This is a genomic window from Roseibium aestuarii (assembly GCF_008477545.1).
Classification (GTDB): Bacteria; Pseudomonadota; Alphaproteobacteria; order Rhizobiales; family Stappiaceae; genus Roseibium; species Roseibium aestuarii.
Map to the genome: position 1 here is coordinate 115,344 of NZ_VORA01000006.1, position 44,791 is coordinate 160,134.

Consider the following 44,791-nt stretch of genomic DNA (forward strand, 5'->3'; position numbering starts at 1 on the left):
GTCACGATGATGAACACCATGCCGGTTGCCATGATCGCGACGGACACCGTCTGGATCGTCAGGTTGAAGATGTTGCGGGGCGTGAGGAAGTTGCCGCCGGTCACGAAATTGAAGGCGAGGCACAGCACCACAAAGGCGCCGATCATGCCGAGCAGACGAGTGTCGAGCTGCAGCGCGGCGAAAAGATTGCGGGCTGTCGGGGCTTTCGGCCCGGACAGGGTGTCATCAGACATCGGGAAACTCCTGTTTGGAGACCAGTCACACGTTTCTTATTTTTATGATCCGGACTTTTCGTATGCCGATGGCCATTGCCACGGGGCCAGTACGAACTGCCCCGGCCCTCATGTGGCCGGGGCAGAGATCTTACGTGTGCTTCAGATTAGTTGCACGGTGCCGGGCCGTTGGACACGCCCTGGCACAGGGCTTCCTTGGTGATCCAGCCAGCATCGACCACGACGGACAGGTTGTCCTTGGTGACCGGAACCGGCTCGAGGAAGCGAGCGGTCAGCTCGGTGCCGGACGGAGAGGTCCAGGCGTTGGAACCGTCGACGGCGGTCATTTCGGCGCCACCGGCCAGGGTCACTGCGATTTCGGCAGCGGCCTTGCCCAGCTCACGAGCGTCCTTCCAGACGGAAACGGTCTGGGTGCCCTTGGCGATGCGGTTCAGAGCAGCGTGATCGCCGTCCTGACCGGACACCGGAATGCCGTCCATGCCCTGGGCTGCGAGAGCTGCGACAGCGCCGCCGGCGGTGCCGTCGTTGGAAGCCACAACCGCGTCAACCTTGTTGTTGTTGGCGGTCAGGATCTGTTCCATGTTGCGCTGAGCGTTGGCCGGGAGCCAGCCGTCGGTGTAGGCTTCGGCGACGATCTTCACCTTGCCGGCATCGATGGCTTCCTGCAGGACTTCCTGCTGACCGCCACGCAGGAAGTCTGCGTTCGGGTCGGTCGGGGAGCCCTTGATCATGACGTAGTTGCCTTCCGGCGCCTGCTTCAGGACTTCGCGAGCCTGCATGCGGCCGACTTCGACGTTGTCGAAGGTCAGGTAGAAGGCGCGGGCGTCTTCGATCAGGCGGTCGTAACCCACGACCGGAATGCCTTCATCGGCAGCGGCCTGAACAGCCGGGCCAATGGCCTGGGCGTCCTGGGCGAGGATGATCAGCGCATTCGCACCCTGGGCAATCAGGGCTTCCACGTCGGAAATCTGCTTGGCAGAAGAGCTCTGCGCGTCAGCAGAGATGTACTTCGCGCCCATCTCTTCCAGCTTGGCCTTGATGGCAGCTTCGTCGGTCTTCCAGCGTTCTTCCTGGAAGTTGGACCAGCTCACGCCAACGGTGATGTCGGCAGCGACGGCGGCATTGATTGCAGTGGCGGAGAGCAGGGCGCCCGCCAGAATGGTTGCGATCTTGCGCATAATGTTTCCTCCAGACGGTACCGCCTTTTCGTTACGGCACCTGATCTCGTTTTTGGTCGAGGCTCCTCTCAGAGCCCCACATGACCACCTATATCATTATTTTTTTTGTGGCCCGAAAAAAAGTTGCTCAAAACGGGGCGGCCTGTCAACATAGTTTTACAAAACATGCATCGGCGCACCGAACGACGCCATCGGACCATCAGGATCCGGGTGCAACAATATTGGAGGAAACACCTTGAGGACGCACGGAGAGGGATGAGCAAGAAGGCGGACCGGGATCACATCAGGCGCCAAAATCGCAGCAACATTCTGGAGGCCTTGCGCCGCAACGGGCCCATGGCCCGGATCGATCTCGGACAGATCACGGGCCTGAGCCCTGCGACCATCACGGCAATCACTTCCGATTTGCTGGACCAGGGCCTCATCGAGGGTCTGGACGCACCGGAGCAGAAGGCGCCCCAGAGCCGGGGACGTCCGCGTTCGCTGCTGCAGATCAACCCGCAGGCGGCCTGCATCCTCGTGGTGCGCATCACGGTCAACACGATCGACATGGCGCTTGCCGACTATGGCGGCACCTGCTTCCACCACGAGCAGCTGGGCTTTGACAGCGCCACGGCGGATGCCACGACCTTCCCCGACCATCTCATCACCGGCATTCGCGCCCTCATCCGCCGCTCGGGCATCAACCCGGAGCTGCTGCAGGAAATCGGCGTCGCCGCCCAAGGCGTGGTAGAGCTGGAACACGGACAGGTGAGCTGGAGCCCGGCCTTCGCCTCAGGCGCGATCCCGATCATCGAGCCGCTGACCCAGGCGTTCGGCGTCCACTGCCGGCTCTCCAACGACACGAACATGATCACCTCCGCGCTCAACTGGATCGAGCCGGAGAAGTACAACGGCACCTTTGCCGTGATCATGCTCGACTATGGCGTGGGCATGGGGCTCTACATCAACGATCGGCTGTTCTCGGGTGCCAGCGGCACGGCGGCCGAATTCGGTCACGCCAACCACATTCCCAATGGCGCGCTTTGCCGCTGCGGCAAGCGCGGCTGCATGGAAGCCTATCTGTCCGACTATGCGCTGGTGCGCTCCGCCCGGGGCCTGCCGGAAACGACGGATCCGCGCCAGATCGTTGCGGGGGTGGAAGGTCTTGCCAATTTGATCACGAAGGCACAGGCCGGGGACATGGCCGCGCTCAAGGCCTTTGCCGATGCGGGCACGGTGCTGGGCTACGGCCTGGCGCGGCTGATTGCCATTCTCGACCCCTCCCGCATCGTGCTGACGGGTGCGGCCGTCCGCGGCTACAGCTTCATGGAAGACGCCATGCGCAAGGGTCTGGAGACCGCGCTGGTGCGGGATCTGCGGCAGAACTTCGTGATCGACGTGATGCCCTGGGAAGAGGACTTCATCCGGCGCGGGCTGATCGCCCTCGGCATGGAGAGGCTCGACCAGACCTTCCAGGGCAGGGGGCTGGGCAGCGGCGCGGGCATGAGCACCGCCGCCAGCAGCACCGCAGAAGAAACCATGGCCGAGGAACTGACCCGATGAGCGCTTCCCGTCTTCGCCGTCTGGCCCCGCGTGCGGCCGGACCGGCCCTTGCCGTCCTGACCCTTGCACTTGCCTCGGGTGCCCGCGCCGAGGACCCGGCGGCCCGGCCGTGGGACGAGCGGGTGCTGACGGAAGCCATCGACTATGACGCGCTGGCCAGTGACCCGTCGCTCTCCGTCGAGGCCTTGAGCGAAAAGGGACGGCATCTCTTCGAAGGCCGCTTCATCGAGGCCGATGGCGCGGGGCGTCCGGAGGCTACCCAGGCCATCGTGCCGACGAAGCGACGGCGCGCGGCCTCGCACATGTTCCTGCGCCTGTCGGGGCTCGACGCCAACTCCTGCCAGAGCTGCCATGCGATGCCGGTTTCCGGTGGCGCGGGCGACTTCACGGCCAATGTCTTCGTGTCGGAAGGCTTCGAAAGCGCCGATTTCGACACCACCGACCCGCAATTCTCCAACGAGCGCGGCACCACCCATCTGATGGGGGCCGGGCTGATCGAGCTTCTGGCCCGGGAAATGACCGCAGATCTGCGGGCCCAGCGCCACGACGTGGTGACCGAGGCCCGCAAGTCCGGCGCGGCCGTGACCCGCAAGCTGGAAACCAAGGGCGTGTCCTTCGGTGAGATCACCGCCGAGCCGGACGGGCGCGTCGACGTGTCGAAGCTTGACGGCATCGACAGCGACCTCACCCTGCGTCCCTTCGGCCAGAAGGGCGTCTTCGGCTCCCTGCGCCAGTTCTCGGTCAATGCCCTGAACCAGCATTCCGGCATCCAGCCCGTCGAGCGCTTCGGCGCCGCCTGGACGGGCACCAATGATTTCGACGGCGACGCCATTGCCGACGAACTGTCGGTCGGTCAGGTCTCGGCTCTGGTCGCCTTCCAGGCCACGCTCCCCGCGCCCGGACGCAAGACAGATCTGCCTGAGGTCTGGTCGACGGCGGCTGCCCGGGGAGAGACGCTCTTTTCGGACATCGGCTGCGCGACATGTCACCGGCCGAGCCTGCCGCTCGACAGCCTGATCTTCCAGGATCCCAATCCCTTCGAGACCGCCGGCACCCTGCGGCCGGAAGATGTCGCGACACCGCTGAAGCTGGATCTTGCCACCCTCGACTGGGTGAAGGCCCTGCCGAAGGATGACCAGGGCCGCACCCTGGTGCCGCTCTTCGGGGACCTGAAGCGGCACCGGATCGCCGATGCGGCCCGCGAGACCCTGGGCAACGAGCTGCTGAGCCAGCGCTTCGTCGCCCGTGACGTGTTCATCACGGCGGAGCTCTGGGGGGTCGGCAACACGGCGCCCTATGGCCATCGGGGCGACCTGACCACCCTGCATGACGTGATCGACGCCCATGGCGGCGAGGCGACCGAGGCGCGCAAGGCCTATTCCGCCCTTGGCGAGGATGACCGCCAGTCGATCATTGCCTTCCTCAGAACCCTGGAGATCGGCAAATGACCCTGTCGACCACCTCTCGGCCCCATGGCACCGCATCCCGCTTCCGGGGACTGTCCCTCGCGCTGGCCGGCAGCCTGCTGCTGACCACTCTCGGCACCCCCGCAGCGGTGGCCGCCGGAAGCGACGAGGCCCCGCGCCGCACATCGATCACGCCTGTTCCCCATTTCGTGGAAGAAGGCGAGAGCGCCGGCATTGCTCATCGTTATGAAGGCCCCTGGGAGTTCTTCGTGGGCGGCGGTGTTGCCATCTTCGATTGCGATGGCGACCGGCGCCCGGACCTGTTCATGGCCGGTGGCAGCAACCCGGCGGACCTCTATCGCAACCAGAGCCCGACCGGCGGCGCGCTGACATTCGAGAAGGTCGACAGCGGCGTGGAAGCCAGCCGGCTGGACAAGGTGCTCGGCGCCTATCCGATCGACTTCGACAATGACGGGGTGATGGACCTCGTGGTTCTGCGGCTGGGCGAGAACCTGCTGCTGCGCGGCAAGGGCGCCTGCCGCTTCGAGGTCGCCAATCGTGCGCTCGGCTTTGAAGGTGGCCGGGAATGGAGCACGGCGTTTTCGGCCCTCTGGGAACCAGGCGCCACCTATCCGACGCTGGCCGTGGGCAACTATGTGGACCGGTCGGCCCCCGGATCGCCCTGGGGCACCTGCCACGACAATTTCCTCTTCCGCCCCTCGGGCGGCGAGCATCAGGACTATTCCGAGCCGTTCCGCCTCTCGCCCGGCTATTGCGCCCTGTCCATGCTCTTCACCGACTGGAACCGCTCTGGCGAACCGGCCCTGCGGATCTCCAACGACCGGCAGTATTATCGCGGCGGCGAGGAACAGCTCTGGGCGGTCTCGCCCGGCCGTCCGCCCCGGCCCTATCGCCGATCCGATGGCTGGCGACACCTGAAGATCTGGGGCATGGGCATTGCCTCCATCGACCTCAACGTCGACGGCTTCCCGGAATATGCCCTGACCAGCATGGGCGACACCAAGCTGCAGACACTGGACGACGAAGGGGACGAGACCGTCCCGGTCTATACGGACATTGCCTTCGAGAAGGGTGTCACGGCCCATCGCCCCTATGCAGGCGACGACCTGCGCCCCTCCACCGGCTGGCACTCGGAATTCCAGGACGTCAACAACGACGGGCTGTGGGATCTCTTCATCGCCAAGGGCAATGTGGAGGCCATGCCGGATTTCGCGGCCTATGACCCGGACAACTTGCTGCTGGGCCAGTGGGACGAGACCTTCGTGGAAACCGGCGACACCTCTGGCATTGCGCTGAACCGGCGCGGACGAGGTGCGGGCATCGCCGATCTCAACATGGACGGCCTGCCGGATCTGGTGGTCGTCAACCGGTCGGGCCCCGCCAGCGTGTTCCGCAACGTGGGCGGTGGCAGCGGGGACGCCCCGCGCCCCCTCGGCAACTGGCTGGGCGTGGAAATCCGCCAGCCCGGCAAGCCCAACCTCTTCGGGGTCGGCGCCAAGGTCAGCGTCAAGATCGGCAACCGGACCATCGTTCGCGATGTGCAGATCGGTGGCGGCCATGCATCGGGACAGGCCGGATTCCTGCATTTCGGGCTTGGGGTCTCGGAACGGGCGCAGGTGCGCGTCCGCTGGCCGGACGGCAACTGGAGCCACGGCTACCGGGTCTTTGCCAATCAGCACGTGATCATCGAGCGGGACGCGGAAAACGCAGCGCTCTGGATGGCTGACTGACACCCGGAACCCTGAAAGCCTGAGCCCGGGCCGCGCGTCCGGGCGCTCCCTGCACGTCCTGGAAGAGCTGTTCGTGTTTCGCAATCTTGCGGCATGGAACCCCCTCTGCTACGCTTCGTTAACCCAGTTTCGAGGCTTTTAAGACGCTGGGAAGATGCGGATTTCAGACGATGCTTTTCATGATGTTCCTTCTGCTCGGCGCCTATGGCGCCGTGGGGTCCCTTTTCTTTCTCTTTCTGGCCTTTGAGCGGCTGGAGCGGGAAAATGACACCCGCGCCAGCATCGCCGTCGAGGGGATGGAGCCGGATCTCTCCTCCGGGTTGGAGCCGACCGATGCTTCCGCCAGCCTGCCGGAGGCCCCTGCCCGCCGGGCCGGTGCCGCCTTTGCACTCTTTGCGCTGGCCTCCCTGTTCTGGCCGGTCTCGATCGTCGTTCTGACTGTCTATCGCTGGCTCGAACCCACGCTGCCCGCCAACCTTCTGCAGGCCGGTCCCATGGAGCCGCGCTCCCTCGCCTCCCGCAAGGGCTGACATTTCGCGCTCACGGTTGCGCCGTCAGCCGTGCGCCGCGAGGCCTGAGCGATCCTGCCGGGTCGGGTTCGCCCGGGCCGCGATGTTTCGTGGCCGGTTCCACCTCTCCTCCGCCTCCAAGCCCCCAATCCACGCCCCTTCACGGCGTGTCTGATGACACGTCCGCTGACGCTCCTCTTTTGCGGATCCCGGGTCGAGGGCGTTGGTGATTTGACAGCATCAGCCCCTCGGAAACCACCGAATTTCGGGCGCGGATGCTCCGAAAGGTCCCTTGGCGCAATTTTCATCAAACTGCCTATTTCAAGTATAAATCCATGAATTGGCTCACGTTTTAAAACTGATAAAAAAACTCATATTTCTAAGGGCTTATAAAAATATTTGACTAATTGGTCAATTTTTTCTCCAATCCAGACTGCAGCTCCCTCAAGTCAAGAAAGGGAGCGCGGGAACAAATGATCGCCATTCCTTCCGGAGGTCTGAAATGACCGAGTTGAACGCCACTCCTGACGTTGCGTCCGGGCGTCTGCGTGCAGAAGAATACGCTGAGAACTTCAGCGACCTGCACCCGCGCCTCGAGCCGCACGAGGCCTATGTCGAGGCCGACCGCTGCTACTTCTGCTACGACGCGCCCTGCATGCAGGCCTGCCCGACCAGCATCGACATCCCCCTCTTCATCCGCCAGATTTCCACCGGCAACGAGATCGGCGCCGCCAAGACCATCTTCGAGCAGAACATCCTGGGCGGCATGTGCGCCCGCGTCTGCCCGACCGAGACCCTGTGCGAGCAGGTCTGCGTGCGCGAAGTGGCCGAAGGCAAGCCGGTGAAGATCGGCGAATTGCAGCGCTATGCCACCGACCATTTCATGAATGCCCGCGAGAAGACGCCCTTCGAGCGCGCCGCCCCGACCGGCAAGACGGTCGCCGTGGTCGGCGCCGGCCCGGCCGGCCTCTCCTGCGCCCACCGTCTGGCGGTTCATGGCCATGACGTCACCCTGTTCGACGCCCGCGCGAAGCTGGGCGGCCTGAACGAATACGGCATCGCCTCCTACAAGTCGGTCGATGACTTCGCGGCCCGGGAAGTGGACTTCATCCTCTCCATCGGCGGCATCACCGTGGAAACCGGCAAGCGCCTGGGCGAGGGCCTGGATCTGGCCGACCTGCGCGGCCGCTTCGATGCGGTCTTCCTCGGCATCGGCCTTGCCGGCGTGAATGCTCTCGGCCTCGAAGGCGAGGACAAGGACAACGTGATCGACGCGGTCGACTACATTGCCGACCTGCGCCAGTCCGACGATCTTTCCTCCCTGCCAGTCGGCCGCCGCGTGGTGGTCATCGGGGGCGGCATGACGGCGGTCGACATCGCCGTCCAGACCCGCCTGCTGGGCGCGGAAGAGGTGACCATCGCCTATCGCCGCGGCCAGGACCGGATGAATGCCTCGGAATACGAACAGCATTTGGCCCAAACCAACGGGGTGAAGATCCTCACCTGGGCCCAGCCGCACGCGATCAAGGGCGAAAACGGCCATGTGAGCGCCATCGAGCTGGAACGCACCGTGGAAAGTGACGGCAAGCTCTCCGGCACCGGCGAGATCATCTCCCTGCCCGCGGACATGGTGTTCAAGGCCGTGGGGCAGACGCTGGTTGCCTCCGACCTCAACGGATCGGCCCAGGCCATCCACATTGAGCGGGGCCGCATCGTGGTCGACGACGAGCGCAAGACCTCCCTGGCCGACGTCTGGGCCGGCGGCGACTGCGTGCTCGGTGGGGAAGACCTGACGGTGGCTGCCGTCGAAGACGGCAAGGTCGCGGCGGAAAGCATCCACCGCGCCCTGATGGCTTAATCTTTTTACCGGAGATCCGTCATGGCTGATCTGAGAAGCAATTTCGTCGGGATCAAGTCCCCGAACCCGTTCTGGCTGGCGTCTGCGCCGCCGACGGACAAGGAATACAACGTGGTGCGCGCCTTCAAGGCGGGCTGGGGCGGCGTCGTCTGGAAGACGCTGGGGGACGGTGACCCGGTGGTCAACGTCAACGGTCCGCGCTACGGCGCCATCCACGGCAAGGACCGGCAGCTCATCGGGCTCAACAACATCGAGCTCATCACCGACCGTCCGCTGGAGGTGAACCTGCGCGAGATCAAGCAGGTGAAGCGGGACTGGAAGGATCGGGCGCTGGTCGTCTCCCTCATGGTGCCCTGCGAGGAGCAGAACTGGATCAACATCCTGAAGCAGGTGGAAGACACCGAGGCCGACGGGGTGGAGCTCAACTTCGGCTGTCCGCATGGCATGAGCGAACGCGGCATGGGCTCCGCCGTGGGCCAGGTGCCGGAATACATCGAGATGGTCACCCGCTGGTGCAAGACGCACACCCGCATGCCGGTGATCGTCAAGCTGACGCCGAACATCACCGACATCCGCAAGCCTGCCCAGGCGGCCCATGCGGGCGGTGCGGACGCCGTGTCCCTCATCAACACGATCAACTCCATTGTCGGGGTGGATCTGGACGCCATGGCGCCGACGCCCACCATCGACGGCAAGGGCGCCCACGGCGGCTATTGCGGCCCGGCGGTCAAGCCGATCGCCCTCAACATGGTGGCCGAGATTGCCCGGGACCCGATCACCCGCGGATTGCCGATTTCCGGCATCGGCGGCGTGACCACCTGGCGCGACGCGGCGGAGTTCATGGCCCTGGGGGCTGGCACGGTGCAGGTCTGCACCGCGGCCATGACCTACGGGTTCAAGATCGTCGAGGAGATGATCGAGGGTCTGAGCGACTGGATGGACAGTGCCGGCTACAGCTCGCTCGACCAGTTCGTCGGGCGCGCCGTGCCGAACTGCTCCGACTGGCAGCACCTGAACCTCAACTACATCACCAAGGCGAAGATCGATCAGGATCTCTGCATCAAGTGCGGCCGCTGCCACATCGCCTGCGAGGACACCTCGCACCAGGCGATCACCAGTCTGGTCGACGGCGCCCGCCACTTCGAGGTGATCGATGAGGAATGCGTCGGCTGCAATCTCTGCGTCAACGTCTGCCCGGTCGAGAACTGCATCACGATGGAATCCATGCCCGCCGGCGAGATCGATCCGCGCACCAAGAAGGTGGTGGACCCGAATTACGCCAACTGGACGACCCATCCGAACAACCCGATGGCTGTTCGCGAAGCCGCCGAATAAACGCGTCGGCTCACAGACATGAAAAGAGCCCCGCCGGCCACCCGGCGGGGCTCTTGTATTTCGAGGTGAGGCGTCAGCTCAGGCGATGGCGCGACAGTTCAGGTCGTCCCGGGGCAGCGGTTCGGGCTTGCCGAAGAAGTAACCCTGCAGGAAATCGCACTGGGAACGAACCAGGAAGGCGCGCTGTTCCTCGGTCTCGACCCCTTCGGCCACCACGGACATGCCCAGCACCTTGGCGAGGCCGATCATGGTGCGGATGATCGTGTCGGCTTCCCGGTCCATGCCGATGCGAGCCACGAAGCTGCGGTCGATCTTGAGCTTCTGGAACTGGTACTCGTGCAGGGAGCTGAGGCTGGAGAAGCCGGTGCCGAAATCGTCGATGGCCACGGCCACGCCGGATTCCGCCAGGCCGACGAAGAGCGTGCGGATCTCCTCGGAGCGGTCCATCATCATGCTCTCGGTGATCTCCAGGATCAGCCGGTCATGGGGGAAGTCGTATTTCTGCAGGACGTTTTCGACCTTCATCGCGAAGTCCTCGTCGAGCAGCTGGGCCGGGCAGACGTTGACCGACACCCCCACGCCCGGGCGCTTCGACATGTCGGCCACCGCACGCTCCAGAACCCAGTCGCCGATCTCCGTCATCATCCCTTCCTCTTCCGCCACGGTGAGGAACAGGGCCGGCGGCATGAGACCGCGCACCGGATGGCGCCAGCGGATGAGGGCTTCCATGAAGACCATGCGGCTTCCCTGGGCGGAGACGATGGGCTGGTAGAAGAGCTCGAACTCGTCGCGCTCGAGAGCGCGCTTGAGGCCGTTGCGGATGAAGCGGCGCTCTTCCAGGGCCTTGTCCATGTTCGGATCATAGAAGCGGAACTGGCGGCGGCCCTCGCTCTTGCAGCGCTGGAGTGCGAGATCCGCCTGGCGGGTAATGTCCGACAGGGTGGTCACCTCGGAGACGGGCTGGGCAGAGACCCCGATGGAGCAGCCGACCTTCATGCGGATGCCTTCGATGTCCATCGGCTGGTTCAGGTTCTCGCAGATCTGGGCGATATCTGCCTGGACATCCTCGGTGGACGCCCTGCGATCCAGCCAGACGAGGAATTCGTCGCCGCCGATGCGCCCGACGATGTCGGTAGGGCGGAGGAAGGCACCGAGGCGGGTGGCCATCTGGCTCAGCACCTTGTCGCCGAAGACATGACCGTGCTGGTCATTGATCTCCTTGAGCAGGTCGAGATCGATATAGGCGAGGGTCGCCAGTCCCTGTTCGGCCTTGCAAGGCTCAAGCCGCGCCTCGACGAGCTCGGAGAAGCGCGCCCGGCGGCAGAAGCCGGTCAGGGTGTCGTGATGCGCCGAGTGCAGGGCCTCGCGCTCGCGGGCCCGGAGCTGGTTCGACGTCTTGAAATTCTGATAAAGGATGAAGAGGATCGCAGCGAGGATCAGGCTGATCGCCCCCCCAAGGAGGACGGCATGGCTGAGCACCACGGTGGACGCGCGGCTGACCGGCTGCCAGGCGAAATAGGCAACCCTCTGCCCACCACGGCTCAGGATCGGCGTTCCGAGATAGCCCTCGGGGATCTCGTCCACCACCTCGATCTGGTTCAGCGCAAGAGACTTCACCATCGACCGCATGTGCAGATCGTCCATCAGATGCACGACGAGAACCACATGCGGCGCCTCCCGTTTGACCGGGATTCCACCGGGGTCGGGAATGATGGCGGATGCGGCGACGAGTGCAACCTGATCGCCGATCTTCTCGACCGTCACGCCAGACACATCGCGGGGGCGCCCGATAAATTCGAGAATGCCTGCATCGGTGACGGCCAGTTTCGTCAGGTAGGTGCGCTGAATCTCCTGCAGAAGGGACTGAAGGTTGCTCTCAGCCAGACCCGCCAGCAAATCCACCGAGCGCATCTTGCCATTGCTGTTGACGAAGGCCGGAATCGTGCCGTCTCGGGTCAGAAGAATGGCGTCGTGGGGATAGTCGCCCGCCATGTCCTGGCCGAAGCGCTGTGCGACCCAGTCCCCGTCATAGTTCGTCTCAACGTTGAGATAGGCACTGTTGGAGGCGGAGTAGCGCTCCACTTCGCTCAGAATGATGCTCTTGTGCGTCTCGAACACCCGATCGACGGAGCCCTTTTCCCGGCTATCAGCCTGATGCTCGAACGAGAAGACTGCCGAGATCACGAGATAAAAGGCTGCGCCGACCATTGCCACCATCACCGCAACCAGGATCGCAGATACGGCAGGACTATGAAGGCGCAAGCTTTTTGACATCTGGCGAGGCTCCCGAACTTTTGATGCTTTTCTTAGGGCCGTATCTTTGCGGCTGAAACAGCCGGGAAATCTTCCCAAGCTTCATCAGGCCGCACAACGATTAACAATCCTAGTCGGAACGATCCCTAGGGAAGCACGCCGATGGGGGCACGGTTAACAAAACAAGAAAGGCGCCGAAGACGGCGCCTTACTCTCTTTCATTCTCAATCACTTGACCCGGTCTCGCGGTATTTTCACGAGATATCAGGTCAACTACTTACATGGCGTCAGTGACGGCCGTGGAGGTCGCGCCTTCCGGGGTCTTGGTGATCACCGGATCAGAACCACCGGACAACAGGGTGTCGACGGTCCGCTTGTAGGCATCCATGTCGAGCTTGCCGTCGGAACCATCCACGAGCTTCACGATCTCGCCAACCATGCGGACCTGATGCTCTTCGGTCTGGGCGCCGGTGGCGTCATTTTCGAGCACGATGTCGGCAGCTTCTTCCGGGTTTTCAGCTGCATAGGCCCAGCCCTTCATCGATGCACGCACGAAGCGGGCATACTTGTCGACGTTGGCGGCATCCTTGAGGCTGTCTTCCAGGACATAGAGGCCATCTTCCAGGGTCGCGACGCCCTGGTCTTCATACTTGAAGACGACCAGATCGTCGGGAGAGATGCCCGCATCGATGACCTGCCAGTATTCGTTGTAGGTCATGGTGGAGATGCAGTCTGCCTGCTTCTGGAGCAGCGGATCGACGTTGAAGCCCTGCTTCAGAACGGTCACGCCGTCAGCGCCGCCTTCGGTGGAGATCCCCAGGTGGTTCATCCAGGACAGGAACGGATATTCGTTGCCGTAGAACCAGACGCCGAGGGTCTTGCCCTTGAAGTCTTCCGGCTTGGTGATGCCGGTTTCCTTCCGGCAGGTGAGCATCATGCCGGATTTCTTGAACGGCTGGGCGATGTTGACCAGCGGCACACCCTTTTCGCGCGAGGCGAGGGCAGACGGCATCCAGTCGACGATCACGTCGGCGCCACCGCCCACGATGACCTGCGGCGGAGCAATGTCCGGGCCGCCCGGCTTGATGGTGACGTCGAGGCCTTCCTCGTCATAGAAGCCCTTGTCCTTGGCCACGTAATAGCCGGCGAACTGGCCCTGGGTCACCCACTTGAGCTGCAGCGTCAGCGCATCGGCAGCCAGCGCGGAACCGTTGGCAAAGCTGGCGGCCAGAAGGCCGGTTGCAGCAAGAGCCTTGATAGTCTTGAAAGCCATTCCCCTACTCCTTCGGTCGGCTCCGCTTCCCTAGCGGGCCTCTGGATTCTGAGACCGGAACGCCGGAAACCAGGCAACGCCTTTCGCGCTCTGGCGTTTTTCCGGCGGGTACAGGGCCTGGATCACGGGGATTGTTCCCTCTTGAAGAGATCTCGCGGCACCTGACCAATTGGTCAAGAAAGCGTATGAAACTGCCAATGTAATGGTCAAGACGTTTTTTTGGTCAACCGCTTGATAGGGTCTCGTCCTCATGCCGCTTCCGTGCACAATGACGCTGAAAGCAACTCGGGTTTGGCCGGCACGTCCTCTCCATCAGGCATGTGAACAGGGCGACCCTGCACAGAACTGCGATGATCTCGCCAATTCCGCCGATTGCCGATCCGGGCTTTGCCTGATAAGTAGGACTACTCATTTTCGGGCCATGGAGCCCCTGTCAGAGCGTGTGAATGGTATCCAAAGCCCTTTACGTCGACGATGAACCGGATATCTGCCGCATCGCTGAAATGTGCCTTCAGCTGAATGAGGCGTTCGAGACCCGCAGCGCCGGGTCCGGTCTCGAAGCGATCGATATTGCCCGTAGCTGGCAGCCTGACGTGATCCTGCTGGACGTGATGATGCCCGGCCTTGATGGTCCGAGCACCTTCGGCCATCTCAAGGCCGATCCGCTCACGGCGCAGATCCCGGTCATCTTCGTCACGGCGAAAGCGCTGGAGAGTGATCTCGCGCGGCTCAAGTCCCACGATATCCTGGGCGTCATCCCGAAGCCCTTCCAGGCCATGACCCTGGCCGAGGAAGTGCGCGAGCTGATGAACCGCACCGGCTGAACCTTTCAACCGCTTTCGGCAACAGCGGCCCGCCCGGACTCAGGCCCCCGGACTCAGGCCATCGGCCCCCGCACGTTTGAGCGAGGGGGCGCAGGTGGCTTTGCCGCCCTGTAACGCGCGATTTGCTCGCGCAGGTGCCGGATCAGCTCCTTGTCGGAAAACCGAGACTTCACGATGCGAACATCCACACGCGCATCCTCGATGGGCTGATCAAGGGCCGTCACCACGATGACGGGGCGCGGGTCGTCCGCCGGGATCTCATCCAGAAGGGAGAGCGCGCTGCCGTCGGGCAATCCGATGTCGATGATGTAGATGTCGAACGCCGTTTCCGCGATCATGCGCCTGGCCTCGGCGAGGGAGGTTGCCGTGTGCAACACCAACGTGTCCCTCAGGAGCGCGCGCATGACGGAGGCGAAGTCGCGATCGTCCTCCACATGAAGCCCGAGGAGGGCTTCTTCGGCATCGGTCGGCACGAGGGTGGCCTGCGGAACGACGTGATACCGGTCGAAGGCCACCCAGAATTCGCTTCCCTCGCCTTCGACACTTTCAAAACCAACTTCGCCACCCATGCCCTCGGCCAGCTTCTTGGTGATCGCCAGGCCGAGACCCGTGCCGCTGACCTGCCGGCTGGAGGTTCCGTCCGCCTGGGTGAAGGGCATGAAGACAAAGGGTCTGAAACTCTCCGGAATGCCCACGCCCTGATCGCGCACACCTATGCGCAGACGCTTGCCTGCCTGTGTAACCGTGATTTCCACCACGCCTCCCTCGGGCGAGAACTTGATCGCATTGGACAGGAAGTTGGCAAGGATCTGCTGGAAGCGGTCCGGATCGACCTCGATGGCGAGGTCCGGATCAAGCTCCGCTGCAAGCCGAAGATCGATGTTGCGCCCTTGCGCCATGCCGGTCTGAAGGTCGAGGGCGCGCGACAGCAGCTCCTCCACCTTGCAGACCACGGGACGGAAGATGGTGCGGTTCGCCTGAAGACGTTCGAAATCGAGGATGTCGTTGACGAGAAGGATCAGCCGTTCGGTATTCTTGCGCGCCAGCTCCAGCATCTGCGCCAGCTGGGCCGGAAACTCCTTCGGCAACAGGCCGGAAACGAGATCCAGGGAGCCGCGGATCGAGGTCAGCGGCGTTCGCAACTCGTGGCTCACGGTGGAGACAAATTCGGCCTTCATGCGATCCACCTGACGGCGGCGGCTTATGTCCCGGAACACGCAAGAATAACGGATGCGGCCGGGCAGGTGCAGAACGGCCACCGACACCTCCACAGGGATGCGATCCCCACTGCCATTGAGGAAGTCCAGCTCCCGCGCGCGACCGACCGTCGACTGACCGGACTGATCGACCAGCAGGCTGGCATTCTGTCGTCGCGCCTCCTCGTCGAACAGCATGTCGACCGTTTGACCGACAACCTGCGACGGCCGCAAGCCCAGGATCATCTCGGCCGAGCTGTTGATCTTGCTGATTACACCTTCCCCATCGAAGAGGATCACCCCCTCGAGCATGTTGTTCAGGATCACCTCGGCCTGAACCTCGCTTTCCATGAGCCTCTGCGTACGGTCATGCAGCGCGCGGGCAAGGTCGCCGAGCTCGTCGGGCCGGTCGACGGGAAGCTGTCGTTGCAGATCCTCCTGAGACGAGGCGGCGAAACTGTCCGTCAGCACCCTGAACGGGTCGAGCATCTGACGTGCGGCGAGTGTCGCCATCACGACGCAAAAAAGGGTTGTCAGGAACCCCGCCACCAGCAAGTCACGTCGGGTCAGGTTCGACGGCTCATCAAAGACCGCCTTGGGCACCTGAAGCACGATGCCAAGCGGCGGAGTACGCAGCCCCGGACGCTCGCGCAGGTGTACCATGTAAGCGACGACGTCAGAAAACTCGAAGAAGCCATCCGGTTGCTGGCCATTGGCAACAAGCCGGACAATCGGGGGAACCGGACGGGAATAGGCTTCCCCCATTTCCAGACCACTCGTGCCGGCGCTGCTCCCCTCCGGCGTGTGAATGACATAATCGCCAGTGCTGGTGGTCACGATCGTCTGGTGAAGCGGCGCGACGACCCTGAAGTTCGCATCGAGCATGCGCTGATAGTCGATGTTGATCACCAGAAAGCCGAACCGCTGGCCATTCGGAGATTCAATGGGAAGCATCGCGCGCAAGGTGGGGATCAACCGGGGATCGCGGACCCCATACTCGCGGTTGAACGTGAGTTCGGAAAATACCACGTCACCAACGCGCGCTTCCATGGCTCTGAGGAAATAGTCCTCGCCACCCTTCTGCTGAAGGGCGCTCACGGTCTGCGGACGCAACCAGTTTTCCACCCGGTCGACGCGGACGAGCTCCCGCCCGGCATCCTGTACCCCGATATAGCGGATCTGGAAGTAGCTCGGATCGGAGCGCATGATCGCGGTGAAGATCGTCTCGAGCCGATGACGCCAGTCATCAAGTTCCGAGCCATCGAGCGGGTCGCGGCCACCGTTGGCCATGGCGCGCTGAATGCCGCGAATGGGCGGCGTTCCGGCAATGGTGCGCAGATCCTTGGCAATGGAGGCAAAGGCACGCTCGAAACGCACCGCAACCAGACGGGTGTCGCCGGCCAGAATGGTTTCACCCTGATCATGGACGACGCCCTGGATCCGCACATAGGCAAGGGATCCGGTGACGACCGCCGTGAGCAGCACGCTCAGCCCGACAAGCAGGATGATCCGCTGGCGCATGGACTGCCGGCGAACGGTTGATGTCGTCTGGGTGCCTGTGGGTGCCTGCCTGCTCATCGGTCTCGCCGCACCTCCCCCGGATGCGTTGCCGCTCCTGCGGGGCCCGTCGGCCCTTCGATCACGGCATCACTTCTATGTGGTCACGTCTGGCGCCCTGGACGCCCTGCCCGGATCATCACCCGAAAGCCTAAAGGGGTCGTAACCCGCTACGGAAAATCCCTTATACGGCATCCAGCACCCTTTCGGCAGCCTTTCCCGCGAGAACGACCGCCGGAAGGTCCGTGTTCTACGCGTCCAGGCGCTCCGCGTGCCAGGCGAGGTGATCCGCCATGAAGGAGGAGATGAAGTAGTAGCTGTGGTCATAGCCTTCCTGCAGGCGCAGGGTGAGAGGCTGTCCGGCCTTTTCGCAGGCGGCCCGCAGAAGCTCCGGCTTGAGCTGGCCGTCCAGGAAGGTATCCGCCGTGCCCTGATCGACAAGAAGGTCCGGCACGCGCGCGCCATCCTCGATCAGCGCGCAGGCGTCATACTGGCGCCACAGCACCCGGTCCTCGCCCAGATAACCGGAGAGGGCCTTGACGCCCCAGGGGCAGTTGATCGGCGAGACGATGGGCGCGAAAGCCGACACCGCCCGGAACCGCTCCGGATCGCGCAGGCCCAGGGTCAGGGCGCCGTGACCGCCCATGGAGTGGCCCATGATCGACTGGCGGGTCATGTCGGCGGGGAATTCCGCACCGATCAGCTCCGGCAGTTCGCGCTCCAGATAGGAACGCATGCGATAGGCCCTCGCCCAGGGGTCGACGGTGGCATCCACATAGAAGCCGGCACCGAGGCCGAAGTCATAGGCCCCTTCCCCGTCGTCCGGCACACCTTCGCCGCGCGGGCTGGTGTCGGGCGCCACGAAGATCAGGCCGAGATCGGCGCAAGCCTCCCGGAATTCACCCTTCTCGGTGACATTGGCATGGGTGCAGGTGAGGCCGGAGAGATACCAGACCACCGGGAGCTTCTCGCCCGGAGCATGATCGGGCACGAAGACGGAGAAGGTCATCTCCGTCCCCGTTTCGCGCGATGCATGGGAATAGACCCCTTGCGTGCCGCCGTGACTGCGGTTGGTGGAGACCGTCTGCATCAGAACACCACCACCGAGCGGATCGACTTGCCTTCATGCATGAGGTCGAAGCCCTTGTTGATCTCGTCCAGGGTGAGGACGTGGGTGATCATCGGGTCGATCTCGATCTTGCCGTCCATGTACCAGTCGACGATCTTCGGCACGTCCGTGCGGCCACGGGCACCGCCGAAGGCCGAACCCTGCCAGACGCGGCCGGTGACCAGCTGGAACGGACGGGTGGAGATTTCCTTGCCGGCTTCCGCCACGCCGATGACGGTGGAGACCCCCCAGCCGCGGTGGCAGGCTTCCAGCGCCTGACGCATCACCGTGGTGTTGCCGGTGCAGTCGAAGGTGTAATCCGCGCCGCCATCGGTGAGCGCCACCAAATGAGAGACGATGTCGCCATCAATCTCGGTCGGATTGACGAAATGGGTCATGCCGAAGCGCTCGCCCCAGCTCTTCTTCTCATTATTGATGTCGACGCCGATGATCTTGTCGGCACCGACCATGCGGGCGCCCTGAATCACGTTGAGGCCGATGCCGCCGAGGCCGAAGACGACCACATTCGCGCCCGGCTCGACCTTGGCGGTGTTGGTCACGGCCCCCACGCCGGTGGTCACGCCGCAGCCGATGTAGCAGGCCTTGTCGAAGGGCGCGTCGGAGCGGATCTTCGCCAGGGCGATCTCCGGCAGGACCGTGAAGTTGGAGAAGGTCGAGCAGCCCATGTAGTGGTAGACTGGCTGGCCCTTGTAGGAGAAACGGGTGGTGCCGTCCGGCATCAGGCCCTTGCCCTGGGTGGCGCGGATCGAGGTGCAGAGGTTGGTCTTGCGCGACAGGCAGCTCTTGCACTCGCGGCATTCGGGTGTGTAGAGCGGGATCACGTGATCGCCCGGCTTCAGGCTGGTGACGCCCTTGCCCACTTCGCGCACGATACCCGCGCCTTCATGGCCGAGGATGCTCGGAAAGAGACCCTCGCTGTCGAGGCCGTCGAGCGTGTAAGCATCCGTATGGCAGATGCCAGTGGCCTTGATTTCCACCAGAACCTCGAAAGCCTTCGGGCCTTCCAGATCCAGTTCGACGATTTCCAGCGGCTTCTTGGCCTCGAAGGCAACGGCGGCGCGGGTTTTCATGACGTCATGCTCCCAGATGGCGGGTCTTGAATGATGGGAAAATGGCCGATGGCGCCCCGGCCTTCACACCCGGACGCATCACCCCGACGGGCCGACCTTGCCGCGACTGTGCCACAGAAGCCGACCCCAGGGCCATCTACATGGAGCAGCCTGCCAGATTTACCAGTGAGGAACGCGCCTCTTCGGGGGAAAACTGCGGTGTCAGCCGATGGCTCTGAAGCCGCAACGTCACGCTCGAGGGAACCAGATGCGGGGTCGGCTTGTTTTCCAGGCATGACCCACACGCGACAGGAGGACCCCATGTCCAGCACCGACATCCGCGAGGAAGCCGAAAAGATCCGCGACAAGGCCGACAAGACCAGCGCCGGCGGCCAGCTTGGCGGCACATTCTATGGTCAGGAACCAGATTCCGGCTCCAAGCCGCGCGATCAGGGCTCTTCGAAGTAAGAGCCACCAGACAGACAAAGAGAACGCTGGCAAAGAGAAAGCCGGGCACAAGGCCCGGCTTTCGGTTATCCAGAGAGCCATTCAGGCCCTCATTCAGGCCGCCGCCACCGGACACAACCGGCGAAAGCCGAGAATGGCGCTGCCGATCAATCCAGGCTCAATGGTCAGCTCGGCCGGCACCACGAGCGGGGTCGTGAACCGGCGCAGGGTCCGGCTGCGCGTCACTTCGTCCAGCTTCGCGATCAGCCCCCTCGCATTCGACAGGCCTCCGCCGACGGGGACGATCGACGCTCCGGTGACATTCACCAGAACCGCCAGCGGGCTTGCCAGAAGATCCACATGCACATCGATGGTCTCGGCAGAACGGGGATCCCCCGCCTCCCAGGACGCAATGATGTCGACACTCGTCAGCTCCCTGCCATGCAGATGGTGGTCGAGGCGCTCCAGTCCCCGCGCGCTGCAGATGGAGTCGATGCAGCCAACCTGACCGCAGCCGCAGTTGAACCTAGGAATTGCACGCGGTGGCGTTCCGGCAATTTGCGCCGAAATCGGCCCATGGCCCCATTCTCCCGCATAGCCGCCACCCTCATTGACCAGCTCGCCGCGCACCACGAGACCGCCACCAACGCCGGACCCCAGAATAGTACCGAACACGACTTCATGACCCCGCCCGACCCCGAAGGTCGCCTCTGCAAGCGCAAAGCAGTCGGCGTCATTGGCGATGACCACAGGCAGGCGGAGGCTTGCTGCCAGTTCACGCTCCAGATCACGGCCATTGATGCAGGGAATGTTGGCGACGATCATGCCGCGCGTGTCCGGGTCGACGATGGCCGCGACGGACAGGGCAAGGCCCGTGGGTCGCTCGGGCGCCGCATTCACCGTCTTGCGGATCGCGTCGACAAAGGCTTCGAAATCCCGCGTGGGCGTGGGGACGCGTTCCAGCGGTTCGAGGGTTTCCGGCGAGCGGGCATAGGCACCCTTGATGGTGGTCCCGCCGATATCGAAACAGACGATCATGCGTCGCACCCTTCCAGATCCTGCCATTGCCCGCCGATGACGCTGGCGCGAATGTCCAGATCCGGGGAAATCACGAGAAAATCGGCCCGCGCGCCCGGCTGCAGGGAGCCGTGACCTTCAAGGGCGCAAGCGCTTACCGGATTTGCCGTGGCCAGTTTCAGGGCACTGCCCAGATCCAGACCGATCACGTCCCGCATGAAGCGCACACAGGACATCATGTCGATGTCCGCCCCTGCCAGCGTCCCGTCCGCGAGCGTCAGCCGCCCCTCCCTCCGGAACACTTCCCGACCGTTCAGCTGGAACGAGGTCTCGCTCGACCCGATGGATGACATGGCATCCGTGACGAGGAACACCGAGCCGGGGCCACGCTTGGCATCGAGCGCGATCCGGATCGCCAGCGGGTCCACATGGTGGCCGTCGGCGATCAGGCCGCAGCTCAGCTCGCCGAGGCCCAGCGCCGCACCGACCAGACCCGGATCGCGGTGACGCAACGGGCTCATGGCATTGAACAGATGGGTGACCATGGAGGCGCCTGCCGCGACATAGTCACGAATGGTCTCCAGCCCGGCGTCACTGTGACCGAGACTGACGATGACACCTGCCTGTGCGAGGTCATGCACCTGCTCGGGCGTGGCATTTTCCGGGGCGAGCGTCACCACCAGGCGGGGCAGGTCTCGCGCCGCCGCCACCAGACAGGAAAGGTCCTGCGCGGTCATCGGACGAATGAGAGCCGGCGAATGAGTGCCCTTGCGCGCCACCGAGAGATGGGGGCCTTCAAGATGCAGCCCGGCGAAGCCGCGGGTCCGGCATCGCGCCGCCGCAATGCCTGCTTCCAGGGCTCGCTCGGTCACCTGCGGCATGTCGGTGATCAGGGTCGGCAGAAGGGCCGTCGTGCCGAAGGTGCGGTGGGCCAAACAGATCGCCTCGATCCCCTCGACATGCGGAGCATTGTTGAAGAGAACGCCGCCGCCACCGTTCACCTGAAGATCAACGAAGCCCGGAACGATCATGCTTCCGGGCGGCACTTCATCGACGTCCGCTTGTTGCGCCGAACGGTCCGCGTTGTCGATCGAGACGACACGCCCGCCCTCGATCGTCAGCACGGCATCCTCATGCCATCCTGATCCGTCGAAGATCCGGGCTGCGCTCAGGCGTTGCCGTCCGGCACTCTGGACTGCCTGCTGGGTCATAGGGTTTCGGTTACCTTCTGCAGGGCCGCCGGAGCATCCGGATCCAGGTTGCGCTCCCGCGACAGGAGCTCGACCATTCGGTAATAGGGAATAATCTGGAGAAGGGCATCGGTGAGCGGATGCGCCCCTTCGACCCGAGGCAGCGCATGCGCCGACCCCACTCCGTCTGCATTGATGAAGACTTCCGAGCTCTTGAGCGCCAGGCGCCGTGCGATGTCCTGGACGGCATCGCGGGCTTCATCGCGGGCGCAGAAGAGCAGGACGGGGAACCGTTCGGCCACCAGCGAGACCGGCCCGTGCAGAACCTCCGCCGACGAATAGGCCTCCGCGTGGAGCTCGCAGGTTTCCTTGCACTTCAGCGCGGCCTCACCTGCAATGGCGAGGGAGGGGCCCCGGCCCAGGACATAGAGCGAGCTTGCCGTTCCGAGCCGGTCGCTCAACGGCGACCAGTCCAGCGCCAGCGCCGCCTCCGCCTGCTCCGGCAGGCGCTCGAGGGCCTGCGACAGAGCCGCGTCTCCGGTCCACTCGGCCAGAATGAAGAGCCCCGCCGCAATGGAGTTGAAGAAGGACTTGGTGGCCGCAATGGCCTTTTCCGGCCCGGCATGAAGGGCGATGGCCCTTTCGCAGGCATCGGCCAGAGGCGACGGCATGGTGTTGACCAGCGCGATGGACAGGGCGCCGCTGGCCCGCGCCATCTCGGCCAGGGCGACGATATCGGGGCTCTTGCCCGACTGGGAAATGCCCAGCGCCGCCGCACCCTTCAGCTTCAGCGTCCGCCCGTAGATCGACGCGAGGGACGGACCGAGGGACGCCACGGGAACGCCGGTCTGGAGCTCGATGGCATATTTCAGGAAACCGGCCGCATGGTCCGAGGTGCCGCGGGCAATGGTGACGATCACCGAGGGGTCGAGGGCGCGAAGGGCCGCCCCCGCAGCACGCATCTCCTCGCCGGACTCGCGCACGAGCCTTTCAAGCGCCTGCGGGATCTCGCAGGTTTCGCGGCTCATGCTGCTGAGCGTGGTAGAGGTCGACATGAACTGGCCTTCCAGGTCTGGAGCCCCTGCCCGGTTCGATGAGGTTCAGGGCAGGGAGGTCTGGCGGTCTCAGGCCGGCCCGATGGTCTGTTCGGCCACCAGATCGTAGAGATCGCTGCGATAGAGGGTGCGGGTCATTTCGATGACCCGTCCCTCGGGCGAATAGGCGACACGCTGAACACACAGGGTTGCGGATCCGGGAGGGACGGCCAGGAGACTGGTCTCCGCCTCCTCGAGCAGATGCGCCGAAATGCGGTGGATGGCGCGGACCGGACGGGAGTGCCGGGCTTCGAGATGCGCGTAGAGCGAGCTCTCGACCTTCTCCGGATCGGGAAGAATGTCGGCGGGCAGGGAGGCGTATTCGATGGCCATCGGAATGTCGTCCGCCAGCCGGAGGCGGTGCAACCGCGCAACTCGGCTGTTGGCGCTCAGTCCAAGGGCCATCATCTCGTCGGAGTTGGGCAGGAACGTGCCACGCACCAGCCAGCGTGAGGAGGCCACCATGCCCCGGCGCGCCATGTCCTCGGTAAAGGTGGTGGCGCGGGCCAGGGGCTGATCCATGCGCTTCACCGGCGAGGCGACGAAGGTCCCTGAACCCTGCCGGCGCAGGAGACGTCCCTCTTCGACCAGCTGATCGATCGCCTTGCGAACCGTGACACGAGACACCCCGCAGTCTTCACTGATGTCGCGTTCCGGCGGCAGTGCATCTCCGGGCAGCAACTCTCCCTGATCAATGGCCGCTTCGAACGCCAGTCGCAACCTCACATAGAGAGGCCCCTCATAGCGGTCCTGAAATCCGGCCAGACTGGAACAGTTGCTCATGGGGTGCAGGGCTTTCCTCGGAAACGGGCGAGTGGCGGGTTTTGACGCGCCGCTTTAGATACCAAATAAATACCAATTTTGATTTTGTCGAATTTTTTTTCATGCCTCTTGGGAGCAAGCTCTCGAATCCCGCACGAAACCACAGAAAATTCCAGAGCGGCCAGTCAAAGGATCGGACTGGATCCTAACAAAATCTAAAAGTCCGGCGTTTTGGTATTGCATTGGTATTAGATTTGGACTTCAATTTGAAACGGGCCTGTCACACGGCGCCTCAGAGGTCGTGAGAAGCCTGTCACAACGGCCGAGGCAGCACCCGCGAGGAGGGCGTTTGTGTAATTAATTTTCAGATTATGACATTTATCGTGAAAGCTGATTGACGAATTTATGAGACTGTCGCAACCTGAAGAAAATAATTTACGAAAACAGTTTACAAGCTCAGAGGGCTTCACGGAATGAGAGTTGGCATCATCGGTCTCGGATTCCGCCTGGGATATCTCGGCAACGTGTTCGCAGAAATGGACCCGGACTTTCAGATTGTTGGGTATGTCGACCCTGATCCCGCAGGCATGGACCGCCTGGTCGAGGGCGGAATTCCGGCGGGCACGTCCTATGCCACTCCCGAAGAGCTGATCGCATCCGAGCAGATGGACCTGCTGATGATCGGGTCGCCCAACCACATGCATCTCGACCACATCCGCCTTGGTCTGGAAGCCGGGCTGACCGTCTTCAGCGAGAAACCGATCGTCATGACGATGGAGCAGAGCTACGCGCTGGCCGAACTGCTTCATCAATATGGTCACGACCGCCTGCTGGTCGGTCTCGTCCTGCGCTATTCCCCGCTCTACAAGGACCTGCGTCAGGCGCAGGCCGACGGCCGTCTTGGCGACGTGGTCTCCATCGAGGCCTCGGAACACATCCAGCCCTATCACGGCGCGTTCTTCATGCGCGACTGGCGCCGCTACGAGAAATATGCCGGCGGCTTCATGCTGGAAAAATGCTGCCACGACCTGGATCTCTACAACGGTGTCGTCGGCGCAAGACCGCGTTTCGTTGCCAGCTTCGGCGGCCGCAAGAGCTTCACGCCGACAAATGCCCCGGAAACGGCCGGGATCAACGACCTCGAGGTCTATCATCGCAAGCCGAGCGGCTGGCTGGGTTCCGACAAGGTCTTCGACAGCGATGGCGACATCGTCGATTTCCAGACCGCCATCGTCGAGTACGAGAACGGCGCATCCATGACGTTCCACACCAATCTCAATGTGCCTGACGAATTCCGCCGCTTCTGCGTGATCGGCGCGAAGGGCATGGCCGAGGGCGATTTCGTGCGCGGCTTCCTTGATGTTCACCGCGCCCACGACAACGCCAAGGTCATCGCCAACACCTATCAGGCGCCCTCCGACAAGTCCCAGCACTATGGAGCGGACGAGCAGATGGCCGAGGATGTCATGCGCCACATCAAGGATGGCGCTCCCCTGCCCGTCTCGGCGCTGGACGCCCTGGAAGCCGGCATCCTGGCTATGGCCATGGACGAGGCCCGCCTGACCCGCAAGGTCGTCGATCTGGAGCCAGTCTGGGCCCGCTTCGACGCCGCGCTGCACGGCACCGCAGATGGCGTGTCCCACGCCGCTCCATCCCTGACGGCCGTGTAAGGAGAGGCAGATGAACGCCAAGAAGAGCGCCATTCTTTTCGCCTGGCTCCTTTTGGCGCCCGCTGTCCTCTATATCTCGATCATCGTGATCTACCCGCTGATCGACACGGTGCACCTGTCGTTCACCAACGCCTCCCTCCGCAAGACCTATGCCTATGTGGGATGGCTGAACTACGAGAAGATCTTCAACGAGACCTTCGCCGGGGTCATCCTGCGCACCTTCATCTGGACCTTCTTCTCGGTGCTGACGAAGATGGTGATCGGCACCTGCGGCGCGCTGCTGCTCAACTCCGCCGTGCCGGGACGGGCCCTGTTCCGCATCCTCACCATGCCCCCCTGGATCGTGCCGATGGCCATCGGCATCTTCATGTGGGGCTGGATGTACAACGGTCAGTTCGGGATGATCTCGGGCCTGCTGCAGAACTGGGGTCTGGTGGATGGCCCGGTCGCCTTCCTCGCCTATGGGGAAACGGCCTTCTGGGCAACGATTATCACCGACGTGTGGATCGGCGTTCCGATGGTGACGCTCTACATGCTGGCTGCCATCCAGTCCGTTCCGCAAGACCTCTATGAAGCCGCCTGGACCGATGGTGCGGGCCGCTTCTACCGGTTCCGCCGCATCACCCTGCCGCTCATCGTGCCGGCCCTGATCACCATGTCCATGATCTCGCTGATCTCGACGTTCAATTCGTTCGACATCATCTGGATCCTGACCCAGGGCGGGCCCAGCGGGTCGACGACGACCATGATCATCGACACCTACAAGACCGCAATCGGCTCCTACAAGTACGGGGAAGGCGCTGCGCGCGCCGTGCTGATCTGCATCTTCCTGTCGATCTTCAGCTACGCCTACTTCCGCGTCACCAGCCGGATTTCCATGGAGAGCGCCCGATGAGCACCTCGACCCCCATGATCAACCGGTACAAGTGGTACGAGATCATCGGCATCTACTGCGGGATTGCCCTGTTCCTGATCTTCGTGCTGTCGCCCTTCGTCGAAGGGTTCCTGGTGTCGCTGAAGCCGCTCAGCCGGCTCTTTTCGTCGCCTTACCGGTTCTGGCCGGAGCACGGATCCTTTGCCGCCTATTCGACCATGTGGGAGAGCGTGCCGGGCTTTGCCCGCTATGTCTTCAACTCGCTCTTCATCTCCGGCGTCGCCACCGTCGTGGTGCTGATGCTGGTGGTGCCCGCCGCCTATGCCTTCGCCCGCTTCCGCTTCCCCGGACGCGGTCCGCTGCTGGGGGCGTTTCTGGCTGTCAACATGTTCTCCGGCGCAGTTCTCATCATTCCCCTGTTCCGGCTCATGCGCTCCATGGGCGTGCTCAACACCTACTGGGCGATGATCGTGCCGGGCGTCGCCTTCCTGATCCCGACCGCCATCTGGCTGCTGCGGACCTACATGCTGCGCATCCCGAAGGAGCTGGAGGAAGCTGCCTATGTGGATGGTGCCAGCCGGCTCTACACCTTCCGTCGTGTCATTCTGCCGCTCGCCATGCCGGGGATCACGGTGGTCGCCATCACCACCTTCATCAACGCCTATTCCCAGCAGTTCATCTACGCGCTGACCTTCAATTCCAAGACGGACTACATGCCATTGCCGATCGGGCTGTTCGCCTATTTCGGCCGCCAGGAAGTGATCTGGAACGAGCTCATGGCCGCCAGCTTCGTCGGCATCGCGCCGGCCATGATCGTCATCTTCTTCCTGCAACGCCATCTCGTCAGCGGGCTTACCGCTGGCGCGGTCAAATAGAAAAAAGAACGATCAACCAGAGTTAGGGACAAAAGACATGACCATGAAAGCATTGAAACTGGGCGTTTGCGCGCTTGCCCTCGCCGGCACGTCCGTGCTCGCCGTTCCGGCTGCACAGGCCGAGGACATCAGCTGGATCTATTGCGGCGACAAGATCGACCCGATTCACGAGAAGTACATCAAGGAATGGGAAGCCGCGAACGACGGCTGGACCGTGACGCCGGAAGTCGTCGGCTGGGCCCAGTGCCAGGACAAGGCCACCACTCTGGCCGCAGCCGGTTCCCCGGTCGCCATGGCCTATGTGGGCTCCCGCACCCTGAAGCAGTTCGCAGAGAACGACCTGATCGTCGAAGTGCCGATGAGCGACGAGGAAAAGGCGTCCTACTACCCGAACATCGTCGACACGGTGACCTTCGACGGCACCCAGTGGGGCGTGCCGATCGCCTTCTCCACCAAGGCCTTCTACTGGAACAAGAAGCTCTTCAAGGACGCTGGTCTTGATCCGGAAACCCCGCCGAAGACCTGGGCCGAAGAGATCGAATTCGCCAAGATCATCAAGGAAAAGACCGGCATCCCGGGCTATGGCCTTCCGGCAAAGACCTTCGACAACACCATGCACCAGTTCCTGCACTGGGTGTATTCCAACAACGGCAAGATCATCGACGCCGATGGCAACATCGTGATGAACAGCCCGGAAGTGCTGGCCGCGCTTGAAGCCTACAAGGCGATCGCACCCTATTCCGTCGAAGGCCCGACCGCCTACGAGCAGAACGAGATGCGCGCTATCTGGCTGGATGGCAAGGTTGCCATGCTGCAGTCCTCGTCCGGTGCCGCCGTGCGTGCACAGGATGCCGGCCTGGAGTGGGGCGTTGCCAACCTGCCGCTCGGCCCGTCGGCCGAGGGCCCCGGCACCCTGCTGATCACGGACAGCCTGGCCGTCTTCAAGGGGACCGGCGTCGAGGAAAAGGCGATCGAATTCGCCAAGTTCATCACCTCTGCCGGCCCGCAGGGCGAATACGAGCTGCAGGGCGGCGCTGGCCTGACCCCGCTGCGTCCGTCGCCGCAGGTGGATGCCTTCGTCGAGAAGGACCCGTACTGGAAGCCGTTCATCGACGGCATCGCCCACGCCGGCCCGGAACCGCTCTTCACCGACTACAAGGGCTTCCAGGACGTCATCATCGAGATGGTCCAGTCTGTCGTGACCGGCACGGCCGAACCGAAGGCCGCGCTTGAAAAGGCCGCCGCCGACCTCGAGCAGTACAAGTAAGACGCAAGCCAACGGGTCGCCGCGGTCCTTCCGGGCCGCGGCGACCCCTTCGCGAGCCGCGCAGTGGATGTGCATTGCCCTTGCAGGCAGTGCCAGGAATGAGGTCAGTCTTGGGACAGCTCCATCTCAACAAGGTCACCAAGTCCTTCGGTGACATCAAGGTCATCAAGGGTGTCACGCTCGATATCCAGGACGGGGAGTTCGTCGTCTTCGTCGGCCCTTCGGGCTGCGGGAAATCGACCCTCCTCCGCATCATCGCGGGGCTGGACGACGCGACAACCGGCGACATCGTCATCGACGGCGCGAAGGTGAACGACCTGGCTCCGGTCAACCGCGGCATCGCCATGGTCTTCCAGTCCTACGCGCTTTATCCGCACATGACGGTCTTCGAGAACATCGCCTTTCCCCTTCGCGTGGAAAAGATGCCCGAGGCCGAACTGACCGCCAAGGTGGAGGCCGTCGCCAAGGTGCTTCAGCTCGACCAGCGTCTGCAGCAGAAGCCCGGCGCCCTGTCGGGCGGACAGCGCCAGCGCGTCGCCATTGGCCGCGCGATCGTGCGCGAACCCAAGATCTTCCTTTTCGACGAGCCGCTCTCCAACCTGGACGCCGCGCTGCGCGCCGACATGCGCATCGAACTGACCAAGATGCATCACGACCTGGCGGCGACGATGATCTACGTCACCCACGACCAGATCGAGGCCATGACCATGGCGGACCGGATCGTGGTGCTGAACGGTGGCTTCGTCTCTCAGGTCGGCAAGCCACTGGAGCTCTATCACAAGCCGCAGAACAAGTTTGTGGCCGGCTTCATCGGCAATCCGAAGATGAACTTCCTGCCGGCCACCTGCACCGCTGCCGGCCCGGACGGCGTGACCGTCACCTGCGAGGGCCAGACGATCATGGTGCCGGTGGAGCCGCGCAACGGGTTGATCGGCAAGACCCTGACGCTGGGGATCCGTCCCGAGCACATCCATCTCGGCAAGGGCGACATCCGTTTCGACGTGGTGCCGACCGTGGTCGAGCGGCTGGGCGTGAACACGATCGTCTATGCCACGGCGACCGGCGCCGAGCCCTTCAGCGCCATGCTGCCGGGGGCGGCGAATGTGAGCGTCGACACGCCGTCGACCATCGGCTTCAACGCCGCCGACTGCCATCTTTTCGATGGAGCCGATCAGGCGCTGGAACGACGCACCGATCTCCATGAAATCGACATGGCCCAACTCGCCGCCCAGTCGGCCTGACGACATGAAAATGCCCGCAGCACGTGTTGCTGCGGGCGAAAACCGCTGGCAAGGACCATGGCTTTCCGATCCCGGATCTTCGGTCGCCACCCTCGTCCGGGATTACCACGACAGATCTCGTCAGCAAAAATCCCGCACCGGAGGCCGGTGCGGGACGTTCTTGGACAAGTGAAGACCGCTTGATTTACCAGACGCGGCCGCGGGCCGCGACGGGAAGCACGCGCGTGATGAGCCCATCCTCATGGAAGACCATCCGGTCGAAGAGGTTGGACACCACGCAGGTGTGGTTCGGAATGATCCGGATCCTGTCGCCGATCTGCGGCCGCGCGTCTGGCGAGACGTTGCTCAGGTCAAGGACGCCATGTTCTTCCGACAGACCGGTGATGACCGCGTCGGGAACCTCCACCACATGCCCGAAATCCTGAAAGCCGAGCAGGTCCGAGGTCAGTGCCTTGGATCCGGCATCGATCACCGCACGGGTGTCCGTCGGACGTGACACCACGGTCGCCAGGATGTGCATGGCGCAGTCCTGCAGCGTTCCATGCCCGGCGCGTGCCATGGCCCGGTCGCTGTAGATATAGGTTCCGGCCCGATGTTCCGTGGCCGAGGGCACCTTGTGAGCGTCAAACAGGCTCGGCGTGCCGCCATTGGAGCGGATCGGGCAGTCGATCCCCTTGTCCGCGAGCGCTGCGAGCGCTTCGGCAAAGAAGGCTTCCGTTTCCGTCTCCCCATGGGCCCGTGGATAGGTCAGCAGCCCGGAAAAGACGAGCCCCGGCGCCGCGACAATGACCTCGGCCAGACTTACCGCCTGGGCCGGGGACTGCACGCCACAGCGACCGCCGCCCGTATCGCATTCCACCAGAACCTGCAGCGGCCGAGCGTGGCCGGCAAAGGCCTCCGAGAGCCCCCGCAGGGTCGTCTCGCTGTCGGCCACCACCTTCAGGTCGGAGATCCGATCGTTGAGGGCGCCCAGCGCCTCCAGCTTGTCGGATCCGAGAATGTTGAAGGTGATCAGGATGTCCTGGAAGCCCGCATCGGCGAAGACCTCGGCTTCCGTGATCTTCTGGCAGTTGATGCCGAGAGCTCCCGCAGCCTCCTGCTGACGCGCCAGCGCCGGGATCTTGTGGGTCTTGATATGCGGACGGAAACGCTTCCCGATCCCGTCCATGTAGGACTGGACCCGATCGATGTTGGCGGCAAGGCGCGCCTCGTCGATCACCGGCTGCGGGGTCGAGAGGGCCGAAAGAGGCTTGCCGACGAGCGCGTCGTCGGGCGCCAGATCAGGCTGCTGCTGTGCCATGGGGGTTCTCCATCATCGGCCAGATGTCGCGGCGGACATGGCGGTAAGGGGTATGGGCCGGTGAATTCGGATAGGGCGTTCCCGCCGAACAGTAAAGGATCTCCGAGGCGATCTTGCTGAAGGAGGCGTGGAAGTGATTGGTCGACTTGATGACCAGGATCTTCCGGGTCGTCGGGTCGATCCCCATCACCGAGAACAGGGACGGGTCGAAGCTCTGCGCCCGCACCGAATTCAGGATGATGTCGATGCCGTTCAGCTGGACATGCGCCGCGTCACCAAACGGGGCAAGGCTCTCTCCGAAGCGCATCTGGGCATCGCGAACCAGCTTCACCACCTTGACCCGGCCATCGATCGGATCGCCCGTTCCGGGTGCGGACTTCGCGCCGAAGCGCAGGGGAATCTCTGCACCCTCTCCGGCCGCGAAGCAGATCTGGACGGAGATCGGATCCCAGATCGTGCCGACCGCGACACCTGCCGCGCCCCGTGCCATGAGCTCCGCCGTGAGGATGGTGGCGTCACCCGCCGTGCCGCCACCGGGATTGTCCCACATGTCGGCAATCACCACCGGGCCGGTCGGCGCTGCCATGGCCTGCGATACGGCGTCGTCGACGCCAAGCTGCGGCATCATGTGCCGACCGCGGTTGGCGAAAAGCTCCATGCCGAGGGTCTGGGCCAGCAGCGCGCCCTTCTCCGGCCGATCGTTGGTAACCGCAATCACCTTCGTGCCCATCTCCGGCACATCCCCGGCCATGAAGCCGTGGATCACCGACAGGGAGAGGACGTCCACATCCGCCTGCTCGATCTTGTGCAGCCGGTCGACAAAGCCGCGCATGGGATCGCGCGAGGTCGGAAACACGTCGATCATCCGGCAGTCGAAGACGGACATGACGGGTTTCACCCGTCCTTCCAGGGCGTCAACCGCGATCCGCCACAGATCCTCCGCCCGGTCGACGAAGTCCGTGTGAGGAAACTCCTTGAACGCCACGAGGAAGTTGGCTGCCGCCACCCGCTTTGCCGTCAGGTGGCTGTGCGGGTCCAGCTCGGCGCAGATCAGCACATCGGGGCCTACCATGTCGCGAATGCGGGAGAGAAGGTCGCCCTCCGGATCCAGATAACCATCGGCGACCATGGCGCCATGCAGCCCCAGCACGACACCATCCACGGGCATGGCGGCCCGCAGCTGATCCAGGATCTCGTCGCGCAGCCCCTCATAGGTCTGACGGTTGATCAGACCAGCAGGGTCGGCCCATGTGGCCGTGCCCTCCACGAGGGTCCAGCCCTTTTCCGCGCAGACGCGACGGCCGACCGTGATCGGCGCCGTGCAGAGCGTCGGCGTCACCGGATGCTGACCCGGAGGCGCATAGAGCGAGGCCTCAAAGGCCTGCTTGTCGATGCAGATCGGGGAGAAGGTGTTGGTCTCGGTCGCAAGGGCCGCGGTGAAGAGCTTCAAGGGAGCGTTCCTGGAATTGGGGGCGAAGGGAGACGGACTACCTGGCGGCCGGGGTGTAGGGCAGATATCCGGTGAAGCCGCAGATCTTCCAGCGCCCCTCGTGAAGGCGGCAGTAATAGAGGGTCTGCCAGTTCATCACGTCGAAAGTGCCATCGGCCTTGCGGATCCCGCCATCGAACTTCTTGCGGACGAGCGCAACGTCGCCCTGAACGTCGATCTCCTCCAGCCGCGTGGCCGCATGGATCGCCGCGCTGGCATCCTCGGCAAGCTCAAGGGTGGCAAAATCGCGGGCCTGGCGCAGCCACTCGTCGCGGTAGTGGGCAAGCGACGGGAAGGCCAGTGTCCAATCATCCGGATCGGCCGCCTTGTTGCCGCTCAGTGCCAGGAACCCCTCGGGGATAAAATCCCCTTCGACCATCGACCAGTCCGCGGCTAGGAAGGCTGCAATGTCGCGGGGCACGAGCATTTCCCAGATGGCATGACGGGCCGCATCATCTGCCGGGAAGGGGTTCAGGAACGGGTCCCGCATGTTCTATCCTTCTAAAATTTTTTCATACACGAGGAATTATCCTAGCAAAATTCCGCTCTGCATGGTTCATTGTCAATCAGTAAAGAAAATAATTTGCACACACTGAGATCAACAGATGAGCATTAAACGATACGGCGCCGAAAAGTCCGGAGCCGGTGGCCAACGCCTGCCCTTCGCCCGCGCCGTCGAGGCGGATGGCTGGCTGCACGTGTCCGGCCAGGTCGCCATGGTGGATGGGGAAGTGATCGAAGGCGGGATCATTCCGCAGACCCACAAGGCCATCGAGAACCTGATCGCGATCCTGGAAGAGGCCGGATACACCACGGCGGATGTGGTCCGTTGCGGGGTCTGGCTGGATGATCCGCGCGACTTCTGGACCTTCAACAAGATCTATCAGGGCTATTTCGGGGAAAACCCGCCGGCACGTGCCTGCGTCCAGGCCTCGATGATGGTCGATTGCAAGGTGGAAATCGACTGCGTAGCGTATAAGCCCAAGAGCTGACACGCACAGGCGGACGGACCCGATGGACATTCTGGCAAGACTACAAAACGATCTCGATCAGCTCTCCCAGGCGGAACGCCGCATTGCGGAGATCTTGCTGAACGACTTCGACTTCGCCGTGAATGCCTCCATCGTCGAGCTGGCGGAACGGGCGGAGGTTTCTCCCCCCACCGTCACCCGGTTCTGCCGGCGCCTGGAGTGCCAGAACTTCGCGGACTTCAAGGTGCGCCTTGCCAAGACGGCCTTTGTCGGCGCGCGCTATCTCAACCCGGCCGCCAAAAGCACCGAACCGGCGGATGTGGCGGAAGACATCGTGACCAAGGCGCAGAACGCCCTGTTCCTCTTCCACCGCGCCTTCGATCCGGTGAAGGCCGAGGAGATCGCCGCCATTCTGGCCGAGGCGCAGATGATCTACGCCTTCGGTTCGGGCGGCAATTCCTCGATGATCGCCGGCGAGATGCAGAACCGCCTGTTCCGCCTTGGTCTTCGGGTCACCGCCTGCACCGACCACGGCATGCAGATGATGATGGCCGCCGCGGCCCAGAAGAATGACGTGGTCATCGGCTCGTCCTTCTCCGGGCGCAACCGGGAACTGGTCAAGGTCTTCACCCTTGCCCAGGAAGCCGGTGCGACGACCATTGCCATCACCCAGGCCGACAGCCCGGTGGCCAAGGCCGCAGATCATGTTCTGACCATCGACCTGCCGGAGGGGACCAACATCTACCGCCCGACGTCGACCCGCTTTGCCTATCTGGCACTGGTCGACATCCTGGCGAACCTCACGGCCTACAAGACCAAGGCGCAGGCAACCGTTTCCCTGCGCCAGATCAAGCAGCAACTGGTTGCCTGGCGCGACGAAGACGACAGGCAGCTCCTCGGGGACTGACCACTCCCAACGGTTTCGGTCCCGCCTTCATCATAGGACCCACCATGTCTGGAACCGTTGCCATCGTCACCGGGGCCGCGGGCGACATCGGCCTTGCCATCGCCCAGCGCCTCTCCCAGGATCACGACCACATCGTCATGGTCGACATTGCCGAAGGCCCGCTTTCCGCGGCCTGCGCGGCCAACCCGAACTTCCACCCCGTCCGCTGCGATGTGACCCTTGCGTCCGACTGCGAGGCGATGGCTGCCGCTGCGCGCCAGCACGGCCGGATCACCACCCTGGTGAACAATGCCGGCGCGGCCCGCGCCGTGAGCCTGGGCGACACGACGCCCGAGATCTTCCGGGCCGATACCGCGCTGAACCTGGAGGCAGCCTGGCTGACCTTCCGGGCCCTCGAGGCGGATCTGAAGGCCTGTCGCGGTGCCGTGGTCAACGTGGCCTCGGTCAATGGCATGGGCGTCTTCGGTCATCCCGCCTACAGCGCGGCCAAGGCCGGTCTGATCCATCTGACCAAGCTGATTGCCGTCGAATACGGGAAATACGGCATTCGCAGCAATGCGGTGGCTCCGGGCACCGTGCGCACCCAGGCCTGGGAAGCCCGCGCGGCGGCCAACCCGAATGTCTTTGAGGAAGCCAAGCGCTGGTATCCGCTCCAGCGTGTCGTTGACCCGGCGGACGTGGCCAATGCCATCGCCTTTCTGGCGGGGCCGCTGGCGGGGGCCATCTCCGGCGTCTGCCTGCCGGTGGACTGCGGCCTGACCGCCGGCCAGGCAGAGCTCGCCCGCACCTTCAGCCAGTCCGACAATTACTGAAACCCGAAGGGGGCGCTCCAGCACGTGCCCCCTTCGACCGGCATTCCTACCCTGACACGCCGATTTCCAGAGGACGTATTTCATGACTTCAGCGCTTTTCGTGCTCGAGAACAGCTGGCACCCGATTGCCGGGGACCTGACAGGCGGCTTCACCTTCACCCTGCACAATCTTTCGGACGACGCGATCTCCAGCTTCACGGTCGCCTATACCTCTCTGACCCGGGTGACCGGTCAGCGGCAGGTGACCAATGCCCGCTTTGTCCGTCGCAATGCCAACTTTCACGAATTCGCCGCGCCCGAAGGATTCGTCCTTGCTCCCGGCGCGTCCTGGACCTTCATGGTGGATGGGCTGCACCGGCCAGCCGTGCACCGCACGGATGGCGCGAAGTCGGCCTATGTCACCCTGGCTGACGGCGCCCATGTCGCCTGTGCTGTCGGCGACCTGATGCTGGAAGGGCGCCCGTCCGAACCGGCGCCGAAACTGCTGCCGGAGGGCAAGGTCACCGAACCCTATTTCCTGCAGCCCTGGCCGCAGACCCTTGCCCTGTCGGAAGGTGGAGATGCGCCCGTCGCCCTGTATCTTGCAGGTGGCGAAACCCGGGAGGAGATCCTTTCCGTCCAGACCATCCAGTCCCTGTTCCAGCGGCTGCATTCGGTTGCCCATGTGCCCTTTGCCCTGAGCCCGGTGCCGGGTGGTCGGCGGCTGGCCCTGGCCGCCTCGCCGGAGCTTCGCCCCAGTGCGTCTCGACTGGAGTTCACGCCCGATCTGGTGACCCTGACCTATGGCGACCGCGCCGGCCTGCAATATGGCCTGACCTCACTGGCCCAACTGCTGCACGGGGCACGGATCGACCGGGATACCTTCGCCTTCCCCGCGCAAGGCAGCATCGAGGATGCGCCGCGCTACGACTGGCGCGGCTGTCATCTCGATGTCTCCCGCCAGTTCTTCCCCGTGGCGGATGTCACCCGGCTCATCGACATCCTGGCGTGGTTCAAGCTCAACATCTTCCACTGGCACCTGAGCGACGACGAGGCATGGCGCCTCGAGATCAAGGCCTATCCGGAGTTGACCACCGTCGGCGCGACGCGGGGACCGGACGAAATCCTGCTGCCCCAGCTCGGCAACGGCGCGGAGCCGGTCTCGGGCTTCTATTCCCAGGAGGACGTGCGCGCGATCGTTGCCCATGCAGGCCGTCTGGGCGTAGACGTGGTGCCGGAAATCGACATTCCCGGCCACAGCACCGCGACTCTTGCCGTGCTCAAGGAGCTTTCGGACGGTCAGGAAGCCCCTGACAGCTATCACTCGGTGCAGGGCTACCCGAACAATGCGCTGAACCCCGCCATCGAGGAAACCTATGACTTCGTGGCCACGGTCTTCGACGAGATGGTGGAGCTGTTCCCGAGCCCGTACATCCATATCGGCGGTGATGAAGTGGCCAACGGCTCCTGGCTCGCCTCCCCGCGCGCCCGTGCCCTGATGGAGCGCGAGGGGCTGGACGGCACGTTCGGCCTGCAATCGTATTTCATGAAGCGGGTTCAGGAGCTGCTCAGCGCGCGCGGACGCAAGCTCGCCGGCTGGAACGAAGTGGCCCATGGGGGCGGCGTTGCGGCGGACGGCACCCTACTGATGGCCTGGGAAAAGCCGGAGGTCGGCATCGAGCTGGCGCGCGAAGGCTATGATGTGGTCATGACCCCCGGCCAGGCCTATTACCTCGACATGGTTCAGGACACCGCCTGGCAGGAGCCGGGCGCAAGCTGGGCCGGCACCGTGCCGCCGTCCCACACCTATGCCTATGAGGCCGAAGGCGCATTCCCCGAGGAGCTGCGGCCGCGCATGAAGGGGGTACAGGCCTGCATCTGGTGCGAGCATTTCCTCAATCGCGACTATTTCAACCATCTGGTGTTCCCGCGTCTATGCGCGGTGGCCGAAGCGGGCTGGACGCCGAAGGCGAACAAGGACTGGCTGCGCTTTGCCGCCCTTGCGCCCCACGCCCCCAAGCTCTGAAGGACCTGACCCATGCGTATCGCCGTTGGCGGCATTCACACCGAATGCAGCACCTATTCGCCGGTCCTGATGCGACCGGAGGATTTCTTCGTCATGCGCGGGGACGAGCTTCCTGCGTCGGACTATTTCAGTTTCCTGAAGGCTCCCGGCGCGGACCTGCCTGTTCCCGAGCTGGAACCGCTGCTCCATGCCCGCGCCGTGCCCGGCGGCCCGGTCGCCATTGAGACCTATCAGGGTTTCAAGGCGGAGTTTCTCGATCGTCTGAAGACGGCCCTGCCGGTGGACGGTGTCTATCTTGCCATGCACGGTGCCATGCATGTCGACGGCATGTTCGACGCGGAAGGCGACTGGATCTCCGCCGTGCGGGCCGTTGTCGGTCCGGATCTGCCGATTGCCGTCAGCTATGATCTTCATGGCAATGTCAGCCAGACCATCATCGATCAGATCGACATCTTCGCCGCCTATCGCACCGCGCCGCACATCGACGTCCGGTCCACGATGCTGCGCGCCTACACGATGCTGCTGACCGCGCTCAGGGATGCCACGCGGCCGGGGGTGGCCTGGGCGCCGGTGCCCGTGCTCTGGCCCGGTGAGCGCACCTCGACGGAGGATGCACCGGCCGATGCGCTTTATGCCGCCTTGCGCCGGCACGACGCGGCGGATGGCATTCTCGATGCCAATCTGATGGTCGGTTACGTCTGGGCAGACGAGCCCCGCGCCACGGCCTGCGCCGTGGTGACCGGCACGGACAGGGCCGCCGCATGCCAGGTGGCCGAAGAGATTGCCGCCTCCTACTGGGCTGCCCGCGAGGCGTTCGTCTTCGGCCCGGTGACCGGTCCGCTCGATGTCATGCTGGATCTGACCCAGACCACCCGAACCGCGCCGGTGATCCTGGCGGATTCCGGTGACAACCCGACCGGCGGCGGCGTGGGCGACCGGGCCGATGTTCTGCAAGAGGTGCTGAAGCGGGGCATGACGAACGTGCTCTTTGCCGGCATCACGGACCGGCCGGCCGTCGAGGCCTGTTTCGACGCCGGGGCCGGTGCGACGCTGGATCTGCAGATCGGGGCGAGCCTCGATCCGGCCGGGGTGTCTGTCCGGGTCAAGGCCACTGTCCTGCGGCTGGATGACGACCCGACGAGCCCGCGCGACGAGCGTCAGGCGGTGGTGGATGTGGCCGGCAACACGGTGGTCCTGGCCGCACGCCGGCGCCCCTATCACAACTTCTCGGACTTCGAGCGGCTGGACCTCGACCCGAGGTCAGTGCCCATGCTCGTGGTGAAATCCGGCTATCTCTCGCCGGACCTCAGCCCCATCGCGAACCCGAACCTGATGGCCCTGACCGATGGGGTCGTCAACCAGGACATCGAACGGCTCGCCAATCATCACCGGCCGCAGCAGACCTATCCCTTCGACAAGAACCTTGCCTATGTGCCCGAGGCACGGCTCTCCGCCCGATGGCAAGGCTGACGCGCCAACGCTTTCCCTTAACCTGCCGGGTGGATCCGTCCGGCAGGTTTCCTCTTTCTCGGTGTTCCTGAATGTTCCAGATGTTCCAGGCTGCCTGGCGCCATGTGCCGGTGCGGATCTGCGCGATTGCGATCTTCTTCTTCGGCTTCGCAGGAGCGGCGACGGGCCCGTTCCAATCGGTTGTCGCCATTCAGGAACTGGGCCTGAGCGACGCCACCTATTCGCTCGTCATCTTCATCGCGGCGGTGATCAACGTGTCCGCCAGCGTGTTGATCGGCATTCTCGCCGACCGGCTCGGCGAGTTCCGCAAGCCGCTGGTCGCCGTCACCCTGGTCGGCATTCTCGGCCACGGGCTGATCTACTTCCTGGCCAGCACCACGGCCTTTCTCATTGCCGCTCTGGTCTTCCTGCCGATCTTCGGGGCGCTGAACTCGCTGATCTTCGCCAATGTGCGCGCCTTCTCGCAAGGCCTGCCGCCGGCGGAACTCAGCCGGATCAACTCGGCCGTGCGCGCCACGATCTCGCTTTCCTGGGTCCTCGTTCCCGGGCTGGTGGGGCTTGTCCTTTCCGGGGCCTCCAGCATGCTGCCGGCCTATCTGATCGCCCTGCTTGCGTGCTGCGTCTGCCTTGTCCTGTTTCAGGCGTTCCTGCCACCGGTGCCGAGGGGGGACATTTCCCTTCTGCCGGTGGTCCGCTTCAGCGCCTCGCTGATGCGGATCCTGAAACCGGCGGTTCTGGTGCGGATCGTCGGCGTGGCGCTCATCACTTCGACCCTCCATGTGAATGCCGCGCTGCTGCCGCTCATTACCGTCAACGTGGCGGGAGGCACCCTCGGGGATGTGGGGATCGTCGTCGGCATCGTGGCCGTGCTCGAAATCGTCTTCATCGTCTTCTGGGCCCATGTGGAGCCGAAGCTCGGGCCGGTCCTGACCATCGGCATCGGTACCGTGCTCTATGTGGCCTATCTCGCCCTGCTCGGCCAATGCACCGCGCCGTGGCAGGTCTATGCCCTGTCGCTGCTGAGCGGTCTGGGCGCTGCTGCGATCATCAGCCTGCCGATCACCTATCTCCAGAGCCTCATTCCCGATCTCGCCGGCCTTGGCAGCTCGCTGATTTCGGTCAACATGTTCCTGAGCGCGGGACTGAGCGCCCTGCTCTTCGGACTGGGCACCCTTGTGTCTGACTATTCGGGAACCGCTCTGCTCGGCGGCCTGGCCGGTCTGGCCGGAACGGTGCTGATCTTCACTCTGGATGGCCGGCGGCAGCCGGCAACTGCCTGAAGGATCTCCGCATGACCTCGCAAGACATACCCATCCTGCTGGAAGTCTGCGTCGACACCGCGCAAGGGCTCAAGGCCGCCATTGAGGGTGGGGCCGACCGGATCGAGCTCTGCTCGGCCCTCGGCATGGGCGGTCTCACGCCGTCGGCAGGGTTCATGGCACTGGCGGCGACGAGCCCTGTCCCGGTCTATCCGCTTCTGCGTCCCCGGGAGGGAGACTTCTGCTACGAGCCTGCGGAAATCGACTGCCTGAAGCGGGACATTGACCAAGCTCGTGCGGCCGGCCTGCCCGGCGTGGTGATAGGCGCCAATCTCGCGAACGGAGCGCTCGACGAAACCACCCTGCGGACGCTGGCGGAACACGCAGCCGGTCTCGACCTGACCCTGCACCGCGCCTTCGATCTTGTGCCCGACATGGAAGAAGCCCTGGAGCAGGCCGTTTCGCTGGGTTTCTCGCGCATCCTCACGTCCGGAGGGGCCGCTTCCGCGCTCGAGGGCCTGGACCAGATCGCCTCGCTCTTCGAAAGAGCCGGCGACCGCATCATCGTGATGCCGGGTAGCGGCATTCGACCGGGCAACGCCGACGCCTTTATGAGCCGGCTTAATTTGCGTGAAATCCATGCGTCCTGCGGCGTCGCGCGACCACCGGCGGAGGGCAAGGTGCGGGCTCTCGGGTTTGAGACGGCCAGCCCCCGTCAGACGGATGCCGCCACGGTGCGGGCCCTGAAGACCCTGCTGACCCGTACTTGAGCGCAGGTCAGCAACCGTATTGCCTCAGATGCCGGCGCCAGCGTTCTGCCAGGCGCCAAGGCCTTCGAGGAATTCCGCCACGAAGGGCGTGGCCGGAGCCTTGAGGATATTCTCCGGCTTGTCGAACTGCTCAATGCGCCCATCGGCCATGATCGCGATGCGGTCGGCGATCTCGAAGGCTTCTTCCTGATCGTGGGTGACGAGGATCGCGCCGATGCCGACCCGCTTCTGCAGATCGCGCAGCGCCCCGCGCAGCCCCTTGCGCACCTTGGTGTCGAGCGCGCTGAAGGGCTCGTCGAGGAGGAGAAGTCGCGGCTCGATGGCCAGCGCCCGGGCCAGCGCCACGCGCTGGCGTTGGCCGCCCGAAAGCTGGCTGGGATAACGGTCGGCCAGCTGGCCGATCTCGCCCATTTCCAGCAGGGCCTGCACCCGTGATCCGATCTCGGCCCGCGCCGGACGGGTGGCGCGCGGGCGCATCTTCAGGCCGAAGGCAACGTTTTCCGCCACCGTCATGTGCTCGAACAGGGCATAGGACTGGAACACCATGCCGAAACGGCGCAGGCGTGCTTCCGTGCCCGTGATGTCCTCGCCATCGAAGCTCAGCAGCCCGCCATCGGCGAACTGGAGCCCGGCAATGATGCGCAGGAGCGTGGTCTTGCCCGAGCCGGAAGGCCCGAGCAGGGCGATGAACTCACCCTTCTGCATGGTGAGGTTCACCTGATCGAGGACCTTGTTGGATCCATAGAACTTGGTGACGTCCTGGATGTTCAGCGCCATGGCACGAGCTCCGGTCTTGGTCTGTCGGCGGTCAGGATGCGTGCGGATGGCGGGCCTCGATGAGGGAGCGCAGCACGAGCGTGATGACCGCGATGAGGGTGAGCACCGTTGCGGCCGCGAAGGCCCCGGTGGCGTTGTAATCGTCATAGAGAAGCTGCACCTGCAGCGGCAGGGTCATGGTCTCGCCCCGGATGTTTCCCGAGACGACACTGACCGCGCCGAACTCCCCCATCACCCGGGCATTGGCCAGGATCGCGCCATAAAGCAGCGCCCAGCGGATGTTGTGCAGGGTAACATGGCGGAAGGTCTGCCACCCGCTGGCGCCAAGGGTCAGCGCCGCTTCTTCCTGATCCCGTCCGCTGACCTGCATCAGGGGGATGAGTTCCCGCGCCACGAACGGGCAGGTGACAAAGAGCGACACCAGCACGATGCCGGTGAGGTTGAACATGAGCTGCACGTTCCATCCATCCAGCCAGCTGCCCACCAGACCCGTGGCGCCATAGATCAGCAGGTAGCACAGGCCGGCGACGATGGGCGAGATGGAGAAGGGCAGCTCGATGATCGTCAGCAGGATGCGGCGTCCCGGAAAGCGGAAGCGGGTGATGGCCCAGGCAACCGCGATGCCATAGACGATGTTGATCGGCAGGACGATCAGGGCTGTCAGCACGGTGAGCCCGATGGCGTGCAGGGTATCCGGCTCGACGATATTGGCAGCGTAGACCGCAAGTCCTTCCTGAAAGGCGCGCGCCACGATGGCAATCACCGGCAGGCCCATCACCAGCAGGGCGAAGGCCGCGGCACTCAGGATGAGCGCCAGACGCTTCAGGCGCTGACGCCGGTGGAAGGCCGCGATCTGCGGATGGAGCGGGGCGTGGGTCACGGTCGCTGCGGTCATCTCACTTGCCTCCATTCAGGTGGCGCGCGGCACGGCCCTGCGCGATGTTGGCAAGGATCAGGATGACCAGCGCCAGACCGAGGATCGTGCCGGCAATCGCACTGGCGGCCGGATAGTCATATTCCTCCAGCCGGATCATGATCAGCAGCGATGCGATCTCCGTCTCGAAGGGCATGTTGCCGGCGATGAAGATCACCGCGCCGAACTCGCCGAGGGAGCGGGCAAATGCCAGGGAGGCGCCGGTGATGAAGCTGGGCCAGAGCTGGGGGAAGCCCACATGGCGGAAGATCTGCAGATCGCGGGCGCCAAGGGTCCGGGCGGCCTCCTCCATATCCGGAGACAGGCTTTCCATCACCGGCTGCACGGTGCGCACGCCGAAGGGCACAGAGGTGAAGATCATGGCGAGCGCGATGCCCCACCAGGTGTAGGCGACCTTCAGGCCCATGCCTTCAAGCAGCATGCCCATCCAGCCGCTCTTGTCATAGAGCGCCACGAGCGCGATGCCGGCCACCGCCGTCGGCAGGGCGAAGGGCAGGTCCACCAGCGCATCGAGCAGGCGCTTGCCGGGAAACTCGTAGCGCACCAGCACCCAGGCCAGCAGCAAACCGAAGGTGGCGTTGAAGACCGTGGCGAGGGCTGCCGCCGAAATCGTCACGGAAAAGGCCGCCAGCGTGCGCTCCGAGAGGATGATGTTCAGGTAGTCCGGGAAGCCGAGCTGCGCCATCTGGAAGGCAAGTCCCGACAGAGGCAGCAGGATGATGAGCGCGACGAAGAGCAGGCTGATGCCCAGGGTCAGGCCGAAACCGGGCAGCACCCGCCGGGCGCCACGGCGGGTGGGGCCTGAGGGGACGAGGCCTGTCGTCAGCACGTGGGTCATCGGGGCAAGCTCCTCGGGAACAGGACGGCATAAAGGCCCGAGGGGTCACATCCCCTCGGGCCACGCTTCACGACATCAGGGACTTAGCGCGCGGTGAAGACCTGGTCCAGCACACCGCCGTCAGAGAAGTGGGTTTCCTTCGCCTTTTCCCAACTGCCGAACACGTCCTCGACGGTGACCAGTCGCACCTCCGGGAAACGCTCGGCATTGGCGGCAACGACCTCGGGGTGATGCACCCGGTTGTTGAACGAAGCGATGATCTCCTGGCCTTCCTTGGAGTAGAGATAATCCAGATAGGCCTTGGAGACCTCGAGGGAGCCGCGCTCCTCGGCGACCTTCTCGACCACCGCAACCGGGAACTCCGCCAGCAGGGACATGGGCGGCACGATGCGGTCATAGTCATCCTTGCCATATTCATTGCGGATGTTCTCCACTTCCGCCTCGAAGGTGATCAGCACGTCGCCGATGCCACGCTCGACGAAGGTGGTCGTGGCGCCGCGGCCGCCGGTGTCGAAGACGGCGACATTCTTCAGCAGCTTGCCGACGAAGTCACGGGCAGCAGCGTCGTCGCCACCGAACTTCTCCAGCGCATAGGCATAGGCGGCCAGATAGGTGTAGCGGGCATTGCCCGAGGTCTTCGGGTTCGGGAAGACCAGCTTCACGTCGTCACGGACCAGATCGTCCCAGTCCTTGATGCCCTTCGGGTTGTCCTTGCGCACCAGGAAGGCCGGCAGGGAATAATAAGGCGAAGCGTTGTTCGGCAGGTCCTTCTGCCAGTTCTTGGAGACGAAGCCCTTGTCGGCCAGGATCTGCACATCGAGCACCTGGTTGAAGGTGACGAGATCGGCCTTCAGCCCCTGCATGATGGCGCGGGCCTGCTTGGAGGAGCCGGCGTGGGACTGCTTGACCTCGAGGTCCTGGCCGCCCTCGGCCTTCCAGTGGGCGATGAACTTCGGGTTGATCGTGGCATAAAGCTCACGGGCAATGTCATAGGAGACATTGAGGATTTCGGAGGGCTGTTCGGCGCGCGCGGAGGCGCCGGCACCGAACAGGAGAGCTGCGGACACAGCGGCTAGAAGGATCTTCTTCATGGAGGTTTCTTCCCCGGGGAATGGATGTTTCGTTGGCTCCAATCTCCTGAATTCACACGCTTCTCTCAAGAAACCCCATTCCATTTGCGCCCAAGGCACGGCAATTCCTTTCTGCCGATATCTTGAAATGCAGTTATTCGCACCAGCGGCCGGGGAGGCGTGCGTTTTGCCCTCTGCAGACCGCTCAAGTCCGCGTGTTCCGCAGGGGAGACGCGATGAGGCCGCCGGTGGATTGACTGGTCGGGGGCGGTAAACCTCCCGTTCGGCGGGAAGTGCTCGGGCTCACCTCCCGTCTGCGGACGTTGCCCCAGAAACGCAAAAACCCGCCTTTTGGGCGGTTTGTTTTATTTGTTTGCGGGAGCAGGATTTGAACCGTTCGGGCGGCCATTGATCCACTGGATCAATGGCTATTCGCCCTCACCCTTCAGGTTATGAGCCTGACGAGGTGAGGCTGGACGAGCGGAAGGTCCGGTGGAGCTTTCGCCAGCCGAACGGGCTGCCTTCACCAAGGCTAAACGCAAGACAGCCCTGCTTTTGGCGAGGCTGATGGTATTCTTCTATATGGATTTTGGTTGCGGGAGCAGGATTTGTCATTTTTGCCCTTCTGCGTCGGGCTTTGCCCTCCTTGAGGGGGC

Annotated in this window: 39 protein-coding genes (1 of these 39 running past the window's edge); 21 read left to right on the top strand and 18 right to left on the bottom strand. The window is 63.8% G+C overall.

The features are described from left to right. Positions 1–233, bottom strand: the beginning of a protein-coding gene (locus tag FR728_RS17120) for a sugar ABC transporter permease (protein ID WP_149893961.1). Its footprint begins 1,063 nt before the window's first position; only the first 233 of its 1,296 coding nucleotides appear in the window; its start codon is at positions 231–233; its stop codon lies beyond the left edge, outside the window. 146 nt (positions 234–379) lie between these two features. Further along, a complete protein-coding gene (xylF, locus tag FR728_RS17125; protein WP_149893962.1) occupies positions 380–1,411 on the bottom strand; it encodes a D-xylose ABC transporter substrate-binding protein in 1,032 nt (343 codons plus the stop codon). An 80-nt stretch (positions 1,412–1,491) separates the two neighbouring features. Between xylF and FR728_RS19370 the strand changes: the two genes are divergently transcribed. From FR728_RS19370 to preA, 7 genes are all read left to right on the top strand, one after another. Next, complete coding sequence (locus FR728_RS19370) at positions 1,492–1,650, top strand: hypothetical protein (RefSeq protein WP_188318941.1); 159 nt, start codon at positions 1,492–1,494, stop codon at positions 1,648–1,650. A 16-nt stretch (positions 1,651–1,666) separates the two neighbouring features. Then, the gene (locus FR728_RS17130; protein WP_149893963.1) at positions 1,667–2,956 is read left to right on the top strand and encodes an ROK family transcriptional regulator; all 1,290 of its coding nucleotides are present in this window, start codon (positions 1,667–1,669) and stop codon (positions 2,954–2,956) included. Further along, complete coding sequence (locus tag FR728_RS17135; RefSeq protein WP_149893964.1) at positions 2,953–4,404, top strand: cytochrome c family protein; 1,452 nt, start codon at positions 2,953–2,955, stop codon at positions 4,402–4,404. The genes FR728_RS17130 and FR728_RS17135 overlap by 4 nt, the downstream gene beginning before the upstream one ends. Then, positions 4,401–6,113, top strand: coding sequence for a CRTAC1 family protein (locus FR728_RS17140; RefSeq protein WP_149893965.1), 1,713 nt, complete (start codon positions 4,401–4,403; stop codon positions 6,111–6,113). The genes FR728_RS17135 and FR728_RS17140 overlap by 4 nt, the downstream gene beginning before the upstream one ends. Before the next feature lie 179 nt (positions 6,114–6,292). Continuing rightward, positions 6,293–6,643 (top strand): hypothetical protein, encoded by a 351-nt coding sequence (locus tag FR728_RS17145; RefSeq protein ID WP_149893966.1) that lies wholly within the window; start codon positions 6,293–6,295, stop codon positions 6,641–6,643. A 481-nt stretch (positions 6,644–7,124) separates the two neighbouring features. Further along, the gene (locus FR728_RS17150) at positions 7,125–8,480 is read left to right on the top strand and encodes an NAD(P)-dependent oxidoreductase (protein WP_149893967.1); all 1,356 of its coding nucleotides are present in this window, start codon (positions 7,125–7,127) and stop codon (positions 8,478–8,480) included. Positions 8,481–8,501: 21 nt separating this feature from the next. Continuing rightward, the gene (gene preA / locus FR728_RS17155) at positions 8,502–9,815 is read left to right on the top strand and encodes an NAD-dependent dihydropyrimidine dehydrogenase subunit PreA (RefSeq protein WP_149893968.1); all 1,314 of its coding nucleotides are present in this window, start codon (positions 8,502–8,504) and stop codon (positions 9,813–9,815) included. 78 nt (positions 9,816–9,893) lie between these two features. On the opposite strand, the gene FR728_RS17160 is transcribed toward preA, so the two are convergent. Next, positions 9,894–12,032, bottom strand: coding sequence for a putative bifunctional diguanylate cyclase/phosphodiesterase (locus FR728_RS17160; RefSeq protein WP_188318942.1), 2,139 nt, complete (start codon positions 12,030–12,032; stop codon positions 9,894–9,896). A 313-nt stretch (positions 12,033–12,345) separates the two neighbouring features. After that, positions 12,346–13,341 carry an ABC transporter substrate-binding protein gene (locus FR728_RS17165; RefSeq protein ID WP_149893970.1) on the bottom strand — a complete coding sequence of 332 codons (996 nt, stop codon included), beginning with the start codon at positions 13,339–13,341 and terminating at the stop codon, positions 12,346–12,348. 446 nt (positions 13,342–13,787) lie between these two features. Between FR728_RS17165 and FR728_RS17170 the strand changes: the two genes are divergently transcribed. After that, positions 13,788–14,165, top strand: a complete 378-nt coding sequence (locus tag FR728_RS17170; protein ID WP_149893971.1) for a response regulator — start codon at positions 13,788–13,790, stop codon at positions 14,163–14,165. A 53-nt stretch (positions 14,166–14,218) separates the two neighbouring features. Here the strand turns inward: FR728_RS17170 and FR728_RS17175 are convergent, their stop codons facing one another. From FR728_RS17175 to FR728_RS17185, 3 genes are all read right to left on the bottom strand, one after another. After that, a complete protein-coding gene (locus FR728_RS17175; RefSeq protein WP_149893972.1) occupies positions 14,219–16,939 on the bottom strand; it encodes an ATP-binding protein in 2,721 nt (906 codons plus the stop codon). Positions 16,940–17,168: 229 nt separating this feature from the next. Then, positions 17,169–18,008, bottom strand: coding sequence for an S-formylglutathione hydrolase (gene fghA / locus FR728_RS17180; protein ID WP_149893973.1), 840 nt, complete (start codon positions 18,006–18,008; stop codon positions 17,169–17,171). Beyond that, entirely contained in the window at positions 18,008–19,117 is a 1,110-nt protein-coding gene (locus FR728_RS17185; protein WP_149893974.1) for an S-(hydroxymethyl)glutathione dehydrogenase/class III alcohol dehydrogenase, read from the bottom strand. Before FR728_RS17185 ends, fghA begins: the two co-directional genes overlap by 1 nt. Positions 19,118–19,417: 300 nt before the next feature. Here FR728_RS17185 and FR728_RS19375 point away from each other — a divergent pair, with 300 nt between their 5' ends. After that, complete coding sequence (locus FR728_RS19375) at positions 19,418–19,564, top strand: hypothetical protein (RefSeq protein WP_188318943.1); 147 nt, start codon at positions 19,418–19,420, stop codon at positions 19,562–19,564. A 93-nt stretch (positions 19,565–19,657) separates the two neighbouring features. Here FR728_RS19375 and FR728_RS17190 read toward each other — a convergent pair whose 3' ends face one another. The 4 genes from FR728_RS17190 to FR728_RS17205 all read right to left on the bottom strand — a co-directional run bounded on the left by FR728_RS17190 (position 19,658) and on the right by FR728_RS17205 (position 23,627). Continuing rightward, positions 19,658–20,581, bottom strand: a complete 924-nt coding sequence (locus FR728_RS17190) for an ROK family protein (protein ID WP_149893975.1) — start codon at positions 20,579–20,581, stop codon at positions 19,658–19,660. Then, a complete protein-coding gene (gene nagA / locus FR728_RS17195) occupies positions 20,578–21,771 on the bottom strand; it encodes an N-acetylglucosamine-6-phosphate deacetylase (RefSeq protein ID WP_149893976.1) in 1,194 nt (397 codons plus the stop codon). The genes FR728_RS17190 and nagA overlap by 4 nt, the downstream gene beginning before the upstream one ends. Further along, complete coding sequence (locus FR728_RS17200; RefSeq protein WP_149893977.1) at positions 21,768–22,805, bottom strand: SIS domain-containing protein; 1,038 nt, start codon at positions 22,803–22,805, stop codon at positions 21,768–21,770. Before FR728_RS17200 ends, nagA begins: the two co-directional genes overlap by 4 nt. A 69-nt stretch (positions 22,806–22,874) precedes the next feature. Then, positions 22,875–23,627 (bottom strand): GntR family transcriptional regulator, encoded by a 753-nt coding sequence (locus tag FR728_RS17205; protein ID WP_149893978.1) that lies wholly within the window; start codon positions 23,625–23,627, stop codon positions 22,875–22,877. A gap of 452 nt (positions 23,628–24,079) precedes the next feature. On the opposite strand from FR728_RS17205, the gene FR728_RS17210 reads away from it, so the two are divergent. The 5 genes from FR728_RS17210 (at position 24,080) to FR728_RS17230 (ending at position 29,533) form a co-directional block, all read left to right on the top strand. Continuing rightward, on the top strand, positions 24,080–25,276 hold the full coding sequence (locus FR728_RS17210; protein ID WP_149893979.1) for a Gfo/Idh/MocA family protein: 1,197 nt from the start codon (positions 24,080–24,082) through the stop codon (positions 25,274–25,276). A gap of 10 nt (positions 25,277–25,286) precedes the next feature. After that, on the top strand, positions 25,287–26,171 hold the full coding sequence (locus FR728_RS17215) for a carbohydrate ABC transporter permease (protein WP_149893980.1): 885 nt from the start codon (positions 25,287–25,289) through the stop codon (positions 26,169–26,171). Further along, on the top strand, positions 26,168–27,025 hold the full coding sequence (locus tag FR728_RS17220) for a carbohydrate ABC transporter permease (protein ID WP_149893981.1): 858 nt from the start codon (positions 26,168–26,170) through the stop codon (positions 27,023–27,025). The genes FR728_RS17215 and FR728_RS17220 overlap by 4 nt, the downstream gene beginning before the upstream one ends. 37 nt (positions 27,026–27,062) lie before the next feature. Further along, positions 27,063–28,292, top strand: coding sequence for an extracellular solute-binding protein (locus FR728_RS17225; RefSeq protein WP_149893982.1), 1,230 nt, complete (start codon positions 27,063–27,065; stop codon positions 28,290–28,292). 110 nt (positions 28,293–28,402) lie between these two features. Beyond that, entirely contained in the window at positions 28,403–29,533 is a 1,131-nt protein-coding gene (locus FR728_RS17230) for an ABC transporter ATP-binding protein (protein WP_149893983.1), read from the top strand. Between the two features lie 184 nt (positions 29,534–29,717). On the opposite strand, the gene FR728_RS17235 is transcribed toward FR728_RS17230, so the two are convergent. Genes FR728_RS17235 through FR728_RS17245 form a run of 3 tightly spaced genes read right to left on the bottom strand, consistent with a single transcriptional unit; the run spans position 29,718 to position 32,812 of the window. Further along, positions 29,718–30,833: a D-TA family PLP-dependent enzyme gene (locus tag FR728_RS17235; protein WP_149893984.1), complete on the bottom strand. Its 1,116-nt coding sequence runs from the start codon at positions 30,831–30,833 to the stop codon at positions 29,718–29,720. Further along, entirely contained in the window at positions 30,814–32,283 is a 1,470-nt protein-coding gene (locus FR728_RS17240; protein ID WP_149893985.1) for a M81 family metallopeptidase, read from the bottom strand. The genes FR728_RS17235 and FR728_RS17240 overlap by 20 nt, the downstream gene beginning before the upstream one ends. A 37-nt stretch (positions 32,284–32,320) precedes the next feature. Next, positions 32,321–32,812 (bottom strand): hypothetical protein, encoded by a 492-nt coding sequence (locus FR728_RS17245; RefSeq protein WP_149893986.1) that lies wholly within the window; start codon positions 32,810–32,812, stop codon positions 32,321–32,323. Between the two features lie 115 nt (positions 32,813–32,927). On the opposite strand from FR728_RS17245, the gene FR728_RS17250 reads away from it, so the two are divergent. The 7 genes from FR728_RS17250 (at position 32,928) to FR728_RS17280 (ending at position 40,516) form a co-directional block, all read left to right on the top strand. Continuing rightward, complete coding sequence (locus tag FR728_RS17250; RefSeq protein WP_149893987.1) at positions 32,928–33,314, top strand: RidA family protein; 387 nt, start codon at positions 32,928–32,930, stop codon at positions 33,312–33,314. 22 nt (positions 33,315–33,336) lie between these two features. After that, entirely contained in the window at positions 33,337–34,200 is an 864-nt protein-coding gene (locus FR728_RS17255) for a MurR/RpiR family transcriptional regulator (RefSeq protein WP_149893988.1), read from the top strand. Positions 34,201–34,244: 44 nt separating this feature from the next. Beyond that, positions 34,245–35,012 carry an SDR family oxidoreductase gene (locus FR728_RS17260; RefSeq protein ID WP_149893989.1) on the top strand — a complete coding sequence of 256 codons (768 nt, stop codon included), beginning with the start codon at positions 34,245–34,247 and terminating at the stop codon, positions 35,010–35,012. 82 nt (positions 35,013–35,094) lie between these two features. Next, on the top strand, positions 35,095–37,017 hold the full coding sequence (locus FR728_RS17265) for a beta-N-acetylhexosaminidase (protein WP_149893990.1): 1,923 nt from the start codon (positions 35,095–35,097) through the stop codon (positions 37,015–37,017). Between the two features lie 12 nt (positions 37,018–37,029). Further along, complete coding sequence (locus FR728_RS17270) at positions 37,030–38,487, top strand: M81 family metallopeptidase (RefSeq protein ID WP_149893991.1); 1,458 nt, start codon at positions 37,030–37,032, stop codon at positions 38,485–38,487. Positions 38,488–38,558: 71 nt separating this feature from the next. Continuing rightward, positions 38,559–39,767: an MFS transporter gene (locus FR728_RS17275; protein WP_149893992.1), complete on the top strand. Its 1,209-nt coding sequence runs from the start codon at positions 38,559–38,561 to the stop codon at positions 39,765–39,767. Positions 39,768–39,778: 11 nt separating this feature from the next. Continuing rightward, positions 39,779–40,516, top strand: a complete 738-nt coding sequence (locus FR728_RS17280) for a copper homeostasis protein CutC (protein ID WP_149893993.1) — start codon at positions 39,779–39,781, stop codon at positions 40,514–40,516. A 24-nt stretch (positions 40,517–40,540) separates the two neighbouring features. Here FR728_RS17280 and FR728_RS17285 read toward each other — a convergent pair whose 3' ends face one another. The 4 genes from FR728_RS17285 to cysP all read right to left on the bottom strand — a co-directional run bounded on the left by FR728_RS17285 (position 40,541) and on the right by cysP (position 44,156). Further along, the gene (locus tag FR728_RS17285) at positions 40,541–41,293 is read right to left on the bottom strand and encodes an ABC transporter ATP-binding protein (RefSeq protein ID WP_149893994.1); all 753 of its coding nucleotides are present in this window, start codon (positions 41,291–41,293) and stop codon (positions 40,541–40,543) included. A gap of 31 nt (positions 41,294–41,324) precedes the next feature. Further along, positions 41,325–42,188: a sulfate ABC transporter permease subunit CysW gene (gene cysW, locus FR728_RS17290; protein ID WP_149893995.1), complete on the bottom strand. Its 864-nt coding sequence runs from the start codon at positions 42,186–42,188 to the stop codon at positions 41,325–41,327. Between the two features lies 1 nt (position 42,189). Continuing rightward, a complete protein-coding gene (gene cysT / locus FR728_RS17295; RefSeq protein ID WP_149893996.1) occupies positions 42,190–43,065 on the bottom strand; it encodes a sulfate ABC transporter permease subunit CysT in 876 nt (291 codons plus the stop codon). 83 nt (positions 43,066–43,148) lie between these two features. Next, positions 43,149–44,156 (bottom strand): thiosulfate ABC transporter substrate-binding protein CysP, encoded by a 1,008-nt coding sequence (gene cysP / locus FR728_RS17300; protein ID WP_149893997.1) that lies wholly within the window; start codon positions 44,154–44,156, stop codon positions 43,149–43,151. Positions 44,157–44,791: the final 635 nt, after the last annotated feature.

Coding starts and splice junctions, on each gene's coding strand:
- xylF (WP_149893962.1), bottom strand. CDS start 1,411: ATGCGCAAGATCGCAACCATTCTGGCGGGCGCCCTGCTCTCCGCCACT.
- FR728_RS17220 (WP_149893981.1), top strand. CDS start 26,168: ATGAGCACCTCGACCCCCATGATCAACCGGTACAAGTGGTACGAGATC.
- FR728_RS17250 (WP_149893987.1), top strand. CDS start 32,928: ATGAGCATTAAACGATACGGCGCCGAAAAGTCCGGAGCCGGTGGCCAA.
- fghA (WP_149893973.1), bottom strand. CDS start 18,008: ATGCAGACGGTCTCCACCAACCGCAGTCACGGCGGCACGCAAGGGGTC.
- FR728_RS17135 (WP_149893964.1), top strand. CDS start 2,953: ATGAGCGCTTCCCGTCTTCGCCGTCTGGCCCCGCGTGCGGCCGGACCG.
- FR728_RS17265 (WP_149893990.1), top strand. CDS start 35,095: ATGACTTCAGCGCTTTTCGTGCTCGAGAACAGCTGGCACCCGATTGCC.
- cysW (WP_149893995.1), bottom strand. CDS start 42,188: ATGACCGCAGCGACCGTGACCCACGCCCCGCTCCATCCGCAGATCGCG.
- FR728_RS17285 (WP_149893994.1), bottom strand. CDS start 41,293: ATGGCGCTGAACATCCAGGACGTCACCAAGTTCTATGGATCCAACAAG.
- FR728_RS17130 (WP_149893963.1), top strand. CDS start 1,667: ATGAGCAAGAAGGCGGACCGGGATCACATCAGGCGCCAAAATCGCAGC.
- FR728_RS17145 (WP_149893966.1), top strand. CDS start 6,293: ATGATGTTCCTTCTGCTCGGCGCCTATGGCGCCGTGGGGTCCCTTTTC.
- FR728_RS17245 (WP_149893986.1), bottom strand. CDS start 32,812: ATGCGGGACCCGTTCCTGAACCCCTTCCCGGCAGATGATGCGGCCCGT.
- FR728_RS17190 (WP_149893975.1), bottom strand. CDS start 20,581: ATGATCGTCTGTTTCGATATCGGCGGGACCACCATCAAGGGTGCCTAT.
- FR728_RS17140 (WP_149893965.1), top strand. CDS start 4,401: ATGACCCTGTCGACCACCTCTCGGCCCCATGGCACCGCATCCCGCTTC.
- cysP (WP_149893997.1), bottom strand. CDS start 44,156: ATGAAGAAGATCCTTCTAGCCGCTGTGTCCGCAGCTCTCCTGTTCGGT.
- FR728_RS17225 (WP_149893982.1), top strand. CDS start 27,063: ATGACCATGAAAGCATTGAAACTGGGCGTTTGCGCGCTTGCCCTCGCC.
- FR728_RS17275 (WP_149893992.1), top strand. CDS start 38,559: ATGTTCCAGATGTTCCAGGCTGCCTGGCGCCATGTGCCGGTGCGGATC.
- FR728_RS17260 (WP_149893989.1), top strand. CDS start 34,245: ATGTCTGGAACCGTTGCCATCGTCACCGGGGCCGCGGGCGACATCGGC.
- FR728_RS17165 (WP_149893970.1), bottom strand. CDS start 13,341: ATGGCTTTCAAGACTATCAAGGCTCTTGCTGCAACCGGCCTTCTGGCC.
- FR728_RS17235 (WP_149893984.1), bottom strand. CDS start 30,833: ATGGCACAGCAGCAGCCTGATCTGGCGCCCGACGACGCGCTCGTCGGC.
- FR728_RS17185 (WP_149893974.1), bottom strand. CDS start 19,117: ATGAAAACCCGCGCCGCCGTTGCCTTCGAGGCCAAGAAGCCGCTGGAA.
- FR728_RS17170 (WP_149893971.1), top strand. CDS start 13,788: ATGGTATCCAAAGCCCTTTACGTCGACGATGAACCGGATATCTGCCGC.
- FR728_RS17200 (WP_149893977.1), bottom strand. CDS start 22,805: ATGTCGACCTCTACCACGCTCAGCAGCATGAGCCGCGAAACCTGCGAG.
- FR728_RS17175 (WP_149893972.1), bottom strand. CDS start 16,939: ATGAGCAGGCAGGCACCCACAGGCACCCAGACGACATCAACCGTTCGC.
- FR728_RS17210 (WP_149893979.1), top strand. CDS start 24,080: ATGAGAGTTGGCATCATCGGTCTCGGATTCCGCCTGGGATATCTCGGC.
- nagA (WP_149893976.1), bottom strand. CDS start 21,771: ATGACCCAGCAGGCAGTCCAGAGTGCCGGACGGCAACGCCTGAGCGCA.
- cysT (WP_149893996.1), bottom strand. CDS start 43,065: ATGACCCACGTGCTGACGACAGGCCTCGTCCCCTCAGGCCCCACCCGC.
- FR728_RS17160 (WP_188318942.1), bottom strand. CDS start 12,032: ATGGTGGCAATGGTCGGCGCAGCCTTTTATCTCGTGATCTCGGCAGTC.
- FR728_RS17255 (WP_149893988.1), top strand. CDS start 33,337: ATGGACATTCTGGCAAGACTACAAAACGATCTCGATCAGCTCTCCCAG.
- FR728_RS17270 (WP_149893991.1), top strand. CDS start 37,030: ATGCGTATCGCCGTTGGCGGCATTCACACCGAATGCAGCACCTATTCG.
- FR728_RS19370 (WP_188318941.1), top strand. CDS start 1,492: ATGACCACCTATATCATTATTTTTTTTGTGGCCCGAAAAAAAGTTGCT.
- FR728_RS19375 (WP_188318943.1), top strand. CDS start 19,418: ATGTCCAGCACCGACATCCGCGAGGAAGCCGAAAAGATCCGCGACAAG.
- FR728_RS17280 (WP_149893993.1), top strand. CDS start 39,779: ATGACCTCGCAAGACATACCCATCCTGCTGGAAGTCTGCGTCGACACC.
- FR728_RS17150 (WP_149893967.1), top strand. CDS start 7,125: ATGACCGAGTTGAACGCCACTCCTGACGTTGCGTCCGGGCGTCTGCGT.
- FR728_RS17205 (WP_149893978.1), bottom strand. CDS start 23,627: ATGAGCAACTGTTCCAGTCTGGCCGGATTTCAGGACCGCTATGAGGGG.
- preA (WP_149893968.1), top strand. CDS start 8,502: ATGGCTGATCTGAGAAGCAATTTCGTCGGGATCAAGTCCCCGAACCCG.
- FR728_RS17215 (WP_149893980.1), top strand. CDS start 25,287: ATGAACGCCAAGAAGAGCGCCATTCTTTTCGCCTGGCTCCTTTTGGCG.